General features: G+C 57.5%; 50 protein-coding genes, 1 tRNA gene and 1 riboswitch (2 of these 52 cut by a window edge). Of the genes, 26 read left to right on the top strand and 25 right to left on the bottom strand.

Going from position 1 to position 57,671, the window contains the following annotated elements:
- The 7 genes from ACR1XY_RS02660 to ACR1XY_RS02630 all read left to right on the top strand — a co-directional run.
- Window positions 1–1,199 carry the 3' portion of a hypothetical protein gene (locus tag ACR1XY_RS02660; RefSeq protein WP_480589649.1) on the top strand. 37 nt of this gene lie to the left of the window's left edge, so only the last 1,199 of its 1,236 coding nucleotides appear in the window; its start codon lies beyond the left edge, outside the window; the stop codon is at window positions 1,197–1,199.
- A gap of 73 nt (window positions 1,200–1,272) precedes the next feature.
- Window positions 1,273–3,540: an AAA family ATPase gene (locus ACR1XY_RS02655; protein ID WP_480589648.1), complete on the top strand. Its 2,268-nt coding sequence runs from the start codon at window positions 1,273–1,275 to the stop codon at window positions 3,538–3,540.
- A 130-nt stretch (window positions 3,541–3,670) separates the two neighbouring features.
- A complete protein-coding gene (locus ACR1XY_RS02650; RefSeq protein WP_480453595.1) occupies window positions 3,671–3,844 on the top strand; it encodes a helix-turn-helix domain-containing protein in 174 nt (57 codons plus the stop codon).
- Complete coding sequence (locus tag ACR1XY_RS02645) at window positions 3,844–7,062, top strand: helicase-related protein (RefSeq protein ID WP_480589647.1); 3,219 nt, start codon at window positions 3,844–3,846, stop codon at window positions 7,060–7,062. Before ACR1XY_RS02650 ends, ACR1XY_RS02645 begins: the two co-directional genes overlap by 1 nt.
- Complete coding sequence (locus ACR1XY_RS02640) at window positions 7,059–7,841, top strand: DUF4391 domain-containing protein (protein ID WP_480589646.1); 783 nt, start codon at window positions 7,059–7,061, stop codon at window positions 7,839–7,841. Before ACR1XY_RS02645 ends, ACR1XY_RS02640 begins: the two co-directional genes overlap by 4 nt.
- 11 nt (window positions 7,842–7,852) lie before the next feature.
- Window positions 7,853–9,754 carry a site-specific DNA-methyltransferase gene (locus tag ACR1XY_RS02635; protein ID WP_480589645.1) on the top strand — a complete coding sequence of 634 codons (1,902 nt, stop codon included), beginning with the start codon at window positions 7,853–7,855 and terminating at the stop codon, window positions 9,752–9,754.
- A 15-nt stretch (window positions 9,755–9,769) separates the two neighbouring features.
- The gene (locus ACR1XY_RS02630) at window positions 9,770–12,757 is read left to right on the top strand and encodes a type III restriction-modification system endonuclease (RefSeq protein WP_480589644.1); all 2,988 of its coding nucleotides are present in this window, start codon (window positions 9,770–9,772) and stop codon (window positions 12,755–12,757) included.
- A 290-nt stretch (window positions 12,758–13,047) separates the two neighbouring features.
- Here ACR1XY_RS02630 and ACR1XY_RS02625 read toward each other — a convergent pair.
- Window positions 13,048–13,134: transfer RNA gene (locus ACR1XY_RS02625), tRNA-Leu, on the bottom strand.
- Between the two features lie 142 nt (window positions 13,135–13,276).
- On the opposite strand from ACR1XY_RS02625, the gene ACR1XY_RS02620 reads away from it, so the two are divergent.
- Window positions 13,277–13,936, top strand: a complete 660-nt coding sequence (locus tag ACR1XY_RS02620) for a DsbA family oxidoreductase (RefSeq protein WP_480589643.1) — start codon at window positions 13,277–13,279, stop codon at window positions 13,934–13,936.
- A gap of 39 nt (window positions 13,937–13,975) precedes the next feature.
- Window positions 13,976–14,632: a lipoyl(octanoyl) transferase LipB gene (gene lipB, locus ACR1XY_RS02615; protein ID WP_480589642.1), complete on the top strand. Its 657-nt coding sequence runs from the start codon at window positions 13,976–13,978 to the stop codon at window positions 14,630–14,632.
- A gap of 287 nt (window positions 14,633–14,919) precedes the next feature.
- Here the strand turns inward: lipB and ACR1XY_RS02610 are convergent, their stop codons facing one another.
- Window positions 14,920–15,864 carry a cation diffusion facilitator family transporter gene (locus ACR1XY_RS02610; protein WP_480589641.1) on the bottom strand — a complete coding sequence of 315 codons (945 nt, stop codon included), beginning with the start codon at window positions 15,862–15,864 and terminating at the stop codon, window positions 14,920–14,922.
- Window positions 15,865–15,945: 81 nt separating this feature from the next.
- On the opposite strand from ACR1XY_RS02610, the gene ACR1XY_RS02605 reads away from it, so the two are divergent.
- On the top strand, window positions 15,946–16,371 hold the full coding sequence (locus ACR1XY_RS02605) for a MerR family transcriptional regulator (RefSeq protein ID WP_480589640.1): 426 nt from the start codon (window positions 15,946–15,948) through the stop codon (window positions 16,369–16,371).
- On the opposite strand, the gene ACR1XY_RS02600 is transcribed toward ACR1XY_RS02605, so the two are convergent.
- Window positions 16,372–16,791, bottom strand: a complete 420-nt coding sequence (locus ACR1XY_RS02600; protein ID WP_480589639.1) for an HIT family protein — start codon at window positions 16,789–16,791, stop codon at window positions 16,372–16,374.
- 304 nt (window positions 16,792–17,095) lie between these two features.
- Here ACR1XY_RS02600 and ctaD point away from each other — a divergent pair, with 304 nt between their 5' ends.
- The 3 genes from ctaD (at window position 17,096) to ACR1XY_RS02585 (ending at window position 20,490) form a co-directional block, all read left to right on the top strand.
- A complete protein-coding gene (gene ctaD / locus ACR1XY_RS02595; protein WP_480589638.1) occupies window positions 17,096–18,754 on the top strand; it encodes a cytochrome c oxidase subunit I in 1,659 nt (552 codons plus the stop codon).
- A gap of 597 nt (window positions 18,755–19,351) precedes the next feature.
- Entirely contained in the window at window positions 19,352–19,951 is a 600-nt protein-coding gene (locus ACR1XY_RS02590; RefSeq protein WP_480589637.1) for a DsbA family protein, read from the top strand.
- A 44-nt stretch (window positions 19,952–19,995) separates the two neighbouring features.
- A complete protein-coding gene (locus ACR1XY_RS02585) occupies window positions 19,996–20,490 on the top strand; it encodes a DUF2244 domain-containing protein (RefSeq protein ID WP_480589636.1) in 495 nt (164 codons plus the stop codon).
- A gap of 22 nt (window positions 20,491–20,512) precedes the next feature.
- Here ACR1XY_RS02585 and ACR1XY_RS02580 read toward each other — a convergent pair whose 3' ends face one another.
- A complete protein-coding gene (locus tag ACR1XY_RS02580) occupies window positions 20,513–20,998 on the bottom strand; it encodes a GatB/YqeY domain-containing protein (RefSeq protein WP_480589635.1) in 486 nt (161 codons plus the stop codon).
- Window positions 20,999–21,181: 183 nt separating this feature from the next.
- Here ACR1XY_RS02580 and carA point away from each other — a divergent pair, with 183 nt between their 5' ends.
- On the top strand, window positions 21,182–22,348 hold the full coding sequence (carA, locus tag ACR1XY_RS02575) for a glutamine-hydrolyzing carbamoyl-phosphate synthase small subunit (RefSeq protein ID WP_480589634.1): 1,167 nt from the start codon (window positions 21,182–21,184) through the stop codon (window positions 22,346–22,348).
- An 85-nt stretch (window positions 22,349–22,433) separates the two neighbouring features.
- Entirely contained in the window at window positions 22,434–24,308 is a 1,875-nt protein-coding gene (locus ACR1XY_RS02570) for a glycosyltransferase family 2 protein (protein ID WP_480589633.1), read from the top strand.
- A gap of 3 nt (window positions 24,309–24,311) precedes the next feature.
- Here the strand turns inward: ACR1XY_RS02570 and ACR1XY_RS02565 are convergent, their stop codons facing one another.
- Window positions 24,312–24,959, bottom strand: a complete 648-nt coding sequence (locus tag ACR1XY_RS02565) for a GntR family transcriptional regulator (protein WP_480589632.1) — start codon at window positions 24,957–24,959, stop codon at window positions 24,312–24,314.
- A gap of 100 nt (window positions 24,960–25,059) precedes the next feature.
- Here ACR1XY_RS02565 and ACR1XY_RS02560 point away from each other — a divergent pair, with 100 nt between their 5' ends.
- The 3 genes from ACR1XY_RS02560 (at window position 25,060) to ACR1XY_RS02550 (ending at window position 27,314) form a co-directional block, all read left to right on the top strand.
- Window positions 25,060–25,704 carry a pyrimidine 5'-nucleotidase gene (locus tag ACR1XY_RS02560; protein ID WP_480589631.1) on the top strand — a complete coding sequence of 215 codons (645 nt, stop codon included), beginning with the start codon at window positions 25,060–25,062 and terminating at the stop codon, window positions 25,702–25,704.
- 87 nt (window positions 25,705–25,791) lie between these two features.
- Window positions 25,792–26,040 (top strand): hypothetical protein, encoded by a 249-nt coding sequence (locus tag ACR1XY_RS02555; protein ID WP_480589630.1) that lies wholly within the window; start codon window positions 25,792–25,794, stop codon window positions 26,038–26,040.
- A gap of 77 nt (window positions 26,041–26,117) precedes the next feature.
- A complete protein-coding gene (locus tag ACR1XY_RS02550) occupies window positions 26,118–27,314 on the top strand; it encodes a UbiH/UbiF family hydroxylase (protein ID WP_480589629.1) in 1,197 nt (398 codons plus the stop codon).
- A gap of 22 nt (window positions 27,315–27,336) precedes the next feature.
- Here the strand turns inward: ACR1XY_RS02550 and ACR1XY_RS02545 are convergent, their stop codons facing one another.
- Entirely contained in the window at window positions 27,337–28,464 is a 1,128-nt protein-coding gene (locus ACR1XY_RS02545; RefSeq protein ID WP_480589628.1) for an aminotransferase class V-fold PLP-dependent enzyme, read from the bottom strand.
- Between the two features lie 233 nt (window positions 28,465–28,697).
- On the opposite strand from ACR1XY_RS02545, the gene ACR1XY_RS02540 reads away from it, so the two are divergent.
- Entirely contained in the window at window positions 28,698–29,399 is a 702-nt protein-coding gene (locus tag ACR1XY_RS02540; protein ID WP_480589627.1) for a GntR family transcriptional regulator, read from the top strand.
- Window positions 29,400–29,401: 2 nt separating this feature from the next.
- Here ACR1XY_RS02540 and ACR1XY_RS02535 read toward each other — a convergent pair whose 3' ends face one another.
- Window positions 29,402–29,860: an Lrp/AsnC family transcriptional regulator gene (locus tag ACR1XY_RS02535; protein ID WP_480589626.1), complete on the bottom strand. Its 459-nt coding sequence runs from the start codon at window positions 29,858–29,860 to the stop codon at window positions 29,402–29,404.
- Window positions 29,857–30,312 carry an Lrp/AsnC family transcriptional regulator gene (locus ACR1XY_RS02530; RefSeq protein ID WP_480589625.1) on the bottom strand — a complete coding sequence of 152 codons (456 nt, stop codon included), beginning with the start codon at window positions 30,310–30,312 and terminating at the stop codon, window positions 29,857–29,859. Before ACR1XY_RS02530 ends, ACR1XY_RS02535 begins: the two co-directional genes overlap by 4 nt.
- 131 nt (window positions 30,313–30,443) lie before the next feature.
- Between ACR1XY_RS02530 and ilvC the strand changes: the two genes are divergently transcribed.
- Entirely contained in the window at window positions 30,444–31,466 is a 1,023-nt protein-coding gene (gene ilvC / locus ACR1XY_RS02525; RefSeq protein WP_480589624.1) for a ketol-acid reductoisomerase, read from the top strand.
- A gap of 78 nt (window positions 31,467–31,544) precedes the next feature.
- Window positions 31,545–32,447: a DMT family transporter gene (locus ACR1XY_RS02520; protein WP_480589623.1), complete on the top strand. Its 903-nt coding sequence runs from the start codon at window positions 31,545–31,547 to the stop codon at window positions 32,445–32,447.
- Here the strand turns inward: ACR1XY_RS02520 and glmM are convergent.
- The 8 genes from glmM to ACR1XY_RS02480 form a co-directional block, all read right to left on the bottom strand.
- Window positions 32,444–33,787, bottom strand: a complete 1,344-nt coding sequence (gene glmM, locus ACR1XY_RS02515) for a phosphoglucosamine mutase (protein WP_480589622.1) — start codon at window positions 33,785–33,787, stop codon at window positions 32,444–32,446. The two genes, ACR1XY_RS02520 and glmM, sit on opposite strands and share 4 nt — an antisense overlap.
- Window positions 33,788–33,821: 34 nt before the next feature.
- Window positions 33,822–34,820, bottom strand: a complete 999-nt coding sequence (folP, locus tag ACR1XY_RS02510; RefSeq protein ID WP_480589621.1) for a dihydropteroate synthase — start codon at window positions 34,818–34,820, stop codon at window positions 33,822–33,824.
- Window positions 34,817–35,737, bottom strand: coding sequence for a dihydroneopterin aldolase (locus tag ACR1XY_RS02505; protein ID WP_480589620.1), 921 nt, complete (start codon window positions 35,735–35,737; stop codon window positions 34,817–34,819). Before ACR1XY_RS02505 ends, folP begins: the two co-directional genes overlap by 4 nt.
- A 269-nt stretch (window positions 35,738–36,006) precedes the next feature.
- On the bottom strand, window positions 36,007–36,648 hold the full coding sequence (locus tag ACR1XY_RS02500) for a cell wall hydrolase (protein WP_480589619.1): 642 nt from the start codon (window positions 36,646–36,648) through the stop codon (window positions 36,007–36,009).
- Between the two features lie 186 nt (window positions 36,649–36,834).
- Window positions 36,835–39,375 (bottom strand): putative PEP-binding protein, encoded by a 2,541-nt coding sequence (locus tag ACR1XY_RS02495; protein WP_480589618.1) that lies wholly within the window; start codon window positions 39,373–39,375, stop codon window positions 36,835–36,837.
- 64 nt (window positions 39,376–39,439) lie between these two features.
- On the bottom strand, window positions 39,440–41,806 hold the full coding sequence (gene glyS, locus ACR1XY_RS02490; RefSeq protein WP_480589617.1) for a glycine--tRNA ligase subunit beta: 2,367 nt from the start codon (window positions 41,804–41,806) through the stop codon (window positions 39,440–39,442).
- 9 nt (window positions 41,807–41,815) lie between these two features.
- Window positions 41,816–43,030 (bottom strand): sodium/glutamate symporter, encoded by a 1,215-nt coding sequence (gene gltS, locus ACR1XY_RS02485; RefSeq protein ID WP_480589616.1) that lies wholly within the window; start codon window positions 43,028–43,030, stop codon window positions 41,816–41,818.
- Window positions 43,031–43,037: 7 nt separating this feature from the next.
- Window positions 43,038–43,559 (bottom strand): DUF6446 family protein, encoded by a 522-nt coding sequence (locus ACR1XY_RS02480; RefSeq protein WP_480589615.1) that lies wholly within the window; start codon window positions 43,557–43,559, stop codon window positions 43,038–43,040.
- 91 nt (window positions 43,560–43,650) lie between these two features.
- Here ACR1XY_RS02480 and ACR1XY_RS02475 point away from each other — a divergent pair, with 91 nt between their 5' ends.
- A complete protein-coding gene (locus tag ACR1XY_RS02475; RefSeq protein ID WP_480589614.1) occupies window positions 43,651–44,283 on the top strand; it encodes a MarC family protein in 633 nt (210 codons plus the stop codon).
- An 8-nt stretch (window positions 44,284–44,291) separates the two neighbouring features.
- Here the strand turns inward: ACR1XY_RS02475 and ACR1XY_RS02470 are convergent, their stop codons facing one another.
- Window positions 44,292–45,221 (bottom strand): glycine--tRNA ligase subunit alpha, encoded by a 930-nt coding sequence (locus tag ACR1XY_RS02470; RefSeq protein WP_480589613.1) that lies wholly within the window; start codon window positions 45,219–45,221, stop codon window positions 44,292–44,294.
- A gap of 205 nt (window positions 45,222–45,426) precedes the next feature.
- Here ACR1XY_RS02470 and ACR1XY_RS02465 point away from each other — a divergent pair, with 205 nt between their 5' ends.
- Window positions 45,427–47,166, top strand: coding sequence for a serine protease (locus ACR1XY_RS02465; protein ID WP_480589612.1), 1,740 nt, complete (start codon window positions 45,427–45,429; stop codon window positions 47,164–47,166).
- 49 nt (window positions 47,167–47,215) lie between these two features.
- On the opposite strand, the gene ACR1XY_RS02460 is transcribed toward ACR1XY_RS02465, so the two are convergent.
- The 5 genes from ACR1XY_RS02460 to metZ form a co-directional block, all read right to left on the bottom strand.
- Window positions 47,216–48,790, bottom strand: coding sequence for a thiamine pyrophosphate-binding protein (locus tag ACR1XY_RS02460; protein WP_480589611.1), 1,575 nt, complete (start codon window positions 48,788–48,790; stop codon window positions 47,216–47,218).
- Window positions 48,790–50,238 carry a TrkH family potassium uptake protein gene (locus tag ACR1XY_RS02455; RefSeq protein WP_480589610.1) on the bottom strand — a complete coding sequence of 483 codons (1,449 nt, stop codon included), beginning with the start codon at window positions 50,236–50,238 and terminating at the stop codon, window positions 48,790–48,792. Before ACR1XY_RS02455 ends, ACR1XY_RS02460 begins: the two co-directional genes overlap by 1 nt.
- A gap of 50 nt (window positions 50,239–50,288) precedes the next feature.
- Window positions 50,289–51,155 (bottom strand): hypothetical protein, encoded by an 867-nt coding sequence (locus tag ACR1XY_RS02450; protein WP_480589609.1) that lies wholly within the window; start codon window positions 51,153–51,155, stop codon window positions 50,289–50,291.
- A 272-nt stretch (window positions 51,156–51,427) separates the two neighbouring features.
- Window positions 51,428–52,531, bottom strand: coding sequence for a GTP cyclohydrolase FolE2 (gene folE2 / locus ACR1XY_RS02445; protein ID WP_480589608.1), 1,104 nt, complete (start codon window positions 52,529–52,531; stop codon window positions 51,428–51,430).
- A 170-nt stretch (window positions 52,532–52,701) separates the two neighbouring features.
- A complete protein-coding gene (gene metZ, locus ACR1XY_RS02440) occupies window positions 52,702–53,892 on the bottom strand; it encodes an O-succinylhomoserine sulfhydrylase (protein WP_480589607.1) in 1,191 nt (396 codons plus the stop codon).
- 65 nt (window positions 53,893–53,957) lie between these two features.
- Window positions 53,958–54,035, bottom strand: a riboswitch (SAM riboswitch).
- Between the two features lie 122 nt (window positions 54,036–54,157).
- On the opposite strand from metZ, the gene ACR1XY_RS02435 reads away from it, so the two are divergent.
- Complete coding sequence (locus ACR1XY_RS02435) at window positions 54,158–54,847, top strand: glutathione S-transferase N-terminal domain-containing protein (RefSeq protein WP_480589606.1); 690 nt, start codon at window positions 54,158–54,160, stop codon at window positions 54,845–54,847.
- Between the two features lie 48 nt (window positions 54,848–54,895).
- Here the strand turns inward: ACR1XY_RS02435 and ACR1XY_RS02430 are convergent, their stop codons facing one another.
- Window positions 54,896–55,837 (bottom strand): hypothetical protein, encoded by a 942-nt coding sequence (locus tag ACR1XY_RS02430; RefSeq protein ID WP_480589605.1) that lies wholly within the window; start codon window positions 55,835–55,837, stop codon window positions 54,896–54,898.
- A 36-nt stretch (window positions 55,838–55,873) separates the two neighbouring features.
- Complete coding sequence (locus ACR1XY_RS02425) at window positions 55,874–56,311, bottom strand: OB-fold nucleic acid binding domain-containing protein (protein WP_480589604.1); 438 nt, start codon at window positions 56,309–56,311, stop codon at window positions 55,874–55,876.
- A gap of 127 nt (window positions 56,312–56,438) precedes the next feature.
- On the opposite strand from ACR1XY_RS02425, the gene ACR1XY_RS02420 reads away from it, so the two are divergent.
- A complete protein-coding gene (locus tag ACR1XY_RS02420) occupies window positions 56,439–56,762 on the top strand; it encodes a 2Fe-2S iron-sulfur cluster-binding protein (protein WP_170324526.1) in 324 nt (107 codons plus the stop codon).
- Window positions 56,762–57,487 carry an FG-GAP repeat domain-containing protein gene (locus tag ACR1XY_RS02415; protein WP_480589603.1) on the top strand — a complete coding sequence of 242 codons (726 nt, stop codon included), beginning with the start codon at window positions 56,762–56,764 and terminating at the stop codon, window positions 57,485–57,487. Before ACR1XY_RS02420 ends, ACR1XY_RS02415 begins: the two co-directional genes overlap by 1 nt.
- 92 nt (window positions 57,488–57,579) lie before the next feature.
- Here ACR1XY_RS02415 and purD read toward each other — a convergent pair whose 3' ends face one another.
- Window positions 57,580–57,671 carry the 3' portion of a phosphoribosylamine--glycine ligase gene (gene purD, locus ACR1XY_RS02410; protein ID WP_480589602.1) on the bottom strand. Its footprint extends 1,171 nt past the window's final position, so only the last 92 of its 1,263 coding nucleotides appear in the window; the start codon falls outside the window, past its right edge — the gene reads right to left on this strand; its stop codon occupies window positions 57,580–57,582.

Here is a 57,671-nt window from a genome sequence, read left to right as displayed (position 1 = left end):
GCCCCCGCATCTGCAACTATGTGGTTGCAGAGGGCGACAACGAGCGCGTCGACGTCCTGACATCCAGCAATGATCAGCTCTTAGTCGCCGACGATTTTGCACAGCTCAGAGGCCGCAAAAACGGCCTGTTGCACATCATCATCAGTCCTGACGAAGCGCTGACACCCGACGAGCTGGCCGCGACCGTCGCCGCGATCCGCGAGGAGTTCGGATTCGATAGAGATGATCCTGAAACGCTGGCGATGCACGAAAGCAAGCGCGCAGATGGATCGACCCAAAAGCATTATCACTTAGTGCGACCAGCTCAGAACAGTGTGACCGGCAAGACTTACAAGCTTTTCCGCGGCAAGGCGAAAGACGAAGCTGTTAGCCGCCTTTGCGAACTGCAATTCGGCCACCAGCTCACCAGCGGCGCGAACAATGCTTTTGCTGAAATGAGATTGCGAGAACAAGGCAAAGACGAGCTGGCCGACCGCCTGGCCGCTGAGCTGGGCGACGACGAGCGCCCCAGAGCTGCCTTTTCCAACGATCAGCACCAGCAGGCCAAGCGATCAGGTTTTGACCTGCCAGCCTTACGCCACCAGCTCACAACCATTGCCGCCCTGCCCCGTGACCAGCAGCCCGCCAAGCTGGCCGAGCTGATCGAGCGCGAATGGCTAGAGCTGGCCGACGCCATTCCCGAAGGACGCGGTCGAAGCCGGATTATGATCGAAACCCCGGAAGGCATCCGCGATCACAACGCAAACAGAACTTTGAAAATCAAAGCCCAAGACGTAGCCAAATTCATTTCAAAAACACAGGAGATATTACATGAACTCAGAGCCAACAAAGCCCGCTCCCGACCAAACTTTGCGGGACCTGCTATCGCAGATCATCCAAGGGCAGGAGCAGATTCACCAGAGCAACCAGGCCATAATAGCTCGCATGAACGCTCTTCTGAAAATCTTTCAGGCAATCAGCAGGAGCTGAAAGAGAGTAAGGAACTGACACTGGCAGCGATAAGTTTGCGGCCACTGGCGGCACAGTTTGCAGATAACCGCTCAGACGATGTAACTTCGACTGGCATTGAACCGATCCCAGACCCCGGCGATCCGAACTTGCTTCGCAAGCTGGCCGCAATACTTCGAAAACAAATAGAGAAGGCAAATGCCGCGCTCAAACGGGCCACCCATAGATCTGACGGCATGACGTTAGTCTAGAAAATCCTTGCAGGAAAATCGGGTTGAGTGGCAGGTTGCTGTCACAACTTTAAGATTTTCAAGCGAGTCACGAATGATTGAAGCTATCCATTTAGCAAACCAAGGCGCGTACGATGCAACGGGCACCAAGCTCGAAGGATTGAAGAAGCTCAATTTTATCTTCGGCTCGAATGGATCAGGCAAGACAACGATTTCCCGTGTTATCGAAGGCTCGGGAACTTTCCCCGACTGCCAAATAACCTGGGCGGGCGGCAGTCCGCTGGAAACCCGCGTCTACAATAAGGATTTTGTCGAAAAGCACTTCGATGCAGAAAGTAGCATCAAGGGTATCTACACATTCGGAGAGAACGTCGAGATCGCCGAGAAGATCAAGACTCTCAAGGGCGAGGCTGATGTAATCAAAACAAAGCTTGGTGGGTTCCGAAAGAATCTCTTCGGCGAAGATGGAGCAAGCGGAAAGAAGAAAGAACGTGAAGCGCTCACCGCGCAGATCGTGGAGGATGTATGGAGCGCCAAAAAGAAGTTTGATAAACTGGAAGCAGCCTTCACAGGACTGAACAACAACAAGAAAAGCTTCTGCGACCGCTATCTCAAAGAAGCGTCGAGCAACATCGCTACAGTGAGGGATATTTCAGAACTACGTGAAGACGCGGCAACGGTCTTTTCGGGGTCGTTAACCAAGGCAACAGTCTTGCCCAATCAGGATGGCTCGACGATATCGATACTGGAAGGCTCAGCGATCCTGAAGAAGAAGATCATCGGAAAAGAAGACGTGGACATCGCGGCGCTAATCGAAAAGCTCGGCAACAGCGATTGGGTGCAGCAGGGACGGCAATACTTTGATCAACTAGAGGACCAGTGCCCATTCTGCCAACAAAAGACGGATGCAGCCTTCAAGCAGAGCCTGGAAGCGTATTTTGACGAGAGTTACATCTCCGACCTCGTATCAATCGACAAACTGCTCGCCGGTTATGCTGATGCAGCAAAAGACTTGCTGAACGCATACAGAGCCACCGATATTGTTGAGTCGCCCTACCTTGACCGCGAGACCTACGAAAAGGACGTTGCAGCCCTTGGCCTCGCTCTGGATAGCAATATTGAGCACATCACGGCTAAGCGAAAAGAACCAAGTGCCGTCGCCACGCTTACTAGCACAGCCCCGTTAATCTCAGCGGTGGATGCCCTTATCAACGCGGCCAACAAGAAGATAATAGCAAACAACGATACAATCGATAATCTCGCTGCGCGAAAGAAAGAACTGACGTCACAGGTTTGGAAAAGGCTGCTCGAAGACACAAAGGCAATCTACGATAAGTTCAAGGCGGAAACTGGTGGGCTCGACAAAGCGATCACCTCGCTGGAGAGCCAGATAAACACTGAGACAAAAAACCTTGAAGCCAAGCAAGAAGAGATAGAGGAGAATGAGCGAAAGATCACCAGCATCAAGCCAACGATTGACGCAATCAACAAACTCCTGAAATCGTTTGGCTTCACCAACTTCCATCTTGCCGAAAGCTCGGATAGCGGCTTCTATGAAGTCAAGCGGGCGGACGGTAGCGATGCAAAGCGAACATTAAGTGAAGGCGAGAAATCCTTTATCACCTTTCTGTATTTCTATTATCTGGCTGGCGGATCGTTTAGTTCGAGCGGCGGCACAAATGACAAGGTCGTTGTGTTCGATGATCCAGTTTCGAGCCTCGATGCAGACATCCTTTTCATTGTCTGCAATCTGATAAAGAGCATCGTCGCCGAAATGCGCACGGGCACAAGCTCGATCAAACAGGTGTTTGTGCTCACGCACAATATCTATTTCCACAAGGAAGTTACGTTCGACAAGAAACGTAGCGCCGCCAAAGCCAAAAGTGATGAGACATTCTGGGTTGTGCGCAAAACATCGCAGCGTTCAGAACTCATGCCATTTGACGAGAACCCGATCAAGTCAAGCTACGAACTGCTCTGGCGAGAAGTTAGGCAGAAGCCACCTTCGGATACGGCCATACAGAACGTCATGCGCAGAATCCTTGAACACTACTTCAAATTTTATGGCGGCATAACACCTGAAGACATTATCGAAAGATTCAACGGCAAGGACAAAATGATCTGTAACACCTTGCTCTCGTGGGTGAATGACGGATCGCACTTCGCTACTGATGACCTCTATATGGCTTGTGACCCCGGCCAGGTTGATCGCTATCTCAACGTGTTCCAAAGAATTTTCGAAGAGTCCGACCACGGCGGGCACTTCAGGATGATGATGGGTGATGATTATGTCGCGCTTCCCGTCGCAGCCAACGATGATGGGGCAAAGGCGTTAGTTGTCACAGAAGCGGTCGCACAGTAGGCACTTCCGCGCGAGCGTCCTCCGGATAAGGGTGAGCAAGGGACTCACCTGAGTGTTGTGCTTCCCGTTTCTTTCCGTATTTTCTCATTATGCGACCATTTTTCCGAGGCGAGGCATGCAGACCGACATAATGACGATCAAGGAAGTCTCGGCCTATCTGAAGATAACGGAAAAGACCGCCTATCGGCTCACAGCGGAGGGAAAGATCCCAGGCTTCAAGGTTGGGGGCGCGTGGCGATTTAGAAAGCAAGAGATTGATGCTTGGATTGTCGAACGAATGAAGGACGGCGGGGCGAACAACTAATGATTCTGGACAACAAGAAGAACGGCAAGGTCGGAGATGCCCTGCGCGAGCATTTGAACGCGGGCTCGCGACTTTCAGTGATCTCGGGCCTATTCTCTATCTACGGTTTTGAATCCCTAAGAAGTGAGTTGAAGGGGCTCGACGTGTTTCGCCTTATCCTGGCTCAAGAGCCGTCAAACGATATGGCTGACGGAAAGACCGCTGCGCTGGCGGGCGATGAATTCGAACTACGGTTTCGGAACCGCCTTGACCAGAACCGCATAGCCAAAGAGTGCGCCAAATGGCTCTCCGAGAAAGCGGACATCAAGGTTGCGAAGAACCCTCGCGCATTCGGGCAGAACCTCTTGCTTGCACAAAGCAAGGATGGCGATGCCATCGGCATTCAAGGAAGTTCGGGGTTTACCTCAACAGGTTTCGGTTACTCGGATTCCAATCGTTTCCACATGAACATGTGCGCGAAAGACGCGCCAAGCACTCAAGCAATGCTGGAGTGGTTCGAGGCGATCTGGAATGACCCTGATGCCGTCGAAGACGCCAAGTCCCTGCTTCTGGAGCGGCTGGAACGGCTCGTCACTGATCAGACGCCAGAGTTCATCTACTTCCTGACCCTCTACAATATCTTCAAGGACTTCCTCGAAGATATCGATGAAGAGAACATCATCAAGTCGAAGACTGGTTTCAAGGATACCATCGTTTGGAACAAGCTCTACAAGTTCCAGCGCGATGGTGTTCTTGGCGCAATCGACAAGCTCGAAAAATATAACGGCTGCATAATCGCGGACAGCGTCGGCCTTGGTAAGACGTTCGAAGCGCTGGCGGTCATCAAATATTACGAGTTGCGCAATGACCGCGTTCTTGTCCTGTGTCCGAAGAAGCTGCGGGACAACTGGACGGTCTACACAGTCAACGACACGCGCAACCTGCTCGCGGCAGATCGCTTCAGCTATGATGTTTTGAACCATACCGATCTGACCCGCCTGCAAGGCCGGTCAGGAGAGATCAATCTCGAAACGCTAAATTGGGGAAACTATGACCTTGTGGTGATCGATGAATCCCACAACTTCCGGAACTCCAGCTCGGCTAAGGAAGGCCTTACCCGCTATTCGCGACTGATGGATGAAATCATCCGCTCGGGCGTCAAGACGAAAGTGCTGATGCTCTCGGCAACGCCCGTGAACAACCGCATGAATGACCTGAAGAATCAGGTTGCCTTCATCACAGAAGGCATTGATAGCGCCTATAGTGAGCAAGGCATCGGCAGCATTGAGGAAACACTGCGAAAGGCGCAGACACGCTTCAACAACTGGCTGCGCCAGGAGGAGAATGAAAGAACGGTCGAAGCCCTGCTCGACGGCATGAACTTTGACTATTTCAAGCTGCTCGACCTGCTGACCATTGCTCGGTCGCGAAAGCATATCGAGAAGTACTACGATGTAACGGAAATCGGCTCGTTTCCTGAACGCCTCCAGCCGATCAACATAAAGGCTGACATCGATACTCAGGGGCAGTTCCCGCCGCTGCGTGAGATTAACCGCACTATCCGAAGGCTAAACCTAAGCGCCTACTCGCCGCTAAAATATGTGCGGGCAGACAAGCGGGAAGAGTACAGCCGCAAATACGATGTGAGGGTCAAAGGCGGTCAGTCGGTGTTCCGCCAGATCGACCGTGAGCAGAGCCTTATCCACCTGATGCGCGTGAACTTACTCAAGCGCATGGAAAGTTCGATAAACTCCTTCGGCCTGACGTTGGAGAAACTGCTCGGCGAGGTCGAAAGCCTGCTCGACAAGCTGGAGCGCCACAGTTCCGAGGACATCGAAGAACTTGGAATCGAGGATGTAGAAACCGATGATCCAGATTTCGACGCCTACCTGATCGGGCGCAAGGTGAAGGTGCTCATCAAGGATATGGACGAACATCGCTGGCGTCAGGATTTGCAGGAAGACCGCGCCAAGCTCACCGAGTTGCTGGACGAAGCCCGTAAGATCGACGCGAGCCGTGATGCAAAACTCCACGGATTGCGCGACTTGATCGCCGAAAAGTGCAAGAACCCGATCAACGCAGGCAACCGCAAAATCATTGTTTTTACAGCCTTCAGCGATACGGCAAATTACATTTACGAAAACATCGCGGGATGGGCGAGGGATACGCTCGGCATCAACGCCGCGCAGATCACGGGGAGCGGTACGAACAAGACGAACATGCCAGGGCAAAGCAGTAACTTCGACAGTCTGCTTGCGTCCTTCTCGCCCGTCTCAAAGGAGCGGTCGAAGATTGATAAAGGAGCGACGGAAGAAATCGACTTACTTATCGCTACGGACTGTATCTCTGAAGGCCAGAACCTTCAGGACTGCGACTATCTCATCAACTATGACATCCACTGGAACCCCGTGCGGATTATCCAGCGCTTCGGTCGAATCGACCGTCTAGGCTCGAAGAACGAAGTCATTCAGCTCGCCAACTTCTGGCCGAATATGGAGCTGGATGAGTACATCAACCTGGAAGCGCGAGTGAGCGGTCGTATGGTGCTGCTCGACATCTCAGCCACGGGTGAAGAGAACGTCATCGAGCAGGATAGCGCAGGCCAGATGAAAGATTTGGAGTATCGGCGCAAGCAACTCGAACAACTCCAAAAGACTGTCGTTGACCTTGAAGATATGTCGGGCGGCGTATCGATTGCCGATCTGACGCTCAACGACTTCCGCATGGATTTGTCGGCCTTCATGAAAGAGAACCTGGACGTGCTGGAAAGCGCCCCAACAGGTCTCTTCGCAGCCGCGACACTTGACCATGCGCTCAGGCTGGAAGGCCTGCCTGCGGGCGTGATCTTTTGCCTGAAGAATGTGGGCAAGCCCGTCAGCAACGATGATGGCTACGCGCTTGCACCCTACTACCTCACCTATGTGAGCGATGACGGGCAGGTGAGCTTCACCTTCACGCAATCGAAGAAGGTGCTCGATGTCTTGAAGAAGCACGGCCTCGGCAAGCGCTTTGTGGATCCAGAGGCCGTCGCCCGCATGAACGCCACGACGAAGAACGGGCGCGACATGAGCCACTACCGCGCCTTGCTTGAGGCTGCCGTCGCAAGCGTGATCGGCAAGGCTGAAGAAAAAGGCGTCGAAAGTTTGTTCTCGCGTGGCGGCACGAACCTCACCAAAGATAGCTTCCAGGGCATGGAGGACTTCGAGGTGGTCAGCTACATGGTAGTGAACACACCATGACGGAAATTCACACCATCGATCAGTTCCACGAAAATCTGGCTGTGCCAGAGACTTGCCACCTCGGCAAGCGCCTGTTCAAGAAGCAGTTTTATGAGCACGGACAGCTTGGAGCGACTGACAAGAAGGCCTTTGTCGAAGACATCGACAGCATCGAATGGAGCTACACGATCAAGCCTTCAACGATCAACATCCCAAAGCTTGAAGACAACGCTCACGAGTATCTTGAGGTCGCGATCTTGCAGGTGATGCTAACTGCCGCAGATCGCCACACTCGGATTGCCTCGGTGATTCAAAAGGCCATCCCCTACCCCCTGTTGATCGTTTTCGTCTGCGGTTCGCGGCTGGCGATCACTGCCGCCGACAAACGGATCAACCGTGCCGATGCGAACAAGATCGTGACGGAAGCCAGCTATGACACGGGCTGGATAGATCTGGCTGCGCCACTTGCGCCGCAGGCGGCGTTTCTGTCCGATTTCTGTGTTACGAAATTTAGCTACCGCAACCTTTATGACTTTTATCAGGACGCCATCGCACGGGTGCTTGCCCTGAACTGTGCCGTCCATTCGGGACGCTACGCACTGCAAGCTGAAGCGGAAGAAGCGCCAAAGAGCAAGATGGAGCGCCTGACAGCATTGCGGCAGATTGAGAAATTTCATCAGGAACGGAGCGAACTTCGCAATAAGCTGAAGAAAGAGAAAAACCTTGGCACTCAGGTAAACCTGAACACCAAGATCAAACAACTGAGCGACCGCATCGAAGCGGCTCGCAACGAATTGTGAGGAAGCGAGCAATGGACGCATTGAAACAAGAGGACGGCGAAAGTCTGAACGTCGTCGAAGAGAACATCGAAGCGCTGAAGGCGATCTTTCCTGATACCTTCACCGAGGACGGTATCAATTTTGAAACGCTGCGCCAGTTACTCGGTGATCATCTTGCAGAAACTGAGGAAAAATACGGTCTGAACTGGCATGGGAAGAAAAAAGCCCGCCAGATCGCCCTCACACCATCAACTGGAACCCTACGCCCTTGCCCCGCAGAAAGCACCGACTGGAGGGAAACCCAAAACCTATTCATTGAAGGTGATAATCTAGAAGTGCTTAAGCTCTTGCAGAAGAGCTACGCAGGAAAAGTGAAGACTATATATATTGATCCGCCTTACAATACGGGCAACGAATTTATTTATCCGGACAAATTCCAAGACAACCTAGACACCTACCTAAAATACACAGGTCAGGTGGATGCCGGCGGAGCAAAATTTTCGAGTAATACCGAAACGGGAGGGCGAAAACACACCAATTGGATGTGTATGATGTATCCGAGGATAAAGCTTGCGAAGAACCTCCTTTGCGATGATGGCGTCCTATTTGTATCAATTGATGACAATGAACTTTCCAACCTCAAGAATATCCTCGACGAGATATTCGGAGAAGAAAATTTTCTGGGGTCTGTTTGTAGAGCCACAGGACAGACGACTGGTCAAGATAGTGGCGGTCTGGGAAGTTCCTTCGACTACCTGCTCGTTTATTCAAAGAATGCGGAGTTTGACTTGAGCGGGCTCCCTTTGACCGCAAAGGACATCAAGCGCTTCGACAATGAAGATGATCGAGGCAAATTCGCCTACGATCAAATGAGAAAGACTGGTTCGAATGATAGGCGCTCGGATCGCCCCAAGCTTTATTACGCTGTGCAAGACCCAGATGGAAATGACGTCTTTCCAATTGCGCCTGCTGGATATGAAAGCTGCTGGAGGTTCGAGAAAAAAACATATGAGAGGCTTTTATCGGATGACTTCATCCTTTGGAAAAAGACTAAGCGTGGTGATGAAGAAATTTGGTGGCCGTATGTAAAGTATTACCTGGAAGGGCGAACCAAGAGACCGTCGCCACTTTGGAATGATCTGGATGGCAACAAGAAAGCTGCACGAGATGTTCGCGCCCTCTTCGATGGGAAGAAAGTCTTCGACTTTCCGAAGCCAGTCCCTATGATCGAGCGTTGCATTCAAATTGCCCCGAATGCGTCTGAAGAAGATATAGTAATTGATTTTTTTGCGGGTTCTTCTGCAACTGCCCACGCAGTGATGTCCCTAAATGCTGCGGACAATGGCAGTAGAAGATTCATTATGGTTCAACTTCCTGAAAAAACTGAAAGTGACACTGAAGCGTATTCGGAGGGCTACCATACCATCGCTGAGATATCGAAAGAGAGGATTAGACGCGCAGCGAAAAAGATTCAGGAGGAGAACCCAGACTTCGAAGGTGATCTCGGCTTCAAACTATTCAAGCTGGACAGCAGCAATATTCGAGCGTGGAATCCCGATACGACTGACTTGGAAAAAAGCTTACTTGACCACGCCGAACACCTGGTCGAAGGCAGGAGCGAGCAAGACGTATTGTATGAATTGCTAATTAAGCGCGGTGTCGATCTGACCGTCCCAATTGAAGAGAAAGAAATCGCGGGCAAGTCAGTCTATAGCATCGGGTTCGGTGTGCTCTTCGCCTGCCTAGATACCGACATCGACAAGGACGCAATCGAGCCCTTGGCGCAAGGTATTACTACTTGGCACAAGGAACTTGAGCCCGTGTCGGACACGCAGGTTGTCTTTCGCGACAGCGCCTTTGCCGATGACATCGCCAAGACCAATATGACCGCCATTCTGGAACAGAACGGCATCGCTCATGTGCGCAGTCTTTAAGTTCGGAGGGCGCACATGAAACTGCATTTTGAAGATAATCTGGACTATCAGCACGCGGCGATTGGTTCGGTCGTGGACTTATTCCAAGGCCAAGACATCAACCGCACGGAGTTTACTGTTACCTACCGTCCCGATGACACGGGGCAAGGTTCCTTCGGTATCACCGAGAGCGAACTTGGTATTGGCAACCGCCTGGAGCTGCTGGATGACGAAATCCTTGAGAACCTGCGCACCATCCAACTTCGCAACGGTCTGCGCCCGTCAGAGTCCCTGACGAGCGGCGACTTCACGGTTGAGATGGAGACAGGCACAGGAAAAACTTATGTCTATTTGCGCACAATCTTCGAACTGAACAAGCGCTATGGCTTCACGAAATTTGTGATTGTCGTGCCGTCCGTCGCAATCAAAGAAGGCGTTTACAAAACGCTCCAGATCACCCGTGACCACTTCGAGAACTTGTACCCCATCGCCAAAGGGTACGAGTACTTTCTGTATGACTCGACTAAGCTCGGCCAGGTGCGGAACTTCGCGACGAGCCCAAACATTCAAATCATGGTCGCCACAGTCGGGGCGATCAACAAGAAGGATGTGAACAACCTCTACAAGGACAGCGAGAAAACGGGCGGCGAAAAGCCCATTGACCTCGTTCGCGCCACTCACCCGATCATCATCGTGGACGAACCGCAAAGTGTGGACGGCGGCTTAAAGGGCAAAGGCAAAGAAGCCCTGAATGACATGAACCCGCTCTGCACGTTGCGATATTCTGCAACCCATGTGGACAAGCACCACATGGTTTACCGCCTGGACGCTGTGGATGCCTATGAGCGGGAACTGGTCAAACAGATTGAAGTTGCTTCGCTCGAAGTTGAGGGAGGGCACAACAAGCCCTTCGTGAAGCTACTCTCGACCCACAACCGAGGCGGCTCGATCAGCGCGAAGATCGAAGCGGACTTCATGCGCGGCGGCAACGTGCGACGTGACATTCTGACGGTCGAAGACGGCGATGATCTGGAGCAAGAGACAGGTCGCGCGATCTACGAGAACTTTCGCATCGGCACGATCAATTGCGGTAAGGGCAACGAGTCGATGGAGCTGAGCATGCCAGGCGGCGAAGTCACCCTTCACCCAGGCGAAGAAGTCGGCGGCGTGAATCCTGATGACCTCAAGCGACTGATGATACGCCGCACCATCAAAGAGCATCTGGACAAGGAGATGCGTTTCGCCGCGCAAAAGCGCGATGTGAAGGTGCTAAGCTTGTTCTTCATCGACAGCGTGGAATTCTACCGCCAGTACGACGAGGACGGGAACATCGTGAAGGGCAAGTACGCCCTGATATTCGAGGAGGAGTACTGCAAACTCGCCAAGAGCGAAACGTACCAGACTCTCTTCGAGAAGGTCGATCTCGATATCGAGGCGGATGAAGTCCACAACGGCTACTTTTCCATCGACAAGAAGGGCGGTTGGACGGAAACGGCTGAGAACAACCAGACGAACCGCGACAACGCCGAACGCGCTTATAACCTGATTATGAAGGATAAGGAGAAGCTGCTGAGCTTTGACTCGAAGCTCAAGTTTATCTTCTCTCACTCCGCTTTGAAGGAAGGTTGGGACAACCCGAACGTTTTTCAGATTTGCGCCCTGCGCGACATGGGTTCGGAGCGCGAACGGCGGCAAACGCTCGGCCGAGGGTTGCGTCTCTGCGTTAACCAGGAAGGCAACCGCCTGCGCGGCTTCGATGTGAACACTCTGACCGTCATCGCAACGGAAAGCTATGAGCAGTTCGCAGAAAACCTTCAGAAGGAGATCGAAGCTGACACGGGCATCCGCTTTGGCGTGGTGGAAAAACACCAGTTCGCCAACATCGCCGTGACTTCCGATGATGGAACGACTGCGCCGCTCGGCGTGGAAAAGTCGGAGGCGGTATGGGACTTCCTGGAGGGCGAAGGATACTTGGATAGTCGTGGCAAGGTGCTGGACACCCTGCGAACGGCATTAAAGGAAGGCGCGCTAGCGCTTCCCGATGAATTCGGAGAACAAGAGGCGGATATCAAGGACATTCTGCGTAAACTCGCGGGCAAGCTGGAAATCAAGAACGCCGATGAGCGCGTGACCATCCGTACCCGCGAGGCGGTTTTGGAGAGTGACGAATTCAAGCAGCTTTGGGATCGGATAAAGCACAAGACCACGTACCGCGTGGACTTTGACAATCCAAAACTTATCGAGGATTGCGCGACGGCAATTCGGGACGCTCCACCCATCACGAAGACACGGGCTCGCTTCCGAAAGGCGGACATTGCCATCGGAAAAGGTGGGGTGCAGGCAAACGAAGGCGACACATCGATATTTACGACGATCAATGAGAGCGATATCGAGCTGCCCGATCTGCTTACGGACCTTCAGGACAAGACGCATCTCACGCGCAAAAGTTTGGTCGAAATCCTGACGAATAGTCGGCGTTTGCACGACTTCAAAAAGAACCCGCAGGAGTTCATCGACATAGCCGAGGAAGCAATCAACCGCGCGAAGCGCCTCGCGCTAGTGGACGGCATTCGTTATCAGCGTATCGGCGCTGACCATTTCTATGCTCAAAAGCTGTTCAAACAAGAGGAGCTGACAGGCTATCTTAAGAACACGCTGGAGACGCAGAAATCGGTCTATCAGCATGTCGTCTATGACTCGGCGGGCGTCGAAAAGAGGTTCGCGGAAGACCTTGAAGCCAACGAAGCAGTAAAGGTTTATGCGAAGCTCCCGCCCTGGTTCAAAATCCCTACGCCGCTCGGAACTTATAACCCAGACTGGGCTGTGTTAGTTGAAGATGATGGGCAAGAAAAGCTGTTCTTTGTTGTAGAAACAAAGGGCAGTGGATGGTGGGATGATCTTCGCCACAAAGAAGGGGCGAAGATCAAGTGCGGCGAAAGGCATTTTGCCGTGCTGGCCGAAGGCGACGCCCCTGCTCAATACATCAAATCAACTTCGGTTGAAGACATGCTCAAGCACGTTTAAGCGCCGACAACAGCGAATTTCAAGGGGCTGCGCTAAGCCCCTGATCCACCCTCAACATCGTAGATATGCGCGGTGTCACCACACCAAGGGCGCACCCGTTATCTCGCGGCTTAGCTTATGAAACTGGTTAGAAGCACTTATTGACTCGGCAGACTTCGATGATGCTTCGCAAACTGTTACGAATGAGAACCCAAGACTAACCATGTAATCGTTAGGGTGGATGAAAAGGTGGGTTTAATCGCAGGCGTATTGTATATGCGATTGTTTTTTAATGGTAATTTTTATTTTGTTGGTGCGGTCGAGAAGACTCGAACTTCCACGGGTGTTACCCCACAGCGACCTCAACGCTGCGCGTCTACCAATTCCGCCACGACCGCACTGCAAGTGACTTGGTAGAGGGGCGTATAGACGCTGAAGATCGAGATGTGAAGAGGCAAAAAACACGCCGGTTTGAATTCCCTTCCTGCGCCCATACCATTAGCTGCACAGTATCCCCATCACACCGACAGGAGCCCGGACATGACCACCACCGATCCCCGACCCGTCGTTCAGATCGACATTGTTTCCGACGTCGTCTGCCCCTGGTGCATTGTTGGTTTTCGACAGCTTGACGTGGCTCTGAAACAGGAAAACGTGCTAGCACGCCTGCGGTGGCATCCGTTCGAACTGAACCGCACGATGCCGCCCGAAGGTCAAAACCTGCGCGAGCACATCATGGAGAAATACGGAACGACGGCCGAGCAGAGCCAGCAGGCCCGGGATCGATTGAAACAGTTGGGCGCAGAGCTGGGGTTTGCGTTCAACTTCGACGATGACAGCAGAATGGTGAATACCTTTGCGGCGCACCAATTGCTGGACTGGGCTGAAACCCAGGGACGTCAACATCCGCTGAAACTGGCGTTGTTCCGAGCGTATTTCACCGACCAAAAGGACATCTCGCAAACTGATGTCCTGCTTGATGCGGTTACTGCGACCGGGCTGGACGCTGACGCCGCGCGATCAGCGCTCGAATCCGGTGCGCATGTCACCGCAGTCCGCCAAAAGCAGGAGTTTTGGACCAGCAAGGGTATCTCGGGCGTTCCGTCGATGGTGTTTGGCGGTAAATACCTTGTAACCGGGGCGCAGGGCACGGACACTTACGCACAGATTCTACAACGCTGCCTGTCCGAGGCCGCCTGACCCCTTTTCCTTGCCACATCTGCGCGATATGGAACCGCCATGGAATGGAAGATCACCGACGGGTTAACCGACTATACCGAAGCTGTTGCCTTCATGGAGGCGCGGGTGGCTGCAATCGCTGCGGGCGAAGCGGACGAATGCGTATGGTTGCTGGAACATCCGCCGCTTTACACGGCAGGCACCTCAGCCCGGATCGAGGACCTGACAGATCCTGACCGGTTTCCGGTTTATGAAGCCAAACGCGGCGGGGAATACACCTATCACGGCCCCGGTCAGCGCGTTGCCTATGTCATGCTGGACCTGAACAAGCGCGGCAAGGACGTGCGGGGTTTTGTCAAAAGGCTTGAAAACTGGGTGATCGCCGCGCTGGCGGAATTCAATGTGCAGGGTGAAATCCGCGACGGCCGCGTCGGTGTCTGGGTGCGCCGGGATGACAAGCCCCTGACCGCCACCGGCCAGCCCGCCGAAGACAAGATCGCAGCCATCGGTCTGCGCCTGCGCAAATGGGTCAGCTTTCACGGCATTTCCATCAATGTCGAACCGGATCTCGAGCATTTCTCGGGCATCGTTCCCTGCGGCATTGCCGAGCACGGGGTCACGTCGCTGGTCGATCTCGGTTTGCCGGTAACGATCGAAGATATCGATATCGCATTGCAGAAAACGTTTTCGGATTGCTTTCAACCGGTCGAAGCCTGATCCGGATTCGAATCGCTGTTCGTCGAAATTGGGATTAACAATCTCTCGCCTCTGGTTTTTTTGTTTCCGAACCTACGCGCATTTCGCCAATTTGCCTAAAAGTTTTGAGTTTAATTGGATGAAAGCTCACTCCGAGGAATACAAGTCGCGCGTTAACGGGTATGCTATCCTTACCGTTCTAGAGTGAGTGGTGTGTTAAACCGGTGATCTCGGGAAACTGGGAATTCGGTAAAGTGTTTGGTTACGAGTCTGCCGTTCCGACCCCAAATCGGAACGGCAATTCCCTTTCAGGACCCTTGCAAATTGTCATGCCCAAATCGGGGCAACGTCGCACGCGTTTGGTCGGCGCGCTCCAACTCCAACGTGACATGCCCAATTTCGAACCGTGCCTTCAGGGTGTCTTTTACTATCCGCCTTATGGTTTCAGCGTCCGTCCAGTTCAGGGTGTCGATCTCAAGATGCGCAGTCAGCGCCGCTTCCCGCTCCTGCATGCTCCACAAGTGGATATGGTGGACGCCAGCCACACCCTCTGTTTCTTCGATAGCGGAGGCTACGACTTCGGGCGTCAGATCGGGCGGTGCACCCAGCATCAGCACTCGGATGGTTTCCCCAATCTCGGATTTAACGTGCCACAGAATATAAACCGAGATCAGGATCGTCACTGCTGGGTCGACCCATGTCCATTCAAACAGGATTACGGCGGCTCCGGCGACTATGACAGCAACCGACCCCAGCGCGTCAGCGACATTGTGGATAAAGGCGGCACGTATGTTCATGCTGTCTTTCGACATCGTATATGTCAGCGCGGCAGTGATGAGGTCGACGACCAGAGCAAGAGCCGCGATCCAGACGACCATCCATCCGTTGACAGGCTCGGGCTGGAAAAACCGCATCACGCCTTCGTACAACAGATACACCGACAGCACTATCAGTGTGGTGTAGTTGACCAGTGCCGCCACCACCTCAGCGCGACCATAGCCAAAGCTCATGCGCGGATCAGCGGGGCGGCGGGCAATCTTGCGCGCGAAGAATGCGATGATCAGGGCGATTGCATCCGAAAAATTGTGTAACGCGTCCGCGACAAGCGCCAGAGACCCCGAAAGAATGCCGCCAATAACTTGCGCCAAAGTTAGCAACATGTTCACCGCAATCGCTCCTGCGACACGCAAATCACCCGCGTCCGGGTCTATGTGATGATGGGTGTGTCCCTCGTGGCTGTGATCGTGTGCCATAGTGCCTTTGTTCCTTGTTTTGGCTGCACAGCCTATGTAATTCCTCTAGTCACTAGAGGTTCAAGAGATGAGAGCACAAAAATGTACTCAATCGGAGAGCTTTCCCGTCGAACCGGCGTCAAGGTGCCCACAATCCGGTTTTACGAAGACAAAGGGTTGCTACCACAGCCGGAAAGAACAGCCGGAAACCAACGCCGCTTTGACGATGCCGCGCTAAAACGGTTGCAGTTCATTCGCCATGGACGGGACCTTGGGTTGCCCTTGGCCGACATCGAGGCATTGCTGTCACTGGAAGGCGCCCGGGGCACCGATCTGAACCGGGCGCATGAGATCGCCGAACGTCAACTTGCAGACTTACGCGCGCGTATTTCTCAATTGCGCAGGCTTGAGTCGGAGTTGTCTCGCATCGCCTCAGCCTGTGACGGTGGGCACGATCATGTGTGTGCTGTGCTCCACACTTTTGGCGACCACAGCGCTTGTTTGGGGCCGCATGATGGTAAGGGCTGATCAGGCCAGAGCTGCTTTGATCTTTTCCGCGTGCTGCGCAATCAGATCGAAATCACCCATCTGGCCCGGGGCACGCAGCGATACGCCTTCATGGCGCGGCAGGACGTGGAAATGCAGGTGGAAAACCTCCTGCCCACCTGCGGCCTCATTGAATTGCTGGACAGTGACTCCGTCCGCGTCAAATGCCTTGACCACCGCCCGCGCCAGCTTTTGTGTGGCGGAGGTAACGGCGACGAGTTGCTCAGCCGATGCATCCAGCAGGTTTCGGCAGGGCGTTTTCGGAATCACCAGCAGGTGTCCGTCCGACCGTGGCATGATATCCATGAAGGCCAGCGTATCTTCATCCTCATACACGCGGGTCGAGGGGATTTCTCCGCGCAGGATTTTGGCGAAGATGTTGTCGGGATCGTAAGCGGCCATATCAAGTCTCCGATTTCGGGTATTGAGGGTAGTTCTGCGATCCTCACCCCTTTGGGTCAAGGCGGAACTCTGCCGCGCCGCGCGAATGGATGTTAGCGGCCCCTTGAATTTACGGAGACAATCGCCAGATATGCCCGGTTCAGGGCCAAGAACTCGCGGGTTTTCCTCCAACCCGCGACAATTAATCTTGATCCAGATCAAACTCGGCCATTGAAGGCGCCTCTTTCGCATTCTAAAACCAGCAGTAATACCGCGCACCGGAGAGGTCCGGCAGCGCGGTCAGTTGCAACAGGAGGCACCTATAATGGCAGACGCAGCCATTCATGGTCACGGCCATGAAGACCAGCGCAGCTTTTTCCAGCGCTGGTTCATGTCGACCAACCACAAGGACATCGGGATTCTCTACTTGGTCGTTTCGGCATTGGCCGGTCTGATCTCGGTTTTGATGACCGTTTACATGCGGCTCGAGCTGATGCACCCCGGTGTTCAGTATATGTGCCTGGAAGGCTTCATGGCCGACCCATGTACCCCCAACGGGCATCTGTGGAACGTTATGATCACCTATCACGGTGTTCTGATGATGTTCTTCGTTGTCATCCCCGCCCTATTCGGCGGATTTGGCAACTATTTCATGCCGTTGCAGATCGGCGCGCCGGATATGGCGTTCCCGCGGATGAACAACCTGTCCTTCTGGCTGTACGTCGCCGGTACCTCGCTGGGTGTTGCGTCGCTGCTGGCGCCGGGCGGCAATGACCAAGCCGGCTCGGGCGTGGGATGGGTTCTGTACCCGCCGCTGTCCACGACCGAGGGCGGCATGTCCATGGACCTTGCGATCTTTGCCGTACACGTATCGGGCGCCTCCTCGATCCTCGGCGCGATCAACATGATCACCACCTTCCTGAATATGCGTGCCCCGGGCATGACCCTGTTCAAGGTGCCGCTGTTCAGCTGGTCGATCTTCGTCACGTCGTGGCTGATTCTGCTGTCTCTGCCGGTTCTGGCGGGCGCGATCACCATGCTTCTGATGGACCGCAACTTCGGCTTCACCTTTTTTGACCCGGCCGGTGGCGGTGACCCGATCCTGTATCAGCATATCCTCTGGTTCTTCGGCCACCCGGAAGTGTACATCGTGATCCTGCCCGGCTTTGGCATCATCAGCCATGTGATCGCCACCTTCGCGCGCAAGCCGATCTTCGGCTATCTGCCGATGGTTTGGGCGATCATCGCGATCGGTGTTCTGGGCTTTGTCGTATGGGCGCACCACATGTACACCGTCGGCATGTCGCTACGTCAGCAGGCATACTTCATGCTGGCCACAATGGTCATCGCAGTTCCGACCGGGGTTAAGGTGTTCTCGTGGATCGCGACCATGTGGGGCGGCTCCATTGAGTTCAAGACGCCCATGCTGTTCGCCTTCGGCTTCCTGTTCCTGTTCACCGTTGGCGGTGTGACCGGTGTGGTGCTGTCGCAGGCGGGTATCGACCGCGCCTATCACGACACTTACTATGTGGTTGCGCACTTCCACTATGTGATGTCGCTGGGTGCCGTCTTTGCGATCTTTGCTGGGGTCTACTTCTACTTCTCCAAGATGACTGGCCGTCAGTACTCGGAGTTCTGGGGCAAGGTTCACTTCTGGCTGTTCTTCATCGGCGCCAACCTGACCTTCTTCCCGCAACACTTTCTGGGCCGTCAGGGTATGCCGCGCCGCTACATCGACTACCCCGAAGCCTTCGCTCAGTGGAACTTCGTGTCGTCGATTGGTGCGTTCATTTCCTTTGCCTCGTTCCTGCTGTTCTTTGGCATCGTAATCTATGCACTGCTGCGTGGTGCAAAAGAGACGCGTCCGAACCCGTGGAACGAGTACGCGGACACGCTGGAATGGACCCTGCCCTCGCCGCCGCCCGAGCATACGTTCGAGCAGTTGCCCAAGCAGGAAGACTGGGACAAAGGCCACGCGCACTGATCCCGCTGTTCGGAAAACACGGAAAGCCCCGCCTCGTGCGGGGCTTTTTTGTTTTTCCTCCCCACTTGGCCAGCAGTTGCGTAGACACATCCGGTTCCCTGAGAATTGTATTCAGAAATTGATTTTCATGACGCACCTGCAAAAAAACAGATGCCGTAAAGCTGGCAGAACCATCAGCGGCAGTCTGATTTCCCCAATTGGAAGGCAAGGCCAGTCGCGTCGCGTGACTTGTGAATCTCCAGGCCAGACGGTTATCGGAAAAGGCACAACAGCGGTAAATCAACAGGTTCTGGCACGTGGCCCTGATGGATTGACTGGCTCGGTTTACGGCTGCCCAGGGTCAGCGCGTCGATGGAATACACGTTTGAAAGGAACGTCACCGATGTACCGGGCTCGGCATTGTGTCGGACAATCGAGATCGATATGCGCCAGACGACCGGTTTCAGTGATCCGCATCCACCCGCGCAAGCCGTCGAAAAAGCGTTGCTCTAAAATACGCAACATCACTCTGGCCAGTCTCGCATTTCAAGCAAAGTTCGAAAAACCGACCGTTTTAGGATATGATACGAATTGAAACTCTGGGATCGGAGTGATCACATGCCCGAAATTGATTTTTGGTATTCCATCGGCAGTACATACAGTTTCCTGACCATCATGCGTCTGGACGACTGGTGCGATGAGCATGAGGTCTCAGTCAGGTGGCGGCCGTTCAATGTGCGCAGCGTGATGAAGGACCAGCAGAATATTCCGTTTACAGGCAAACCAGTGAAATCCGCGTATATGTGGCGGGATATCGAGCGTCGGGCCGCAAAGTACCACATTCACGCCAAGTTGCCCGCGCCTTACCCGATCTCTGACCTGGCGCTGACCAATCAGGTCGCCTTGCTGGGAATGGGCGACGGGTGGGGCAAGAACTTCACCCAGACGCTGTATCGCATCTGGTTCGAAGAGAATGTCGAAGCTGGCAGCGAAACCGCCATCACTGAAGCGCTACACAGGTGTCAGCAGGACCCAAGGCTGGTGCTGGCCCGCGCTCGCAGCCCCGATACTGTGGCAGCCCTTGAAGCCGAAACGGATCATGCCGCAAAACTGGGGGTGTTCGGCGCTCCCAGCCTTGTCGTCCGCGGTGAGGTTTTCTGGGGCGATGACCGGCTGGACGATGCGCTGTCATGGGCGCGCGTCGGGCATGTGGCCTAATCATTTCGCTTCGACAAGCAACTGCATTACGCTAGTTTTCCGCCATGCCCTACCGATGGAAACATACCTCTGCAACCGAACAGGAACTGCGCCTTTGGCCGCATAACTCGCTACCGCGCCGCGGGGCGATGATCGTGATCCTGTCGGTTTTTCTGTTTGGGCTGATTCCACTTCTGGCGGTGCTGGGGTCGGTCATCCTGTGGGGCCTGCTGCCTTTTCTGCTGCTGACCGTTCTGGGCCTGTGGCTGGCCATCCAGAGCAACTATCGCGCCCGTAGCGTGTTCGAGATTCTGACCCTGACCGGCACAAAGGCGCATCTGGTCCACCATGACCCACGAAGCGGCCAGCAAGAATGGACCTGCAACCGCTACTGGGCCCGGCCTGAGATGCACAAGCAAGGCGGGCCAGTTCCAAATTATGTCACGCTGACCGGAGACGGACGCGAAGTGGAAATCGGAGCGTTCCTGTCCGAAGACGAGCGTATCGCGCTATACGATGACCTGACGCAAAAACTGCGCGAACCGGTCGCGCAGCAATAGCAGTCTCAGAATTTATCAGGTGTCAGCAACCGCCGTTCGACGCGGCGCAGAGGTGGTCTTTGACCATCGGGCCAACTTTGCCGAAATCCATCCGGCCGGTATAACGAGTCTTGAGCTCGCCCATGACCTTGCCCATGTCGCGGATTGATCCTGCTCCTGTCGCGGTGATCGCCGTCTGGATAGCTTTTGAAACCTCGTCATCATCCAACTGCTTGGGCAGGAATTCCTCGATAACCTCAACCTCGCGCAGTTCCCGTTCCGCCAGATCCAGGCGTCCGCCCTCTTCGTAGGCGCGGGCGCTTTCCTTGCGTTGTTTGGTCATTTTCCCAAGGATTTCAAGAACCTCGGTATCGCCGCATCCCTTGGCCTCTTCGTTGTCGGAGGCCCGCGAAGCGATGTCGCGGTCTTTGATTGCAGCGTTGATCAACCGCAGCGTCGACAGGCGCTCGGCATCTTTGTCTTTCATTGCTTGCTTCAGGGCAGAGTTCACCCGTGATCGCATATCCATATGATCTGTCCATCCCCATGGAAAAGGAACCCCGACCATATCGAAACAAAAAGCGCGACACAACCGGAAGTGAATATTGCTAACTCATTGATTTTCCACAATAGCGCAAAATTTGAACAGACTTGACCCAGCGCCACAACCCCCTTAGTTATGCGCCGATTTACCCAGCAGGAGAGTCGCCCGATGGCCCAGAACGCCCCGTCCAAGCCCACCGCATGTCTGGCATTGGCCGACGGAACATTGTTCTACGGGATGGGCTTCGGTGCCACCGGCCAAACGGTGGCCGAGTTGTGCTTTAACACTGCCATGACCGGATATCAGGAGATCATGACCGATCCCTCTTATGCCGGGCAAATCGTGACCTTCACTTTCCCCCATATCGGCAATGTCGGCGTGAACCCCGAGGATGACGAAACCGGCGATCCGGTTGCTGCCGGGATGGTGGTCAAATGGGACCCGACCGATGCGTCCAACTGGCGCTCGGCCGAAGAGCTGAAAACCTGGCTGACCCGCCGTGGTCGGATCGCGATCGGTGGTGTGGACACTCGCCGCCTGACCCGCGCCATTCGTCAGCAAGGCGCGCCGCATGCGGCACTGGCCCATGATCCCGAAGGCAGTTTCGACATTGAGGCATTGATTAGCGCCGCACGTGGCTTTGCTGGACTCGAGGGCATGGATCTGGCCAAAGAGGTCACCTGCGCCCAAAGCTACCGCTGGGATGAGATGCGATGGGCTTGGCCCGATGGCTATACCCGCCAGGAAGCCCCGGTGCACAAGGTGGTTGCCGTCGATTTTGGCGCCAAGCGCAACATTCTGCGCTGCCTCGCCTCGGCTGGCTGTGATGTAACCGTTCTGCCCGCCACCGCAACCGCAACAGAAGTGCTGGCGCACAACCCTGATGGCGTTTTCCTGTCCAACGGTCCGGGCGATCCGGCAGCCACTGGTGAATACGCCGTTCCAATGATCAAAGAGATTCTGGACACCACCGACCTGCCCGTCTTTGGCATCTGTCTGGGCCACCAGATGCTGGCGCTGGCTTTGGGCGGTCAAACCGTCAAGATGAACCACGGCCACCACGGCGCGAACCACCCGGTCAAGGATATGGAGACCGGCAAGGTCGAGATTACCTCGATGAACCACGGCTTTGCGGTAGACGCGCAGTCTCTGCCCGAGGGTGTGATTGAGACCCACCGGTCGCTGTTTGACGGGTCGAACTGCGGCATCCGCATGACCGACCGCCCGGTCTATTCGGTGCAGTACCACCCCGAAGCCTCGCCCGGCCCGCAGGACAGTTTCTACCTGTTCGAACGCTTTGCCGACGCGATGGCGGACAAGAAAGCAACCGCCTGATGCGGCGATATGATCAGAGTTAACCCGCTGTTAACCCTAATTGAGCAACCCTGACGCCAACTAAAAGCGTCAGGGTTGTTTCGTTATGGTCGAACTGAACCTGCAGCATTTCGCGCACGCCGCGCCGATACCTGCTCAGGAACGCAAGCCTTTGGGGGCTTGTCTTGTCGACCGTGGCCTGATCACAAAGGCGCAGCTGGACGAAGCTCTGTTCCTGCAATCCTGGCAACAGGCCCCGCTGGGTGAAATTCTGGTTGCCGAGGGTTGGGTCAACCGTCAGGACGTTCTAAGCGCCCTGTCCGAGCAAACCGGCCTGCAGATCGCTGATCTGGACAACTCGCCGCCATCTACCGATCTGTGCCAGATCAAGCCTGTTGACTTCTGGCTGTCTCATAACGTCATCCCCTGGCGTCGCTTGGGGCCCATTCTGCTGGTCGCCACAGCGCGGCCCGATTTGTTTCCGGATGTGAAACGAGAACTTGGGCATACCGGGTACACCATTATCCCGGTACTAACCGACACAGATCAGATCGATAGCGCCATCGCGCACGTGTTCTCCACCCCTTTGGCCGAAGCGGCCGAATCCCGTGTAGATCTTGACCAGAGCTGCCGATCCTGGACCCCTAAATCCCGTGCCCGACCTGCGGCCGCGCTCGCGGGCCTTGTGGTCCTGTTTGCCGCCTTTCCCCTAACCGCGTTCGCCATTCTGGTGGCGGCTGCCGTGATCAGCCTGATCCTGTTTCTGACTCTGCGTCTGGCCGGTCTGCTGAGTTTCATTTGGCATCACTGGACACGCTCCACCAAAGCCCGCCCCCCCAGCTCGCCGCTGGCTTTGCCTTGCGTGTCCATTATGGTGCCGCTCTATAAAGAGAGGGAAATTGCCGATGCCCTGATCCGGCGATTGCGGCGGCTGACCTACCCCAAGGCACTGCTGGATATCATTCTGGTGCTGGAAGAAACCGACGAGGTGACGCGATCCACACTGGCGCAGGTTGATCTGCCCAGCTGGATCAGAACCGTCGAGGTGCCTGCCCTGAACGGCCTGACCACAAAACCCCGGGCCATGAACTATGCGCTGGATTTCTGCAGGGGCGATATTCTGGGCGTCTGGGATGCCGAAGATGCGCCGCAGCCAGACCAGATCGAACGCGTCGTCCGGCACTTCGCTCAGGCGGGCGACGATGTGGTTTGCCTGCAGGGTATCCTGGATTACTATAACCCCCGCACCAACTGGCGATCACGCTGCTTTACCATCGAATACAACAGTTGGTTCCGGGTTATCCTGCAAGGTATTGCCCGGCTTGGACTTGTTGTGCCGTTGGGCGGGACCACGTTCTTTTTCCGCCGTGACAAGCTGTTGGAGCTGGGCGGCTGGGATGCCCACAATGTCACCGAAGATGCCGATCTGGGTGTAAGACTTTGCCGGGCGGGATATCGTACTGAAATGGTCGATACCGCCACTTTCGAAGAGGCCAACTTTCGCGCCTGGCCATGGGTACGGCAGCGCTCTCGCTGGCTCAAGGGGTTCATGGTCACCTACATTGTCCACATGCGGTCACCGCTGCGATTGCTGAGGGAACTCGGCCCTTGGCGATTTTTTGGCGTACAGGCATTCTTCCTTGGGACCGTTGGACAATTCCTGCTGGCTCCGGTCCTGTGGCTGTTCTGGCTGTCGACCTTTGGCCTGCCCGGCCCGCTTCATCCGATCCTTGCCGATGCCGGGCTTAGCGCAATGTTCGGTCTGTTCCTGTTTGCAGAGGCCGTCAATACTCTTGTTGGCGCCATAGCAGTGTCCGCGCGCGAACGGCGTTTCCTGCTGCCGTGGGTGCCGACAATGCCGCTGTATTTTCCGCTGGGCGTCCTGGCTGCGTACAAGGCCTTGTGGGAACTACTGCTAGACCCGTTCTTCTGGGACAAAACACAACACGGTCAGGCCAGCGAAGAGGACCTGCCGCACTGACGGTCAGCTCTCGCGCCGGATAGCATCCTGTTTCAGGCGCGTCATGAAGGCGACCGAGATATGTTCCTTGAGGGCGCGTCCGGCGGCTTCTTCGTCGCGGGCTGCGATTGCCTCGACGATCCCCTTGTGTTCGCTCTGCGCAATCTCACCCCGGCCCTGCGCCGCCAGCGACGTCGTTGCCATCAGCGCCATGGTGCGATGTACAAGGTCCAGTTGCTGCACCAGATAACGGTTATGCGAGGCCAGATGAATCTGTTCATGAAACCGCCGGTTCGCCCGTGACAAGGCCGTCGGGTCATCGACCAACGCGTCATCGGCGGCGACCATTTCCTGCAGAACCTTGATCTCTTCTTCGGTGGCGTGCTTGGCGGCCAATTTCGCGGCCAGACCCTCCAACTCGCGCCGCACCACATACAGCTCGGCCATCTGGTTGTGGTCCAGCGAAGCCACAATCAGCGAGCGCCCGTCGCGTTCCAGCAGGGATTGCGTTTCCAGCCGCTGCAGCGCTTCGCGGATCGGCGTGCGCGACACCCCGAACCGTTCGGCCAGCTCGCTTTCAACCAGACGGTTGCCGGGCTTGTAAACGCCCACGTCAATCGCTTCGAGAATTAGGCTGTAGGCGTCTTTGGACGGCTGTCTGGATTGGGGCATCGGGTGGTTTGTCTCCTCGTTCGAACATGTCTATCCGTCACTTGCCCCCGGGATCAAGAGCGGCATTGAAAACCGATGCCCAGCACCCTAAACCAAACCCATGGTCAAACCTGCCTTTTCTCACGTCACCCACTGGGTGTTCGACCTGGACAACACGCTCTACCCGCCACATATGCGCCTGTTCGATCAGATCGAGGTGCTGATGACGGATTACGTGGTGCAAGCCATTGGCGTGGACCGGGCTGAGGCGGATCGTCTTCGCTCGCACTATTGGCGGCAATACGGCACTACGCTGGCTGGGTTGATGGCCGAGCACGATCTTGACCCGGACCCATATCTGCACGCGGTTCACCAGGTTGACATGAGCCACATGGACCCAGACGTGGATCTGGCCGATCACATCCGATCCCTGCCCGGGCGTCGCATTGTCTACACCAACGGCAGCGCGCCCTACGCCGAACGCGTTCTGGACGCGCGCGGCCTTAGTGGCTTGTTCGACGCGATCTATGGGGTCGAACACGCGGACTATAGGCCAAAGCCGGAAAAAGCCGCGTTCGAGGCGATCTTTGCCCAAGATGGAATCGACACGACCAAGGCTGCGATGTTCGAGGATGATCCGCGCAATCTGGCCGCTCCGCACGCGATGGGAATGCGCACCGTTCACGTCGCACCCGAACCGCACGAGGCCGACCATATACACCATCACACAGACGATCTGACCGCGTTTCTGGCGCTTCTGCGATAGGCTGTCACACTGCGACGATCTGCACATTTTGCAGGTGCAGCATCACCCCTATATGCGCCTCAGCGACGAACAGAACCGGAGATTTCCATGAGCGCGATCGAGATGCCTCGGCGCCTGCCCATCTGGCAGCGCCTGTTTTTTGCAATCCCCGTTTTCGGCTGGCTGGCAAAAGATGCCGCCAATGGCGAGGCCGAAGACTGGTACTACACGGCCGCCGCGATTGTCAGCATGTGGGGATGCTCGGCCCTGCTGTTTGGCCTGCCGGGGCTATATATCCCTGCGGTCATGATGGTGCCGGTGATGTTCCTCATCCTCATCCTGATCTCACGCGGCTGACACACGGGACAGGATGTCACTTGGCACCCACCTTGTAACCGAACTAGTTTCTGCCCAAGATTTCGGAGACCAAGGCCATGAAAGACAGCTGTGACATCCTTATTTCCGGCGGAGGAATCGCCGGACTGACCGCTGCAGCGGCCTTTGGAGCTGCCGGGTTCGACGTAGTTTGCGTCGACCCCACTCCGCCCATTACCGAGCGTGACGTGGACGGATCCGACCTACGGACTACGGCGTTTCTGCAACCGGCGCATGGGCTTTTGGAACAATGCGGGTTGTGGCAGCGACTGGATGAACACGCCGCCCCCCTGCAGATCATGCGCATCGTGGATGCGGGCGGCGATGTGCCCGAACCCCGCGTGGTGCGCGATTTCAACGCCGCCGATATCTCGGACCTGCCCTTTGGCTGGAACCTGCCCAACTGGCTGTTGCGGCGCGAGATGGTGGCCCGTCTGACCGAACTGCCCAATGTCGATTTCCGCCCCGGCACAGGCACCGTCAGCCTGTTCACGCGCACCGCCGAGGCCCGCGTGGGCCTGAGCGATGGCAGCCGTATACGCTGCAAACTGGTGGTCGCCGCGGACGGGCGCAATTCCCCGATGCGCGAGGCCGCGGGGATCAACGTGCACACCACTCGTTATGGCCAGAAGGCGCTGGCATTTGCGGTTACGCACCCGATCCCGCACGAAAACGTCTCGACCGAGATACACCGCTCGGGCGGGCCGTTCACACTGGTCCCCCTGCCCGATTGGCAGGGTCAGCCCTCATCCGCGATTGTCTGGATGGAACGCGGTCCTCGCGCGGTTGAATTGTTGAACACCGATGCCGAGGCGTTCGAAGCTCTGATGACCGAACGATCCTGCGGGCTGTTCGGGCCGTTGAAACTGGCATCGCGCCGAACCATCTGGCCGATTATAAGTCAGTCGGCGGAACGCCTTTCGGGCGAGCGCATCGCCCTGATGGCTGAGGCCGCTCACGTGGTGCCACCCATCGGTGCGCAAGGATTGAACATGTCACTAGGTGATCTGCGCACTCTGTTGGACCTCGCCCAGGCTCGACCCGAAGGTCTGGGCGATGCGCAAATGCTGGACGCCTACCACAAAGCCCGCCACTCGGAGATCGAGATGCGCGTCAAAGGCATCGACCTGCTGAACCGCGCCTCGATGATCGAGGCACGGCCACTGCGCGATGCGCGGGCGATGGGGCTGAATGCGCTCTATTCTCTGCCTCCTGTGCGCAAGACGTTGATGCAGATGGGCCTCGGCGTACGCTGAGGCCCCCAGGTCACTCAGAAGATCACAGTACCTGATCCAGCACGCGCTTGAGTCGAGCAATTGTGCCATCTACGTCATACAGCTTGTCCAGCCCGAACAGACCCAGACGGAAGGTACTGAACCCCTCGGGCTCATCGCATTGCAGCGGAACACCGGCAGCGATCTGCATACCCAAGGCGGCGAATTTCTTGCCGTTCTGAATCTCGGGATCCGAGGTATAGCTGACCACAACCCCCGGCGCACCGAACCCATCGGCGACCACAGACACGATGCCCTTGTCCTTCAGCATCGCCCGTACACCGTTGCCCAAAGCCCATTGCGCATCGCGTAGCTTTTCAAAACCGTAATCGCGGGTCTCGTTCATCGTATCCCGGAACGCCTGCAGCGCGTCAGTCGGCATCGTGGCGTGATAAGCATGCCCGCCATTCTCATAGGCCTGCATGATCTGACGCCACTTCTTCAGGTCAACGGCGAAACTATCAGAGGTCGTCTCCTCCAATCGCGCCTCGGCCCGTTCGGATAGCATGACCAGACCGGCACAGGGCGAAGCGCTCCACCCTTTCTGCGGGGCTGAGATCAGGACGTCCACTCCAGTTGCCTTCATGTCGACCCAAGCACAGCCAGAGGCGATGCAGTCCAGCACCATCAACGCGCCAACCTCATGCGCAGCCGCCGCCATGGCGGTCACATAGTCATCCGGCAGAATCAGACCTGCTGCGGTTTCAACGTGCGGAGCAAACACCACATCCGGACGTTGTTCTCGAATAGTTGATACCACCTCTTCGATCGGTGCTGGTGCAAACGGAGATGGGCTCGAATTGCCGGTTTGACGCGCCTTGAGCACCATGGCCGACGCCGTCAGATCTGCGGATTCGACGATCTGGCTCCAACGATAGGAAAACCATCCGTTACGCACGACCAGAACGTTGGCTTTGCGCGCGAACTGTCTGGCCACGGCCTCCATTGCATAGGTCCCACCGCCCGGGATTACGGCAATACCGTCCGCGTTGTAGACATCTTTCAGCATGTTTGAGATGTCGCGCATGACGGTCTGAAACCGGGCCGACATGTGGTTCAGGGAACGGTCGGTGAAAACAACCGAGAACTCCTCGAGCCCATTGGGGTCAATGCTATCCAAAAGCGCCGGCATGATTTGTCCTTTCAAACAGTACTCGGGCAACGTGAATCTTCTGGCGAGATTGGTAAAGCAGTTTTCTTGCGCCGACAATTGACGCCACGGAACTTTATTTCCCCGTGAATTTTAGGTTCGAAACTGCACCATATAACCCCCGAAGTGACGCCAAATAGTGTCACCACCCCTTTACACCCAGAGGTGTTTCTGAACAGATACATACACTTTGTAGAAGAAAGGTTTTGCTCCTCGTGACTGCTCAAAAGCGGATCAGTTTTCAGGTTGTACGGGACGAAGTTAAACGTCGCATTGAAAGCCGAATCTGGCCTCAGGGATCTTTGCTGCCGACGGAAACGCAGCTTGCCGAAGAATTCAATTGCGCGCGCGCGACCGTAAATCGCGCCCTGCGGGAGTTATCCGATCAAGGATTTGTAGAGCGTAAGCGCAAAAGCGGCACGCGGGTCAAAAAAGAACCCAGCAAACACGCGAAACTCGAGTTTTCGCTGGCGCGCCAGGCCGTTGAGAATCAAAACTCGACTTATCGTTATGCTCTTGTCGAACGTAATGTAGTGTCCAGTCCCGGTTGGCTGGCCTCGCAACTCAGTGTCTCACCAGACGCGCGCGTGCTGCATGTGATCTGCATGCACTATGCCGACAACCGCCCATTTCAGCTGGAAGAGCGCTGGATCAACATCGATACCGTACCCGAGGTCGAGAATGCCGATCTGACCTCGCAAGGCCCGCATGAATGGCTGCTGAACATAGCCCCCTTTACTGAAGCAGAGGTTGCATTCTGTGCGATTTCCGCCGACGGGAGATTGGCCGAATTCATGGGAACCACGGCCGGCACATCGATGATCCAACTTGAACGCACGACCTGGAAAGATGGTGAGCCGATGGCCTTCGCCCGAATGACCCATCATCCCGGCTATTGCATTCGCACCAGATACTGACCCTAACCGATCGGACCGGGTAATCGCTCTTCGCTAAGCAGGACGTTGGCTTCGACGTCCCCGGCACCGGGTAGGGTCATGATCCGCCGCCGCAGAACCCGCTCAAAGTCGGACAGGTCGCGGGCGACAACCCGAAGGCGATAATCGTACAGGCCAAGGACGTGCTCGACCGTCTGAACCTCGGGGATGGCGCTGACGGCACGTTCGAAATCTTCCAGACTGACCTGACCTTTGCGGGCCAGTTTGACCCCCAAAAAGACTGTCACGCCGAACCCCAACGCCTCGGCATTCAGGCGCAGACGACGCCCCCGGATTACTCCTGCCGTTTCCAACCGCCTGATACGCCGCCAGGTCGCAGGCTGCGACAATCCAAGTTTACGACCCAGGGCTCCAGCACTCTGAGTGGCATCCTGCACCAGCGCTCGTAGGATTTGGCGGTCTGTTTCATCAAGCTCAATCATACCGGTAGAACCTCGTTTCGCTTCACTCGCGCAATATGCATCAGCGCCTCGATATCGGCGATGTGCGGCAAGGTCAGAATGCGGTCGCGGTAGATTTGCTGATAGTGTGACATGTCGCGTGCCAGCACCGAAAGACGAACATCCACACGGCCCAGAAAAGTCTGGATTTCGATTACTTCTGATACATCGCGCGCAGCAGCAGTGAATTCATCGAAGGCACGGGGCTGGGTCTTGTCCAGTGTCACACGCAACGAGACCTCAACGGCATATCCAAGCGCGGTCCAGTCAAGGACAGCCTCCTGTCCCTGAATGACGCCCGACGCCTGCATCTTCTCGACCCGGCGCCAGCTCACGCCCTGGCTGACCCCACACCGCTCGGCCAGTTCGGCCATGGAAAGGGTCGGTTCGGTCTGTAAATGACGCAGAATGCGCCGGTCCATGTCATCAAGCATGATTTATTCTCTAATTCGTACTTTCGCGAATAACTTTTCACCTTTTTTCCAAATACTCAATGCTTCAACGCTCGCCAACCAAGCCACACCGAACTAAAAGCGCAGCAACCGTAACAGAAAGGACCGGAATCATGCGCGTCTATTACGATCGCGATTGCGACATCAACCTGATCAAAGACAAAAAAGTAGCCATCCTGGGCTATGGCTCGCAAGGTCACGCGCACGCGCTGAACCTGCGCGACTCGGGCGCGAAGAACCTGGTCGTCGCTCTGCGCGAAGGTTCCGCATCGGCCAGGAAAGCCGAAGCCGAAGGTCTGGAAGTCATGGGTATCGCCGAAGCGGCGGCCTGGTGCGACGTCATCATGTTCACCATGCCCGACGAACTGCAGGCAGAGACCTACAAGAAATACGTGCATGACAACATCAAGCCCGGCTCGGCCATCGCCTTCGCCCACGGTCTGAACGTCCACTTTGGCCTGATCGAGCCGAAAGAAGGCGTCGACGTCATCATGATGGCCCCCAAAGGCCCGGGCCACACCGTGCGCGGCGAATATGTCAAAGGCGGCGGCGTGCCCTGCCTGGTTGCCGTCAACAACGACGCAACCGGCAAAGCGCTGGAAATCGGTTTGTCCTACTGCTCGGCCATCGGCGGCGGCCGTTCGGGCATCATCGAAACCAACTTCCGTGAAGAATGCGAAACCGACCTGTTCGGTGAACAAGCTGTTCTGTGCGGCGGTCTGGTTGAACTGATCCGCTGCGGCTTTGAAACTCTGGTCGAGGCAGGCTACGCGCCGGAAATGGCCTATTTCGAGTGTCTGCACGAAGTGAAGCTGATCGTGGACCTGATCTACGAAGGCGGCATTGCGAACATGGACTACTCGATCTCGAACACTGCCGAGTACGGCCAGTACGTCACTGGCCCGCGTATCCTGAAATACGACGAAACCAAAGCGCGTATGAAAGAGGTTCTGAACGACATCCAGCAGGGCAAGTTCGTTCGTGACTTCATGCTGGAAAACGCTGTTGGTCAGCCGACCATCAAAGCTTCGCGCCGTGCCAATGACGAGCACATGATCGAGGAAACCGGTGCGAAACTGCGCGCTATGATGCCTTGGATTTCGGCTGGTAAAATGGTCGACAAGGAAAAGAACTGATCCTGACGGTTCTTTGCGAAAGGGCGGCCAAACGGCCGCCCTTTTTTGTCTCAACACCTCCTGATTTTTAGGCCCAACATGGTTGACCAACCCACATCCCGCGATTGGAGCGGCGTTATAACTTTGGGCCTCATCTGGGGTGGAACGTTCATGGTCGTCGCCATGGCGTTGGAAGGATACGGGCCAGTCACTGTTGCCACTGCGCGCACCACCCTTGGCGCCTTGACCTTGCTGGGGATGATGGCGCTGACCGGGCGTAAGTTGCCGTCGGGCGGTCCGAAACTCTGGGGTTACATCGCAATCATTGGCGTGTTGTCGACTGCGCTGCCTTTCCTGTTACTCAGTTGGGGGCAGCAATATGTGGCCTCGGCCTTTGCGGGCCTGTCGATGGCAGCGATTCCGCTGATGGTATTACCATTGGCGCATTTCTTTTCAGACGAGCCGCTGAACCTGCGCAGGCTCCTTGGGGTATCTCTGGGCTTTTGTGGTGCACTGGTACTGATCGGCCCGGGGCTGGCACAAATCGGACAGGGGGCGGAACCCTTGGCTCAGCTAGCCTGTATCGGGGCCGCCCTGTGCTATTCCTGCGCGTCGATCTTCACCCGGCGCTGCCCACCCGTTGATCCCGTCGCTTTGGCCGCGTTGTCACTGGTCGTTGGCGCGGCGCTCTTGCTGCCCATCATGCTGGTGACCGAGGGCCTCCCCCACTGGGAAGGTACGCGCCCCGGCCTTGCGATCATCGCGCTGGGCCTTTTACCCACCGCCTTCGCCACCTTGTTGCGCGTTTCGATCATTCGCAGCGCCGGGTCTGTTTTCCTGACGCTGGTCAACTATCAGGTGCCGATCTGGTCGATGATATTTGGCGCATGGATTCTGTCCGAGGCGCTGCCCCTTCGGTTCTACATCGCGTTGATCATGATCCTAACCGGGCTGGCGATCAGCCAGTGGTTCAGCTTGCTCAAGATGCTGATCGGGCGTTAACCCGCGACCGCCTCGACCTCGGCCACGATGCCATCGACAACCTGCGTCAACAGGGCATCATCCTCACATTCCGCCATCACGCGGATCAAGGGTTCTGTCCCCGACTTCCGGATCAGCAGACGACCCTGCCCGTTCAGGCGCGCTTCGGCATCGGCGATGGCGGCTTTAACGCTGCCGGCTTCCAGCGGGCTCTGCCCGTCCTGATAACGCACGTTCTTCAATAACTGAGGTACGGATTCGAACTGCACCGACAGTTCAGAGGCCTTGCGGCCCGAGTGCACCATCTCGGCCAGAAAATGTAGCCCAGCCATCAGACCGTCGCCGGTGGTGGCATAGTCGCTCATAACGATGTGACCCGACTGTTCTCCACCCAGATTGAACCCGCCTTCGCGCATCCGTTCAACGACATAGCGATCGCCAACAGCTGTTCGCTCCAGCCGCAGCCCTTGCGCGGCCAGGTGCCGTTCCAGCCCGAGATTGGACATCACCGTCGCAACCAGCGCGCCGCCCTCAAGGCGATCCGCCTTGGCCCAACTGGTCGCCAGCAGCGCCATAAGCTGATCGCCATCAGCCACGTGCCCGCACTCATCGACCATCACGACGCGGTCGGCATCGCCGTCCAAACAGATCCCAACATCAGCGCCATGGGCCACAACCGTTTCGGCCGCCAGCTGAGGTTTGGTCGAGCCGCAATTCAGGTTGATGTTCTTGCCGTTCGGTGCGATCCCGACCGGAATGACCTCGGCGCCCAGTTCCCACAGAACCTCGGGGGCGGTGCGGTGCGCGGCGCCGTTGGCACAGTCGACCACCACTTTCAGTCCATCCAGACGCAGGTCGCGGGACAGCGAGGACTTCACCCGTTCACCGTATCGAAACCGCGCATCATCCACCCGACGCGCGCGGCCGATATTTTGAGCCTGCGTGGGTTTGACGCCCTCTTCGATCAGACGCTCAATCTCAAGCTCGGCTTGATCGGACAACTTGTATCCGTCGGGGCCAAAGAACTTGATGCCGTTGTCCTCTGCCGGATTATGACTGGCCGAAATCATCACGCCCAGATCCGCACGCATTGACCGGGTCATCAGCCCCACGGCGGGCGTTGGCACCGGACCCAGCAACAGCACGTTCATACCGGTCGAGGTCAACCCGGCGGTCAGCGCGTTTTCCAACATGTACCCGGACAGGCGCGTGTCCTTGCCAATCACCACCCGGTGCGCGCCGGATTGATTGCGACGGAAATACCGCCCAACGGCAGCCCCGATACGCAGGGCCATCTCGGCCGTTATCGGATGGGTATTGGCGGTGCCCCGCACCCCGTCGGTTCCGAACAGCTTGCGCATCGTGTCACTCCGTAATTTCTTGCCTGTGACGGGATTACCGGACGGAAGCCCACAGACGCAAGGCCTGAGCGGTCTCGGGCACGTCATGAACCCGCAGGATCTGCACGCCCTGGGACAATCCTGCCAATGCCACGGCGATTGATCCCGGCGCGCGGGCGTCCTTGCGCGGCTCCAGACCGATCTGCCCGATGAGCCCCTTGCGAGACACTCCCAGCAGAATCGGGCATCCGATGCCGTGAAACAGGCTGAGGTTTTGCAGAAGAGCCAGATTGTGCGCCTGCGTTTTGCCGAACCCGATTCCCGGATCAATCACGATTCGGTCGCGGTTCAGGCCCAGTTGCTGCAACTGCGCGACCATCCCGTCAAGGAAATCGTACACATCCAGCAGAACGTCGTCATATTGAGGATCGTCCTGCATTGTAGCCGGGTCGCCCTGCATGTGCATCACGCAGACCGGGGCATCAACCTCGGCGCAAAACGATGCAAGTTGCGGGTCAAAGGTGAAACCAGAGACGTCGTTGATCAGCCCGGCCCCCGCATCCCACGCCGCCCGCGCAACGCTGGCTTTGCGTGTATCGATGGAGATCAGCGCCTGCGTGTTGGCGCGGATGGCCTCGACAACAGGTTGGGTTCGCGCGATTTCTTCATCATCAGGTACGTAAGAAGCCCCTGGACGGGTGGATTCTCCGCCGATATCCAGAATGCTGGCCCCATGCGCCACCATCTGATCCGCGGCGACCGTTGCAGCCTCGACCGAATTGTGCACGCCGCCATCGGAAAAACTGTCCGGTGTCGTGTTGAGGATGCCCATGATCTGAGGCCGATCCATCGCCAACCCCGTAATCTCAGCGCGCGGCCCGGTCAGTCGTGCAAGCACATCACTCGGAATGTCCTGTGCCGCAACAACAATCGGGGTTTCCGTCCGCGACAGACGTTCGGCATGTGTGAACCACAAAGGCTGTCCCGCAAGAGGCATCGCGCCAGTCGGGTGGGCCGGGCCGTGTTGCACCAGCGGTCGGAAGTATTCTGTCACAGCTGCGCCTGATCCACCGGAATGGCGCGCAGGGGTGTCTTAGGCGCTTTCGGCAAAGCACCGCCGATCACCATCATTTCGCTGGCTTCAAAAGTGGCCGCGAACCACGCCGCCAAGGCGACAGCGTCCGAGGGTGCGGCGGAGGGGCCGTCCACAGCATCCAGCACGATCTTGGAAGGAGCCCAAACGCAGATCTGACCGTTCTTCATCGCCCAGTCCAGTTCGGTCCGAGTTGACACCACCACACAGCGATGATCTTTCGCAGCGAGAACCCAGGCGTTCTGTTCAATCGCCAGCAAGTCAATTCGGCGCTGCGTCATCGCGTGGCCGGTTTGCGGGACATCCATATCCGCAGCACCCAGGCACAGAATCAGGGGACGTTGACGGTTTTCCAACTGGTCAATCCACCCGGCCAGATTAGACGAGGCAATCGCCTCGTTCGACAGAAACACCAACCGCGGATGGGGGCGCTCTTCCTCGACCACGTCGTGATGGATCGCGTCCCTGCCGCGAACAATTTCAACACCCAGGGCGCCAGGGCCGCGATCCAGTTTTTCGATTCTGACAAAAGCCCTTACAGCCTGAGGCTCAAGCAGAATACGCTCAGCAACGCGATCCGCCAATGTCTCAAGCAGGTTCAGTCGCTCGGCGGCCAGTTCATGCGCAATCGCCTCGGTCACGCGGTCATAGGACAGGATGCGGTCCACGTCATCGTCAATCGGGTCGGTAAGCGGGCGCACTTCGACCACGATGTTGAAACAGATACGCTGTGTCGTGCCACGCTCGGCCTGAAACGCGCCGATTTCGACCTCGACAATATGATCCCGCAATGAAATGCGGTCCAGCGGGCCGCGCGTGGCGGTCGCTTCGGACCGCTCGGACGGGTGCGCAAAGGCAAGACGGACTTCAGAGCTCATGCAACGGACCTTTTCGGGCTTGGTGGGCTGATCAGCCAAAACTATACGGTGCGCGCGCATATAACACCGCCTCAAACGCCATTCCAGACACCGAATGCGGCGTTGGGGAAAGCCAATTCGGATCAATCCACCCGTTAAGCCCTGCCCCGGCATTTCGATTCACGCTACTCTGATCGGAATTCGTGACCGCCGGCGGGTCCAGCTTGTAGGCCCACAATCAGCCGAGTTCGACAGCCCGCGCTGCTTAGATGGCAGCGCGGGAATGCCTTTTAGTTGCTCGCGGTGCGGTAGTTGTGCCTGTAGAAGATATGCACACCAATGCGCGCGGTTTCCTTGTAAACGCGCGACCACGACGGTCTCACCGCAGTGGTGTGGTAATGTGTGGCCCCTTCAGTCAGTTCCTTGGCGACGCCGTCAATTGCGGCACGCGCAACTTTGGACACACGCTCATAGGCCTTTTTTTCGCGGATCACTTCCTTGTGGCCATCACAGGTATAGGTGAACTGGCATTGATATCTTTTGCCCGTTCCCTGTTTGATCACGCCACACAGCGAATTCGGAAAACGGTTGCTTTTGACGCGGTTCAGAATGACCTCGGCCACGGCGAACTGACCGCGCACGCTTTCGCCGCGCGCTTCAAAGTACAGCGCTTCAGCCAAGCACTCAAAGTTCACGTCCCCTTTGGCCTTTGGCTGTTGGTCCAGCCAAGCCTTCGAATACGAAACTTCTACAGGCTCAAGCTCTTTGCGGGGCTTGAACAGGGTTAGGTAGTCGCGAAAGTTCTGTCCGGGCAGATCGGTCCGGGTAACAAGTTCGCGTTCGGCGGTATTGGTGGCTTCCCTTTCAGCGAAAGACACACTTGGCAGCACGGTTGCCGCCAATGTGGCAGCAGCCAGTATGTATCGTAGCATCAGATAACCTCGCACAGGCACAAATCGCGCCGTACCCTCCCCCGGCGGGCGCGACGAGGCATTTAACGCAGTCTGGCCGGGACGTCCAGTTCGGAAGAAAACGCAAGTGGAAAATCGCCCGTGCGAAAAAATAATTCCGTCACAAGGTCGCCTGAAAACCACTAATCCTAGGGCATTTGGCCTGTGTCAACCCCCAAGTCTGGACGAAATCGCCAGTTGAGCGGAAGCCAGCCGAGCGACCGGCACCCGAAAGGGTGAGCATGACACATAGTCAAACCCCAGATCCCGGCAAATGGCGATTGATTCGGGGTTACCACCGTGTTCACCGCATACCGAAAGGGTAACGTTCGGCTGCGTCTGGCGCCCACGTTCGGCCCCGAGTTTCAGCAATTCTCCGACCCCGTCCGGATCGAGGACATGGAACGGATCTTCGACAAAGACACCCTGCTGCACATAGGCCGACATGAACCGGCCCGCATCGTCACGCGACAAGCCATAGGTCATCTGGGTCAGGTCGTTGGTGCCGAAACTCAGGAACGACGTGTGCGGCGCAATTTCATCAGCCCGCAGACAGGCCCGTGGCGTTTCGACCATCACACCAAGGCGATATTCGAATTCTTCTCCGCGTTCGCTGGCGACCGAGGCCGCGACCGAGTCGATACGGGATTTGACCAGTTCCACCTCTCGCTTGGCGGAAACCAGCGGGATCATCACCTCGGGCACCACGGGGGCACCGTCCTTGCTGGCCTCAAGCGTTGCCTCAAAGATTGCACGGGCCTGCATGTCGTAGATTTCAGGCACGGTTACACCCAGACGCACACCGCGCAGACCCAGCATCGGGTTGTATTCGGTCATCGCCGCCACGCGCCGTTCGACATCCGAGACCGGCAGATCCAGAGCTTCGGCCAGTTCACGCTGTCCACTGCGTGTGGTCGGCAGGAATTCGTGCAGAGGCGGGTCGAACAGGCGGATACAGACCGGCTGCCCCTCCATGATCCGGAACAATTGCACGAAATCCTCACGCTGCATCGGCAGCAGACGCTCCAGCACCGCCGCACGGCCCGAGGACGTCTGCGCAAAGATCATCTCGCGCATCACGATAAGGCGGCCGGGGTCAAAGAACATATGCTCGGTCCGGCAAAGGCCGATCCCCTGCGCCAGAAAATTCCGCGCGGTTTGCGCATCAGCCGGCGTATCCGCGTTGGCGCGGATGGCGATATCACGCTCGTCATCGGCCCAGCCCATCAACGTCTGGAAACAGTCATCCAGTGCAGCTTCCAGCATGGCAGGCTGCCCCGCCAATACCTGTCCCGAGCTCCCGTCGATCGTCAGCGTGTCGCCGGTTGTGAAAACACGTCCATCAGGCGCGGTCAGCAGCTTTTCCTTGGTCTGGAACCTCATCTCGGATGCGCCGACGATACAGGGCAGACCCAATCCGCGGCCAATCACCGCCGCGTGGCTGGTCATGCCGCCCTTTTCGGTCAGCACCGCGACGGCCGCGTGCATTCCGCGCACATCCTCGGGCGCTGTCTCGCGACGCACCAGAATACAAGGCTCACCGCGCGCGGCACTGGCCTGCGCCTCGGCGGCGGTGAACACAATCTTACCAGTCGCGGCCCCCGGGCTGGCAGCGATACCCGTGGTCAAAACATCGCGGTGCGCCTCAGGGTGGACCTGCCGGTGCAGCATCTCGTTCAAAGAATGCGGATCGACCCGCATCACTGCCTCCTGCGGTGGAATGATGCCATCTTCAGCCAACCGAACCGCGATCCGCAGCGCGGCGCGCGCGCTGCGCTGCACCCGCACGCCATCCAGAATGTGTACATGGTCGTTTTCGATCACGAACTCGACCTGCATTTCCTCGCGCAGTTTGGTGCGCATCAGTGCGGCATGGGCCTTGACGTTAGCAAAGGCTTCTGGTGCCACTTCTTCCAACGACTTCCCGCGCGGATCCTTTTCCAGATAGAGCGCTGCCACACCATCGCCCAAGGCATCCCGCCCCTGACTCTGGCTCAGGTATCGGCCGGTGATCTGCGGCATTCCCGTTGTGGAATCCACCAGTTGCAATACACCCGAGCCGCATTCACCCTGCCCCACTCCTGGGATCATCTCCTGAATGACCAAGCCCAGCCCTGCATCCGCAGGTGCGCCCTTTGCCTGCCTCAGCAACCGAGCCGAGGTTCCGTCCCATGCTCGAGCCATCGACCTTAGAACGGCAATAAGTTGCTCACCCCGTTCCTGAGGGAAGGCTTCGTCAGTTTCATCCTCATAGGCCCGCAAGGACTGGCGCAACCCCTCCCTGCCATCCGCGTCGATATCATCAAATACATCAGCGTCCAGACGGGCCACATGGATGGCAAAGCTTTGGACGAAACGCAGATACAGCGCGGCAGCGGCCTCGGCCCCCATCGAATCTGACAAGTCTACGTAACGCGCGTCGTTCATGCCGATATTCAGGATAGCGCCGGGGCCTCCCCAATCGGGGTCTTCGGAACTGGGCCGCACACACAGCAGCGCTGTCTGATCGAACTGTTCAAGGATCGCCGCGATATCGGGCACATGACCCTCCGCAATCCGATGGACCGCATCAAAGGACAGCGCCACAGTTCGCGGCACCGGCAGGTCCAGGCGGACCAGACGTTGCAGGCATTTCGCCCGCCCGCCATGGGTGTTGGCGGTGACGGGCGCTTCGGACGTGATCAGAGTGGTATGTGGATTATTCTGCACTGCGGCACCTTTTAGTTTGCACGCAGCATAAGCCCCTGCACCAATGGCGCAAGGGCGTTATAGCTTAGCCTTCGATCTTGCTGAGATCGGCCACGCTGGAGCAGACCTGCCGGATCTGGCTCAGCAGGTTCAGGCGATTGCGGCGCAGGATGTCGTTGTCGGTATTGACCTGAACATCTTCGAAAAACGCATCCACCGGACCACGCAGCGCGGCCATTGAGGACATGGCTGACGGGAAATCCTCGGCCTTTAACGCCGCGTTGATCTTACCCTGCGTCCCGTCCAGAGCGGCAAACAGCGCCTTTTCGCTGTCCGTCTCGGCAAATTTCACATCCGCACCATAGGAGTATTCGACGCCATCCTTCTCCTCGGCCTGCGTCAGGATGTTGTTGGCGCGCTTGAAGCCCTGCACGAGGTTCTCGCCATCCTCGGTCGCGATCACCGCGTTCAGAGCACGGGCGCGTTTGACCAGCAGGTTGAGGTCGTCATTCCCCTCCATCGCGATACAGGCGTCGATGATGTCGTGGCGGATGCCCTCGTCGCGCAGGAAGACCTTGAGGCGGTCGTGGAAGAAGGAGAGGAGGTCGCCTTGCTTATCCACAAACCCCTTAGGCGTCGTTGCCGACCAGGGCATATAAGATGTGTCTGCCCGATTGCGCGCGGTGCCGTTAAAGGACGAATAGGGCCAACCAAACTCGTCTTTGTAAATTCCGGTAACGAGATCCGGGTCCGGCATAGTTTGAGTGTTTACGTTTTCATCCTCAGCTTGCCACGAAAGATTCAAAGGCTTCCAACCTTCCGCTCGAGTCATCGCAAATTCGAAAGCGGCACTTACGTCTCTTTTACCCTTACTCGCCTCGATATGGGTCTGCATGTCTCGGATGTAAGCCAATTCTGGCGCTTGTCCTATTTCCACAGTCTTTTCGATTACATCAGCGACCGACAAAGAAAGTTCATTCTCCAAAACCAACCGAATTACCCCCAACGCTGCGCGGCGCAGGGCAAAAGGGTCTTTCGATCCCGTCGGCTTCTCATCAATCGCCCAGAACCCGGTCAGCGTGTCCAGCTTGTCTGCCAGCGCGACAGTCACCGACAGCGGCGCGGTGGGCACGTCGTCCGAGGGACCGAGCGGCGAGTAATGCTCGTGCGCCACGGCGGCCACGGCGGCGTCTTCGCCTGCGGCTTCGATGTAATACCGCCCCATAAGCCCCTGAAGTTCCGGGAATTCATAGACCATCTCGGAACTCAGATCCGCCTTTGCCAAACGCGCGGCTTTCTCGGCCTGATCCGCATCCGCTCCCACTACGGGCGCCAGTTCGCGGGCCAGCGCGGCGATGCGGTCGATGCGTTCAGCCTGTGTGCCCAGCTTGTTGTGGAAGGTCACATTCTCCAGCGCGCGGGTCCATTGGGCGATATCCGATTTGGCGACGCGCAGGTCGTTCTCCCAGAAGAATTTCGCATCGGCCAGACGGGCGGACAGCACCTTTTGGTTGCCCGCCAGAATGGTCGCGCCATTGTCGGCGGTTTCGCGGTTGGCGACGGTGATGAAGCGTTCGATCCGCCCGGTTTTGGGATTGCGGACCGAGAAGAATTTCTGGTGCTCTTTCATCGAGGTCTGCAGCACCTCGGGCGGCAACTCCAAAAACTCCTCGTCGATCTGCCCCATCAACACCACGGGCCATTCGACCAGACCAGCGACCTCGGCCAGCAGGCCCTTGTCGTCGACCACTTCCAGACCCGCGGCAAAGGCCATGTTCTGCGCGTCGTTCCAGATATGCTCGGCGCGGTCGCCGGGGTTCAGCACGACAAAGGCGCGCTTCAATTTGGCGGCGTAGTCGTCGAAGGACGTGACCGAAAACCGGTTCGGCGCCATGAAACGGTGGCCTGCAGTGGTGTCGCCGGATGTGATGCCATCGACCTCAAGCGGCACCACCTGCGTGCCTGTTTCGTCGGACAGGATGCACAGGATCGAATGCAACGGACGCACCCAGCGCAGCGGGCCACCGCCCCAGCGCATCGACTTGGGCCAGGGAAAGTTGCGAATGGTGGCCTCAAGCACTTCGGCCACGATCTCAGCCGCGGGGCGTCCGGCTTTTTCGATGGTGGCGAAATAGACCGCGCCTTTGGGTGTGTCGCGCTCCTCCAATTGATCGCGGGTCAGGCCAGCGCCACGCAGGAAGCCTTCGATGGCCTTGTCCGGTGCGCTAACTTTCGGCCCCTTGCGTTCCTCACGGATGGTCGGGCTTTCAGCCAGCAGCCCTTCAATCGCCAGCGTCAGGCGACGCGGCGTGGTCAGGGCGGCAGCGCCAGCATAGGTCAGGCCAGCCTCGACCAAACCGTCGGTGATCCGCTTTTTCAGGTCCTCGCCCGCGCGGGTCTGCATGCGGGCGGGGATTTCCTCGGAAAACAGTTCGATCAGCAGGTCGGGCATTTTCGGTCCTTAGAAATTGACGATCGTCTGAATGACGATGGCATTGGCGATGTCCACAAAGAATGCGGATACAAGGGGCAGCACAATAAAGGCAATAGGAGACGGGCCATATCGCTTGGTAACTGCGGTCATATTGGCAATGGCGGTCGGCGTCGCGCCCAAAGCAAAGCCACCGAACCCGGCTGACAACACAGCGGCGCGATAGTTACCGCCCATCACCGGGAACAGCACCCAGATCACAAAAGCCACGGCAAATAGGGTTTGCGCGGTCATGATGACGGCTATGGCAAGACCAAGCTCGGCAATGGTCCACAATTGCAGGCTCATCAGCGACATGGCCAGAAACGCGCCCAGTGAGAATTCCGAGATCAGCGCCAGTGACGGCGTGCGCGACACTGGCGGAGCCTTGGGCGCCAGTGCAGTGCGGATATTGGCAATGACGATCCCCATGATCAGGCAGGGCACGAACAAGGGCAGTTTCAGCCCGGTGGCTGCAATGGCCTCGCTCAGAATGTAACCAAAGATGATCGCCAGATTCAGATAGAGCAGCACGCGCATGATGGTTAGGTGATCGATCTTGGTCTCGGCCTCAGTGGCATCATCCGGCAGCCCGACCGTGTGTTCTTCGCCAGGGCGTTCTGGGGTCAGGTTTTTGCCTTCGACCAGAAAGCGGGCAATCGGCCCGCCTACCAGAGCAGCCAGCACAAGGCCCAGCGTCGCCACGGCAACGCCCAATTCGGTCGCGCCGCCAAGACCGGTCACCGCGTCGACCTCGGGGGCCCAAGCGATAGCTGTGCCGTGCCCTCCGATCAGAGAAGCTGATCCAAAGAGAACCCCGGCCTGCGCCGGGTAACCAAAGGCGACGGCGCCAACCGCACCGACGACATTCTGGGCAACGATCGTAACCAGCGTCAATATGAGAAGCAAAAACAAAGGTTTGCCGCCGGAAATCAAATCCGCAAGTCGAGCGTTCAAACCAATTCCTGCAAAGAACACAATCAGCAGAAAATCCCGCGAGGCGAGATCGAAGGTCAGCTCAAGCCCTGCCACGAGATACAGAAACAGCAACACAAGTGACGCCAGCAACCCGCCGGTGACAGGCTCGGGGATATTAAACTGACGCAGCAACGCGACACGCGCGTTGATCTCGGCCCCAATCAGATAGACCGCAATGCCAAGCGTGGCGGTCAGAAAATTGGGAACGTGAAGCGCTGCGTCGGTCATGATAGCCTCAGTTTTCAGGCCGGGGCGGACATTCCTCGCCCACTACCGTCCCGTCATAGGCCTTTTCACCGCAATTGTTCAGTGCGTGCCAGACATAGCCCTCGCCATCCGAGGTCACGGCAACAATGCGGTCTACGCCATAATGGATATTTTTAGCCCCGATGAACGCTTGCGCCTGCCCGGATTTCAGGGCTTCTGCAATGGCCACGGCATCGTAGCAGTCAAACCAGCCCGGTGCAGTCAACGGTTCGGGGTTTTCAACTCGCCGGAATGTCGCCAAGTCTTCGGCCTTCAGATCGGTTAAAAAACACGCCCGGTACCGGATCGGAGAACTGTCAGCGTCAATCGCCTGAAACGCCGAATACGGGATTGGCTGCGGGGTCTCTGCCCCTTCCACCAATATGGAAACATCCTGACCAGGCTGAGAGGGGACATCGTAGTAGAACCCATAGACCTGCAAATAATACATGCCGAAACCGGCCAAAGCCGCCGATACGACGAGGATGATTGCAAGCAGTTTTCCGGTCATTTTTTGGACATCCTGATCACGCGGCCTCTTTCAACTTCACGGGAAATGGGCCAGTTTCCAAACTGATACAGGTTGGAACGAGGTTGTTGGAATGGACATGACCCTTGCCGTTGGCTTTTTCGGCGCGCTGTTTGCGATCATGAACCCGATCACCAACCTGCCCGTATTCCTGAGCGTCACCGATGGTCTGACACCCGCCGACCAGCGCAAGGTCGCGGCGAAGACAGCGACGTACTGCCTGATCCTCGGCGCAGCTTTCGCCGCGGTCGGCAACCAGACGCTGGGCCTGTTTGGAATCAGCGTGGACGATCTGCGCGTAGCGGGTGGTCTTGTTGTTCTGATGATCGGCCTGAACATGCTGAGCGGCAAAGAAAGCACCACGCACCACGGCACCGAGGGGGAAAAACAGGACTACCCCGAACCCGCTACGGTTGCCTTCTACCCGTTGGCCTTCCCCATTTTGGTGGGGCCCGGCACGATCACGACGCTGATCCTTTATGCTCACCATATTTCCAAGCCCATGGATGCCATCATCTATGCAAGCGTCTTCGTGGCTGTTCTGTTTCTGCTGTTCATCACATTCTGGAACGCGTCTGCTTTGGCCAAGCGATTGTCGAGCAATGCGCGCGTTATCATGAGCCGCTTCATGGGCATGATCCTGTCGGCCATCGCTATCAGCATGATCGCGGACGGCCTGAAAGTGCTGTTGCCCGGTTTGGCATGAACGCCCCATCAGGCCTCAAACCCGGCGGCCTCGGTCACCAGAAACGCGTCGGCGCATTGTTTGGCCAGCGCCCGTACTCGACCGATATAGGCCTGCCGTTCGGTCACTGAGATCACGCCACGGGCGTCCAGCAGGTTAAAGACATGGCTCGCTTTAATACACTGATCATAAGCCGGGTGCGCCATAACGATGCGTTTACCGGTTTTCGGATCGTCATGTTCCTGCGCCAGAATGGCAGCGCACTCGGCCTCAGCCTCTTCGAAATGGCGCAGCAGAACTTCGGTGTTGGCCACGTCAAAGTTCCAACGGGCGTATTCCTCTTCGGTTTGTTTGAAGATGTCGCCGTAGCTCAGCGGGCTGGGTGACTGCGGGTCGTTGAAGGGCATGTCCATCACGTGATCGATGCCCAAGACATACATCGCCAGTCGTTCCAGACCATAGGTTAACTCGCCCGAAACCGGTGCACAGTCATGGCCGCCAACCTGCTGGAAATAGGTGAATTGACTAACTTCCATACCGTCACACCAGACTTCCCAACCCAGCCCCCATGCACCCAAAGTAGGGCTTTCCCAGTCATCCTCGACAAAGCGGATGTCATGCAGGTTCATGTCGATGCCGATGGCCTCGAGGCTGCCCAAATACAGTTCCTGCAGGTCCGGCGGGCTGGGTTTGATCAACACCTGATACTGATAATAGTGCTGCAACCGGTTCGGGTTCTCGCCATACCGTCCATCGGTCGGACGACGCGACGGCTGCACATAGGCTGCAGCCCACGCCTTGGACCCCAAAGCACGCAGCGTGGTCGCCGGGTGAAACGTCCCTGCCCCAACCTCCATGTCGTAAGGCTGTAGAATGGCGCAGCCTTTCGAGGCCCAATAGGACTGAAGGCGCAGGATAATTTCTTGAAAAGAACGTGGTGCGCTGGACGATTCGGTCATGACATTCCCTTTGGGCGCGCATGCGCCCGGTTCCGGTCTGTTTTGTCCTTCCTATGCAAGGGGCCAAGGAGCGTCAACGGGCCAATCGGGTCTGGCTGTCACTGCACAGCCACACTGGAAAATCCCCGTACTCCAGGCATGGCATTCCGCGCCTCAAATCGCGTAATCTGCGGCAAAGCCAAAACACCGCGGATACGGGCAGACAATGACACGAGTAATCACTGCAATTTTGTTTCTTTTTCTCTTCGGCACGCGCGCCGTGTTTGCACAGCAGGAGGCGGGCGTCTGGGTACAGGTCGAAGCCCGACCGTCGCTGCGCCAGGCGCAGGAGCGCGCGCAGGCCTATGCGAGTGTTTTGCCCGATGTGAACGGGTTCCGCTTGAACTCTGGCTGGTATGCTATTGTTATCGGGCCCTATTTGCGCAGCGACGCCGAACAGGTCCTGCGCGTTTACCGGGCTGAAGGACAAATCCCGGCGGACAGCTACATCGCGTTTTCAAATTCTCTGGGACAGCAGTTCTGGCCCATTGGTTCGAGCTCTCTGAATCAGGATGCAGTGACCCCGCCCGTTGAGCCCACACCACAACCTGACCCATCCACCGCCGGTCTGACGCCTCAGCCCTCAGATGAGACACGGTCGCAAGCGCTTCAATCCGAACGTCTGCTGACCGCGCAAGAGCGTAAGGATCTGCAAACCGCCCTGCAAGCCGCCGGATTTTATAGTTCGACTATCGATGGCGCGTTTGGTGCAGGCACCCGGCGTTCGATGGGGAACTGGCAGAGTTTTAATGGCTATGAGCCCACCGGTGTCCTGACAACGGCACAGCGCGAGGTGCTAATGGATGACTATAACGCCCCGCTGATAAGCGTCGGCATGGAACGTCACTCGGACACGCAGGCGGGCATCGATCTGGACCTGCCACTGGGTGTCATCGCTTTTGACCGCTATGATGCCCCATTTGCGCATTTCAACGGCACATCCGATCTGAACGCCAAGGCATTGCTGATCAGCCAGAAGGGCAACAAGTCCACCCTGCGGGCTCTGTATGAAGTGATGCAATCGCTGGAAATCGTGCCCTTGGACGGCCCGCGGCAACTGCGCGGCGACCGTTTCACGCTGGAAGGTCGCGGTAACGGGATCGTGTCCTACACCGAGGCGGCGCTGAAAGACGACCAGATCAAGGGCTTTACTCTGGTCTGGCCCGAAGGCGATGAGGCCCGCCGCGCGCGGGTTCTGGCCGCGATCAAGGCCAGCTTCACCACAAATGGCGCCGTGCTGGGCGCCGGTGCCGGAGCGGATGCCGATCAGCGGATCGACCTGGTCTCGGGCCTGCAAGTGCGCAAACCGCGCCTGTCCCGGTCCGGCTTCTTTACCGACGCAAACGGCACAGTTCTGACCGTGTCCGAGGCAACGGACAGCTGCACTCGGATCACCCTGAACGACGATCAGGAGGTTCAGGTGGCCTGGGCTGACCCCGATCTTGGAGTCGCTGTTCTACGCCCGCGCCGCAGCCTTGCGCCGATCAGCATCGCCGAGTTCAGCGCCGACAAGCCGCGCATTCAGTCGGATGTCGCGGTATCGGGTTTCTCGTATGAGGGCGCGTTGGGTGCACCGACACTGACCTATGGCCAGATCACTGATGTGCGGGGCCTGGATGGTGAGGACGGCGTGAAGCGCCTTGCATTGGCGGCGCGACCCGGCGATGCGGGCGGCCCGGTCTTCGACGACAATGGACAGGTTGTCGGTATGCTGTTGCCCACCCCGTCCGAGGGGCGCACCCTTCCCGCTTCGGTCAGTCTGGCGGCAACGACGGACCGCTTGAATGAAGCTTTGGAAAAGGCTGGCGTGTCTGGTCAGCCCGCTCAGTCCACGGCGGAAATCTCACCCAATGAACTCAGCCGACGAGCCAACGGAATGACCGTTCTGGTGCATTGCTGGGACTAAACTGATCTGAAGAACCAAAAACGCCGCCCCTTCGGGCGGCGTTTTTTTTCTAGGCGATGTCCGGCGTCACCCGGATCAACGTCGGAACCGAGGCGTGAAACGCGGCCTGCACGGCTGCCTGCATCTCTTCCAGATTACCCGGAGCGGCAGACAAGGCCCCGAAGGCCTCGGCCAATTTGCAGAAATCGGGATTGCGGGCCACTACCGCATTCGGGGCAATCTGGCTGCGGACCATGCTGTCTTCGATCTCTTTCAACTTGGCGTTGTCCCACAGGATGACGGGAAGAGACAGGCCCAACTCGACCGCCGCACCAAGCTCCATCATCGTATAGTGAAACCCGTAGTCCCCCGCGATCACGGCCGTGGGTTTGCCCCGACGCGCGACCGCGCCGCCGATCCCGGCAGGCAGCGCATAGCCCAGCGTGCCGAACCCGGTCGGGTGGTGCCAGTGATAGGGATAGGCCATGTCCCAGACCTCTTTCGCGACATAGGCAAACTGGGTCATGTCGGAATAGATCATCGTGTCTGCGGGCATTGCCTCGCGCAGGGCATCCAGCACAGGTACGATCCCCGGACGTTCGGCATCGGATTCCGCCCGCCAGCGTTTGCGGGCCTCGGCTACCTCTTCGGGCCTCCAGCCCGTCGCCGGTTTCACGGCGTCAATCGCAGCCCAGAGAGCATGGGCAAAGCTTTCGCCATCGACCTGCAGCTTGATCCCCGCGCGGTGGCGATCGGACAGAACCTGCGGATCAAGATCAACCCGCACCAGATGAGAGGTATGCCCCAGCGTGTCGCGCCACAGATCGACCTCCCCCAGTTCCGCCCCGACAGCGACCACAAGATCGGCCGAACCGATCACATCAGCACTGCCCGGGCGCGGCAGAGTGGCACCGAAATCCAGCGCATAGCCAAGCCCTGCCATCCCACGACCCGCGTAGGTGGTGAAACACGCCGCCCCTAACTGAGTTAGGATTTGCCGCCACAGGTTCGACCGCGCCCCGCCCCCCAGAATGAACAGCGGCCGGTGCGAGATATTCAGAAAGGACATAAGCGGCGCCAGATCGGGCGGCACCGCTTTGGACCGTAAACCGGGTTGATTTGGAAACGGTGCCGGGTCAGCCTCGGCCTCAAGCTGTGAGATTGGTATCTGAATATGCTTGGGGCGCGGGCGTGAGAGCTCAAATTCTTCAAAGGCGTGCTCGACCAGCCCATAGGCCGCCTGTGACGTGTTGGCCTGACGGGACCAGTCCGTCACGGTTTCGGCGGCACCGCGTTGATCCTTCATCTGGTGCAACTGGCCCTGCTTTGCGCCTGTCTCTTCCAAACAGGATGACATCACCAGCATCGGCACCGAGTCCGTATAGGCCTGCCCCATCGGCGTCATGATGTTGCACAGCCCCGGCCCGGTGATCACATATGCGACACCCGGTTTGCCGGTTGCACGGGCATAACCATCAGCCATGAACCCGGCCCCCTGCTCGTGACGGGCCAGAACATGCGTGATGCCCGCTTCTTCGATGCCCCGGTACATTTCCTGATTGTGCACGCCCGGGATACCAAAAATCACATCAACACCCCTGTCTTTCAACATATGCGAAATCTGGGCACCCAGAGGTCTTCTCATCAACTTCTCCAGAATTGGACAGTAAACAGCGCGTAGACAGCCAGCAGTTCCAGCCGCCCGACCAGCATACCGATGGATAGCAACCACTTGGCCGTATCGCTCAGCCCGGCAAAGTTGCCCGCAGGACCGATCTGATTCCCCAGCCCCGGCCCTACATTGGCGAGCGCCGTCGCCGCGCCCGAGACGGAAGTGATGAAGTCCAGACCCGTCAATGCCAGCGCCCAGGCCAGCACGCCCATCGAGAGCACGAAGAACATGAAAAAGCTCATCACCGAGCTCAGAACATCCGGCCCGATTGTACGCCCATCATAGCGCGGGTTGAACACACCATGCGGCGACCGGATACGGCTGATCTGGGTTTTGATCGAGGCGAACAGCAACTGATAGCGGAAGATCTTGATTGAACAGGCGGTCGATCCCGCGCATCCCCCAATCAGCCCGATCAGAAAGAACAGCATGACCGGGAAATTGCCCCAGGTCATATAGTTGACACTGGCATAGCCCGTACCGGAAATGATCGAGGTGATGTTGAACAGCGACTCTCGGAACGCCTGCTCCCAATGATGCGGAAAGACCGAGATTAGGAATACTGCCATGACAAGGACAAGCACCAGGATCGTCGCCAGAAAGGTCTTGATCTGACTGTCTTGCCATAGAGAGTTCGTATTGCCGTTGGCGAACTGAACGTATCGCACGAACGGCAGCGCAGCGAGGATCATGAAGACCGCAGCCGCGTATTCGGTTGGTCCTGAAAACACCGCAAAGGAGGAATCGTAATTCGCAAACCCGCCTGTGGCGATGGTGGTCATCGCGTGCACGACGGCGTCGAAAAAGCTCATCCCCAGACCGGCATAGACCAAGCCGCAGACTAAAGTCAGAAAAACGTAGATCAGGGATATCTGGCCCGCGATCTCTTGCGCGCGCGGCAAAATTTTCCCCATGGTTTCAAACCCTTCCGAGCGGAAGATTTGCATACCACCCACCCGAAGTTCGGGCAGGAACACCATGGCGACAACAATGATGCCAATCCCGCCCAGCCATTGCAGAACGCCGCGCCACAGCAGCAGGCCCTGCGGCAAGTCATCGAGACCGGATATGACGGTCGAACCGGTGGTGGTCAGTCCTGACATCGCCTCGAAATAGGCATCGACAAAGCGCAGTTCTGTCTCACCGAACAAAAACGGGATGGCACCAAAAAGCGGCAGCGCCACCCAGACGCCGGTAGTCAGCAAAAAGGTCTGACGGATCGTCAGACCTTCGCCCACCCCGTTCGAACAGCTGATGGACAGGACAACACCCGTCAGCATGGTGATGACGCCGCTCTCCAGAAATACGTGCCATTCGCCCCGGCCTTCAATGAGATCCGCAAGCATGGGCAGCAGCATGGTCGCCCCAAGAATGGCGACCAACAGGCCAATCACATATCCAACCGGGCGCATGTCCGTCATGAGGCGCAGCGTTGGCGCGCCTGCACGACCGTGTCAAGCGGATGTCCCGTTTACTCGTCCGTTTTACTGGCGGGTGTGGGCATCGAGGGCGGCTTCGAAGGCGCACGCGTCCGGCGCTGAGGCGCTACCGGCGTGGTGGCTTCTGTCTTGGGCGCGACCGGTTTGACCTCAGCCTCAGCGGTGGCAGGTTTGGCATCAGGTGCAGCGGTTTGGGCCACAGGTGCAGCAGGTTTTGCCGCAGGCGCAACCGGCTCGGCAATCTCAGCCTTCGGGACTTCGGTTTTCGCGGCCTGCGCCTTGGGTGCCACGGGCTTGGCGGCAGCTTTAGGGGCCGCAGGTTTAGGCGATGCCGCTTTTACCGGAGCCTTAGCCGCTGCGGGTTTAGCAGCCGTTTTGGCCGTGGCGGGCTCGGGCGCCTGTGCCTTGGGTGCGGGCTTGGCGGCCGCGGGCTTCGCAGTAGCCGTTCCGCGGGTGCGCGCCTGGGACTTGGGCGCGGCAGCCGCCGGTTTGGCCTCTTGCGGTATTGCTGCGTCAGCGGGCTTTGATACTGCCGGTTCAGCCGTTGCCTTGGCTGGGGTGGCCGCCTTCTTGGCCGAAGCGGTCGCTTTTTTGGCCGCGGCAGGTTTAGGCGATTCGCCCTTTGGCGTCACAGCCGCCTTGGCCCGCGCGACCGGCTTGGCCTTTGGTGCTGCCGCCAGTTTGGGCGTGGCTGTGGCCGTTTTGGACTTGAATTCCGGCTTTGCAGCTGCCGGCGCTGGACGTGCGGACGACGCGTGCAAGGCATGTACAGGTGCAAACGGCAACTCCATGGCGGAGGTGGCCAGAATTTGCATGATCTTCAGTTGGTTGCTAACCGCGTAGCCGGCCATACGAATGGCCGCCGCCTGAAATTCCAGCGGCTGGGTAATCGGATTCATTAGTCGTTTCTCCTGTGAAAGCGATGCAACCTTCAAAAAGAAGCACCCTGCTCCGCCCTGATGTCTCGGGCAGATTGCCAAGGCTTGAAGTCCCGGGGCGTCTCACGTCTCGGCTTCCTCTCAGTGTGGCGAAGCGGTTCGAAAACGCGTGTGCCACGGCTGCAATCTCCCTTACTCTACGTCAAAGGAAGTGCTGCCGCAGCAATTTTCGCTGCGGTGCGGCAAAAATTCGCCATTTGTCTAATTTCGAGACTTCAAGTGCGCCTTCTCAGTCACCCGATGTGAAAGAGGGTCGAGAACAGGCGCGGGTCCAGGCTGGCCGAGACAAAGGTCGGGCCTTCGGTCAGAACCGACACTGCATCATGGCTGTGCAGGCTTTCCTGATGGCTGGCCACCACACGGAAATCACCAACATGGTGGTCGGCCTGAAGCTCGGCACAGAACAGGCGGGCGGCATCCTCGACAAAGATCGGGTTGGCTGCGTTCAACTCGGCAAAGGCCTGTTCGTCTTCGCGCTTGACCATCACCTGTGTTTCCGTCGGTACCGCACGACGACAAAGCGCGATCAGGTCCTCGAACCACAGACAGTCCGCGTCGCAATCGACAACGACCGAAATACGCGCAACAGACCGCTGCGAATGCGGCGTCGCCAACTGACCACGCGTGGACCGTGCGTGTTCGCTAAGTTCCAGTGAGCAAGGACAGGTCGAGGAATAAACGTAGTCAAGATGCATGATCTTCTGACGCACACCCTTCTGTTCAACCAGTTCCAGTGCGATGTCGTAATACTGGTATCCCTCCAGACCCGAGCGCAGGCTTTTGACGCGATCCGGGTAGGAAAACCGCATCTGGATACGCGCATCAAAACTATCCAGATCGGTCATATAGTCATTCAGCGCAGCCTCCATGACCTCAAAGCTGAACGTGCGCTCGGCATGTTTGTAGAACGAACGCATGATCCGGGACATGTTGATGCCCTTTTTTTCAGCCTCGAGGCTGACCGTGCCGGTAACGGATGTTTCCAGCGTAAGGTCGTCACCATGCTTACGGTGGAATCGGATCGGCAGGCGAAAGTTCGAGATGCCCACATGCTGAATCTGCTGTTTGGCCCCGCGGATCAGACTGGACGGGCCGTTCTGCAGATCCGGCAATGTCGCACGATAGGCGTCGTCGGCCTCAAACCCTTCCGGGTACTCCCGCGAAAGCGACGGGTAATTCGTTGGAGCCAGCCCCGGCACAAGGCGCGCGATGGCGGGATCAAGCTGGCTGATCTCGGCTTCGGTCGCGGTTTCGGCCCACTTGCGCAATGTTTTCAGCGCGGCGGCGGCCTCATCATGGTCAGGTGCGTCATCAATGCTGCGGGGGTGCACGTTCATCGATCGGGGCTCCTCGGGTTGGTCGCCGGACTATATACGGGTTCGGCGCGTTTTCCAGTGTAACTGTATACGCGCCGAAACACAGCCCGGATCGAATTTACGTGAGGGACACGTGATTTGTGCCCCTACGGTCGGATTCGACCCCGGGTATAGCTGGAAATAGACTGGTCTCAGCGCTGGGAAACGTCCAATGCGCGCTTAATATCGGCAAGCAGGTCGCCTGTGTCCTCCAGGCCGATGGACAGGCGGATCAATCCCGGCGTGATGCCCAGTTCATCTTTCTGTTCATCGCTTAGCCGCTGATGCGTCGTTGTGGCCGGGTGCGTCACTATCGACTTGGCGTCGCCCAGGTTGTTCGAGATCACCGGGATTGTTAGGGCATTCAGAAACGCAAACGCCGCGCCCTTTCCGCCCTTGATGTCCAACGACAGTACCGTACCACCCTTGCCACCCAGCTGCGTCTGAACCAGCATATTCTGCGCGTGGGTTTTCAGCCCCGGATACAGAGTCCGCTCCAGCGCAGGGTGACCTTCCAATGCTTCGGCCACGGTCTGAGCCGTCTCAGCTTGTGCGTTGACCCGCAGGGCCATCGTCTCCAGACCTTTCAGCATGACCCAGGCGTTGAACGGGCTGAGCGCACCGCCGGTATGCTTCATATAGGGTTCAAGCGTGCCGCGGATGAATTCCTTGGTGCCGATTACGACACCGCCAAGCGCGCGCCCCTGCCCGTCGATATGCTTGGTCGCGGAATAGACGACCACATCAGCGCCCTGCTCGATCGCACGCGAAAAGACCGGGGTGGAAAAGACGTTGTCCACCACCACCAGCGCCCCGACCTCATGCGCAAGTTTCGAAACGGCGGCAATGTCGATCACCTCGAGCGTCGGGTTCGACATGGATTCAAAGAACACCGCCTTGGTGTCCGGGCGGATCGCCGCTTTCCACGCGCCCAGATCGGTGCCGTCGACAAAGGTGACCTCAACGCCATAGCGGGTCAGGATGTTTTCCAGAATATACAGGCACGACCCGAACAGCGCCTTGGCGGACACGACGTGATCGCCCGCCTTCAGGATCGAGGTCAGCGCACCATTAACAGCCGCCATGCCCGACGCTGCAGCAAAAGCGTCTTCGCCCCCTTCAAGCGCAGCGATGCGCTGTTCAAACATCGAAACCGTCGGGTTGCCGTAACGGGCATAGATGAACTCATCCGGGCCGGTCTCGATGAACCGGGCTTCGGCCTGTTCGGCGTTTTCATAGACGAAGCCCTGCGTCAGAAAGATCGCCTCAGACACCTCGTTATATTGGCTGCGACGGATGCCGCCGTGGACGGCTTGGGTGCGTTTGTTCCAGCTCTCGCTCATGTCATTCCTCTCGACCCTTGTCTGGCAAGGGCATCAAAAAAACCCCAGACGCGGTCAAGCGAAAGGGGCCTTTCATCCTGACCTTTTAGCGGTGTTGTTTAGCGTGGCCCGCAATCCGGTAACAAATCGCCACGTAGCTTCTGCGACGCAAATACGCCGCGCGCACTTGGCCGTCAAGCCCGGTCGCCGCGCTGTCACGCTTTCGTAACACCCTCTTGCCGATTACGCAGAATACCGCATGATCCTCTCAACCTGAGGAGGCACCATGATCGATCTGTATTTCTGGCCCACGCCCAATGGTTGGAAGGCATCCATCGCTTTGGAGGAGATGGAGCTGCCCTACACCACCCACCTGATCAATATCGGCAAGGGTGATCAGTTCGACCCCGAGTTCCTGAAGATTTCCCCCAATAATCGGATGCCCGCCATCGTCGATCCCGACGGCCCGGACGGCGCGCCGGTCTCGGTCTTCGAAAGCGGCGCGATCCTGATGTACCTGGCCCGCAAGACCGGGCAGTTCTACGGCAAAACCGAGCGTGACCGGATCGCCGTCGAAGAATGGCTGATGTGGCAGATGGGCGGCGTCGGCCCAATGGCCGGTCAGGCGCACCACTTCCTGAAATACGCTCCGCAACTGGACCCGCCGCAGGACCTGCCCTACGCCCAAGACCGCTACCGTGCCGAGGTCGGACGTCTATACGGCGTGCTCGACCGGCGATTGGCCGGGAACGAATACGTCGCGGGCGATTTCTATTCCATCGCCGACATGTCGATTTGGGGCTGGGCCAGCCTGTGGGAGGGTCAACAGCAGGTATTGGACGACAAACCCCACTTCACCCGCTGGCTGGAGACAGTCAGTGCCCGCCCGGCAGTACAGGCAGGACGCGCCCTACACGCCGAGTTGCGCGGGGATCATCGGGGTAAGCAGGAACAGGGGGTGTTGTTTAGGCGGTGAACTTTCCAGATACTCTGACTTAGACGCTCGCTTTGTCGTTGGAACAGGCTACCGCTGCGCCCCCGGAGGGTCCTCGTTGAATTGCTCGAAGAACCGGGCCAATCCGACCAGCGGCGTAATGTAAGGCAAGTCCACCAAAGCGACCGAAGGCCGCCCCTCTGACCGTTCCAACCTGCTATACATATGATCTGCACCGAATTCCTGCAGCCAAAAGCCAAGATCTTCATAGAAGTTACGGCGACTTTTTACTACGCACGTTTCACAAATCGCGCCTTGCCCGGCTGGCCGCACGGTCAGACGTTCAACGTCCACGCGGGCTTCACCCTCGATCGTATAATAACTTGAGATCACCTGAGTGGTTTCACCTTCCTGTTCGATCTTGCATTTATAAAGAAACTCTTCTCTCTCAGGGTCCAAGGTGCCCGGGTTAACCGTGTTTATGATTGAGGAAACCGTGAACAGCCCGTCATTGCCCACCGGGGCGGTTTTGTATTTCCCATCAAAACTGTCCGGAGTTGTTTTTAGGGTTTGGAACGCCCGGTCCGCTGTCATGTCGTATCGGATGCGTGACTTCCACTCACGCAGCCCGAGTGGAACGTTAATTAAGGTCGCGGGCAACCAGTTCAGGCCCAACCACAGGAATATATTGCCAAAGACGACTCCGAATATGAGCCATGCCGTAATTGCACCACGATTAGCAGTTGGCGCCAGTTCAGGTATCGCTTCTGTGACCGGCAGGAACATCAGCACGAACCCGAAGACAAACGCGGTCGTCACTGTTTCCCACCACACCCGAGGGTAAACCAGCACTAGGCCCAGAATAATCGACGTGCAGATAACGGCGACACCGGCACTTGCAGCTGGGCTTTCAAGCAATGCGGATGGGCCGAACAATTGCCAACCAATGGCCCATGGCACGAACAGTAAAATCAGACTGGTGACTATCAACCGCCGCAAACGGTAAATGCGGTACAAATATTTGTTTTGCATAAATTAACATCCCTGAATTGTACTTTCAGAATGCACTCAACTTTGGCGAAATAGTGACGGCGCAGGAGTTTCATGCCACCTGCGCGCAGAGTTGTACCCGGATTTTGCCGCACCCCGCACCAGTATATCCAGCATCCCCGAGATATCCTCGATCTCTTCCGCAATCACATGGATCACCGAATGCGCCCGCTGCATGCGGCCGGTGACCTTCAGCAACCGCCCCGAGATCACCGCGCGGCGGAACTGCTCGTAAATCTTGCGCCAGACCACCACGTTCACGATCCCGGTCTCATCCTCAAGCGTGACGAATATCACCCCTTTGGCCGTCCCCGGCCTTTGTCGCAAAATCACCAGCCCCGCCACCGTCACGCGCGCGCCCTCGGGCGGGTCGTCCAGCCTGTCAGAAGTTAAACAGGAAGGCGGGCGCGGCCAGTCCCGGTTTGAAACCGTAGGGCGAACAGGGGTAATAAGCATGAGAACAAAGATAGAACAAATGGCAGGAAAGTCCAGACGCGGCGTGATGAGTCGCAAATGAGGCTGGAAAGACCTAAATGCCTTCACTAAGGAAGACTCCGACAATCGAAAAAGGAAGACGCACGCAATGGCAAAGATCACCTATGTCGAGCACAGCGGTACCGAGCATACAGTCGAGGTCGCCAACGGACTGACCGTCATGGAAGGCGCCCGTGACAACAACATTCCCGGCATCGAAGCCGATTGTGGCGGCGCCTGCGCCTGCTCGACCTGCCATGTCTACCTCCACCCCGACTGGGTAGAGAAGGTTCCGGCCAAGGACGACATGGAAGAGGACATGCTGGACTTCGCTTATGAGCCCGACCCAGCGCGTTCACGCCTGACCTGCCAGATCAAGGTCACGGATGAGCTGGACGGTCTGGTGGTCCAGATGCCCGAAAAGCAGATCTAATGACGCCCCGGCCGGTCGCCGCCCTAGCAATCGCCCTCTGCGTTTGTCCCATTGCGGCCCGGCCCCAGCAAATCTGGCAAAACGAGCCGTTAGTTTCGGCGGAATACTCCGAGCCTACGGCGCGTTACCCGCATTGGGTTCTCGGCGATCAGATTGAATATGGTGCGCTGGTTCTGCAATACCTGCCCGGATGGGCTGAATATACGATCCGGCTGCCCGAAGAACGAGTTTTTGAAGACATCAATCCACGTCTCGTCGATATAGACAATGACGGCAAGCGCGAAGCCATGGTGGTCGAAAGCCACCGCGACAAGGGTGCACGGCTTGCGATCTATAATGGCGGTGGCCTAGTTGCCGCAACGCCTTACATCGGCACCCGATTTCGCTGGCTCGCGCCCGTTGGCGCAGCGGATCTGGACGGCGATGGCTTCGTAGAGGTCGCCTATATCGACCGACCCCACCTTGCCAAGACCCTGCGCATCTGGCGTTTCAAGGATGGCGACCTGACCGAGATCGCCGCTTTGCCCGGCCTGACCAACCATCGCATCGGCGAAGACTTCATCACCGGCGGGATCCGAGATTGCGGACTAGGCCCTGAACTCATTGTCGCCAGCGGTGATTGGAATGACATCGTGAGTGTGCATTTCGCTGAAGGCTGGCGACGGACCGAATTAGGCCCCTTCTCAGCTGACGCAATGAACCGAGTAATAGCCTGCTCCCGCTAAGCCCAACCGCAGCCCGCGCCAGCGGGCTGCCCGGCCCAAGGCCTTTGACGTCGCATCTTTGATGCAGCGTCAGGGCGCGGGAGCCTTTCGGATCAGAGCGCCCGCCAACCGATATCGCGACGGAAAAACCCATCAGGCCAGTCGACGCTATCCACCATGTCATAGGCCCGATCCCGCGCATCTT

Source organism: Ruegeria sp. AD11(2025) (genome assembly GCF_056542405.1).
This window is presented reverse-complemented; position numbering and strand designations above follow the sequence as displayed.

Excerpts from the sequence above, each read along its gene's own strand:
- ACR1XY_RS02655 (WP_480589648.1), top strand. The coding sequence starts at position 1,273 with ATGATTGAAGCTATCCATTTAGCAAACCAAGGCGCGTACGATGCAACG.
- ACR1XY_RS02650 (WP_480453595.1), top strand. The coding sequence starts at position 3,671 with ATGACGATCAAGGAAGTCTCGGCCTATCTGAAGATAACGGAAAAGACC.
- ACR1XY_RS02645 (WP_480589647.1), top strand. The coding sequence starts at position 3,844 with ATGATTCTGGACAACAAGAAGAACGGCAAGGTCGGAGATGCCCTGCGC.
- ACR1XY_RS02640 (WP_480589646.1), top strand. The coding sequence starts at position 7,059 with ATGACGGAAATTCACACCATCGATCAGTTCCACGAAAATCTGGCTGTG.
- ACR1XY_RS02635 (WP_480589645.1), top strand. The coding sequence starts at position 7,853 with ATGGACGCATTGAAACAAGAGGACGGCGAAAGTCTGAACGTCGTCGAA.
- ACR1XY_RS02630 (WP_480589644.1), top strand. The coding sequence starts at position 9,770 with ATGAAACTGCATTTTGAAGATAATCTGGACTATCAGCACGCGGCGATT.
- ACR1XY_RS02620 (WP_480589643.1), top strand. The coding sequence starts at position 13,277 with ATGACCACCACCGATCCCCGACCCGTCGTTCAGATCGACATTGTTTCC.
- lipB (WP_480589642.1), top strand. The coding sequence starts at position 13,976 with ATGGAATGGAAGATCACCGACGGGTTAACCGACTATACCGAAGCTGTT.
- ACR1XY_RS02610 (WP_480589641.1), bottom strand. The coding sequence starts at position 15,864 with ATGGCACACGATCACAGCCACGAGGGACACACCCATCATCACATAGAC.
- ACR1XY_RS02605 (WP_480589640.1), top strand. The coding sequence starts at position 15,946 with ATGTACTCAATCGGAGAGCTTTCCCGTCGAACCGGCGTCAAGGTGCCC.
- ACR1XY_RS02600 (WP_480589639.1), bottom strand. The coding sequence starts at position 16,791 with ATGGCCGCTTACGATCCCGACAACATCTTCGCCAAAATCCTGCGCGGA.
- ctaD (WP_480589638.1), top strand. The coding sequence starts at position 17,096 with ATGGCAGACGCAGCCATTCATGGTCACGGCCATGAAGACCAGCGCAGC.
- ACR1XY_RS02590 (WP_480589637.1), top strand. The coding sequence starts at position 19,352 with ATGCCCGAAATTGATTTTTGGTATTCCATCGGCAGTACATACAGTTTC.
- ACR1XY_RS02585 (WP_480589636.1), top strand. The coding sequence starts at position 19,996 with ATGCCCTACCGATGGAAACATACCTCTGCAACCGAACAGGAACTGCGC.
- ACR1XY_RS02580 (WP_480589635.1), bottom strand. The coding sequence starts at position 20,998 with ATGGATATGCGATCACGGGTGAACTCTGCCCTGAAGCAAGCAATGAAA.
- carA (WP_480589634.1), top strand. The coding sequence starts at position 21,182 with ATGGCCCAGAACGCCCCGTCCAAGCCCACCGCATGTCTGGCATTGGCC.
- ACR1XY_RS02570 (WP_480589633.1), top strand. The coding sequence starts at position 22,434 with ATGGTCGAACTGAACCTGCAGCATTTCGCGCACGCCGCGCCGATACCT.
- ACR1XY_RS02565 (WP_480589632.1), bottom strand. The coding sequence starts at position 24,959 with ATGCCCCAATCCAGACAGCCGTCCAAAGACGCCTACAGCCTAATTCTC.
- ACR1XY_RS02560 (WP_480589631.1), top strand. The coding sequence starts at position 25,060 with ATGGTCAAACCTGCCTTTTCTCACGTCACCCACTGGGTGTTCGACCTG.
- ACR1XY_RS02555 (WP_480589630.1), top strand. The coding sequence starts at position 25,792 with ATGAGCGCGATCGAGATGCCTCGGCGCCTGCCCATCTGGCAGCGCCTG.
- ACR1XY_RS02550 (WP_480589629.1), top strand. The coding sequence starts at position 26,118 with ATGAAAGACAGCTGTGACATCCTTATTTCCGGCGGAGGAATCGCCGGA.
- ACR1XY_RS02545 (WP_480589628.1), bottom strand. The coding sequence starts at position 28,464 with ATGCCGGCGCTTTTGGATAGCATTGACCCCAATGGGCTCGAGGAGTTC.
- ACR1XY_RS02535 (WP_480589626.1), bottom strand. The coding sequence starts at position 29,860 with ATGATTGAGCTTGATGAAACAGACCGCCAAATCCTACGAGCGCTGGTG.
- ACR1XY_RS02530 (WP_480589625.1), bottom strand. The coding sequence starts at position 30,312 with ATGCTTGATGACATGGACCGGCGCATTCTGCGTCATTTACAGACCGAA.
- ilvC (WP_480589624.1), top strand. The coding sequence starts at position 30,444 with ATGCGCGTCTATTACGATCGCGATTGCGACATCAACCTGATCAAAGAC.
- ACR1XY_RS02520 (WP_480589623.1), top strand. The coding sequence starts at position 31,545 with ATGGTTGACCAACCCACATCCCGCGATTGGAGCGGCGTTATAACTTTG.
- glmM (WP_480589622.1), bottom strand. The coding sequence starts at position 33,787 with ATGCGCAAGCTGTTCGGAACCGACGGGGTGCGGGGCACCGCCAATACC.
- ACR1XY_RS02505 (WP_480589620.1), bottom strand. The coding sequence starts at position 35,737 with ATGAGCTCTGAAGTCCGTCTTGCCTTTGCGCACCCGTCCGAGCGGTCC.
- ACR1XY_RS02500 (WP_480589619.1), bottom strand. The coding sequence starts at position 36,648 with ATGCTACGATACATACTGGCTGCTGCCACATTGGCGGCAACCGTGCTG.
- glyS (WP_480589617.1), bottom strand. The coding sequence starts at position 41,806 with ATGCCCGACCTGCTGATCGAACTGTTTTCCGAGGAAATCCCCGCCCGC.
- gltS (WP_480589616.1), bottom strand. The coding sequence starts at position 43,030 with ATGACCGACGCAGCGCTTCACGTTCCCAATTTTCTGACCGCCACGCTT.
- ACR1XY_RS02480 (WP_480589615.1), bottom strand. The coding sequence starts at position 43,559 with ATGACCGGAAAACTGCTTGCAATCATCCTCGTCGTATCGGCGGCTTTG.
- ACR1XY_RS02475 (WP_480589614.1), top strand. The coding sequence starts at position 43,651 with ATGGACATGACCCTTGCCGTTGGCTTTTTCGGCGCGCTGTTTGCGATC.
- ACR1XY_RS02470 (WP_480589613.1), bottom strand. The coding sequence starts at position 45,221 with ATGACCGAATCGTCCAGCGCACCACGTTCTTTTCAAGAAATTATCCTG.
- ACR1XY_RS02465 (WP_480589612.1), top strand. The coding sequence starts at position 45,427 with ATGACACGAGTAATCACTGCAATTTTGTTTCTTTTTCTCTTCGGCACG.
- ACR1XY_RS02460 (WP_480589611.1), bottom strand. The coding sequence starts at position 48,790 with ATGAGAAGACCTCTGGGTGCCCAGATTTCGCATATGTTGAAAGACAGG.
- ACR1XY_RS02455 (WP_480589610.1), bottom strand. The coding sequence starts at position 50,238 with ATGACGGACATGCGCCCGGTTGGATATGTGATTGGCCTGTTGGTCGCC.
- ACR1XY_RS02450 (WP_480589609.1), bottom strand. The coding sequence starts at position 51,155 with ATGAATCCGATTACCCAGCCGCTGGAATTTCAGGCGGCGGCCATTCGT.
- folE2 (WP_480589608.1), bottom strand. The coding sequence starts at position 52,531 with ATGAACGTGCACCCCCGCAGCATTGATGACGCACCTGACCATGATGAG.
- metZ (WP_480589607.1), bottom strand. The coding sequence starts at position 53,892 with ATGAGCGAGAGCTGGAACAAACGCACCCAAGCCGTCCACGGCGGCATC.
- ACR1XY_RS02435 (WP_480589606.1), top strand. The coding sequence starts at position 54,158 with ATGATCGATCTGTATTTCTGGCCCACGCCCAATGGTTGGAAGGCATCC.
- ACR1XY_RS02430 (WP_480589605.1), bottom strand. The coding sequence starts at position 55,837 with ATGCAAAACAAATATTTGTACCGCATTTACCGTTTGCGGCGGTTGATA.
- ACR1XY_RS02425 (WP_480589604.1), bottom strand. The coding sequence starts at position 56,311 with ATGCTTATTACCCCTGTTCGCCCTACGGTTTCAAACCGGGACTGGCCG.
- ACR1XY_RS02420 (WP_170324526.1), top strand. The coding sequence starts at position 56,439 with ATGGCAAAGATCACCTATGTCGAGCACAGCGGTACCGAGCATACAGTC.
- ACR1XY_RS02415 (WP_480589603.1), top strand. The coding sequence starts at position 56,762 with ATGACGCCCCGGCCGGTCGCCGCCCTAGCAATCGCCCTCTGCGTTTGT.